Origin of the sequence: Caproiciproducens sp. NJN-50, assembly GCF_004103755.1 — a bacterium.
Classification (GTDB): domain Bacteria; phylum Bacillota; class Clostridia; order Oscillospirales; family Acutalibacteraceae; genus Caproicibacter.
The window spans coordinates 2,344,994-2,402,664 of sequence record NZ_CP035283.1; the positions used below are offsets into that span (position 1 = coordinate 2,344,994).

Below are 57,671 nucleotides of genomic sequence, written 5' to 3' on the forward strand. Positions count from 1 at the left end.
CAAGACGGGTTACTTGAAGCGGTAAAAGATGCTGCTCCTAATTTGATTGCCATTACTGGGGACCTGATCGATTCAAGGCATACCAACATTACAAAAGCGATGGAATTCATCAATGGCGCCGTCACGATCGCCCCGGTATATTATGTCACCGGAAATCATGAGTCAAGAATCAGCGAATATCCCCAGATAGAAAAGCAGATGGCAGAAGCCGGTGTTATCATACTGAGAAATCAAGGCACTGCTCTGAAACGCAAAGGAAATGGCATCCGTCTTCTGGGGCTGGATGATCCGGACTTTATAAGAAGGGGCAATCCGGCCAACCCATTAAGCACGGCTGACGCTATGCTAAAAAACTTGTTGAACAACAACAGCAGTTATACGGTTTTGCTGTCCCATAGACCGGAGTTGTTCGACATATACTCAGCCAATGACATTGATTTGGTGTTGAGCGGTCACGCCCATGGCGGACAGGTTCGGGTCCCTTTTATCGGAGGGCTTGTGGCACCAAATCAGGGGGTATTTCCCAAATATTATGAGGGTGTTTACGAAAAAGGCCGGACAAAAATGGTCGTCAGCCGTGGATTAGGCAACAGTATTGCTCCTGTACGCATCAATAATCGGCCGGAGCTAGTTGTTATTACCCTCTCGTCATAATCGATATACTCCTATTTGTGAACAAATCGGATTCATTAGCTGCTGATCGTGATAGAAGAAGTGATTTTTCCGCTGTCTGGCTGGAGATGTCCGCTGACAGTTGCAGGGGAAAACACACTGACGCTCAATGAGAGGATTTGGTATTTTCCTCTTTATTGGTTTGATTATAATCATGCAAATGCGACTCGCATTATTAGAACGGGAAGTGTCAGGCAACAGGAATTTGTAAGAGAGGAAAATTAAAATATGTGTACTGATTTTGTAAACTTAACAACAGAAAACCTTGTTAATGAGCATTTATGCTGTATTATACGCAGTAAAAAGCTCCATCCGGGTGTTGAAGCGAAGCGGGAGTGGCTTTCTGGCCGACTAGATGAAGGTCATGTTTTTAGAAAGTTAAATGCAAAAGCTACGGTTTTCATTGAATATGCTCCCCTTGAAACCGCTTGGGTTCCCATAATCGGTGACAACTATTATTATGTGTATTGCTTATGGGTTTCTGGTAGTCACAAAGGCAAGGGGTATGGGAAATCGCTGATGGAGTATTGTTTGGCTGATGCCAAAAAAAAGAGGAAATCCGGCATTTGCATGCTCGGGGCAAAGAAACAAAAATCCTGGCTTTCAGACCAATCATTTGCGAAGAAGTTCGGCTTTGAGGTTGTCGATAGCACCAATAATGGTTATGAATTGCTTGCACTTTCTTTTGACGGAACAATGCCAAAGTTCGCACAAAATGTTAAAAACGAAGAAATTGAAAGCAAAGAGCTAACAATTTATTATGATATGCAGTGCCCCTATATCTATCAAAACATTGAGATGATAAAACAGTATTGTGAAATGAATAACGTTCCCGTATCTTTCATTCAAGTGGATACGCTACAAAAAGCAAAGGAATTGCCTTGTGTTTTCAATAACTGGGGTGTGTTTTATAAAGGGAATTTTGAGACGGTGAATTTGTTAGATATCGCCTATTTAAAGAGAATATTTAAAAAATGAAAATACAATTTTGGCTTTCACATTGATTATTAGGACTATCTATGATTTGCTACGTCTTCGGTGCGAAAAGGTGAAAGAAAAACATAATAACCGGATGACCAGCCGCGCCGGAATCCAGGCGGCAAACCATTCCTCTTCCCGATGCCGCCGAGAGGAGGATTTCGTCTTTCCGGACGCGATTCATCAAAATGAGTTATAAGAATATGTTGCAAAAATGCGGGATAAGAGATATACTTAATAAAGTGGATTAATAAAAACAGTTAAGGAGCATTCAAATGGCGCAGCGACGTACAAACAGTGCCCGCCTGAAAAAAGTGAACGGCAACCGCATCTTCAAGCTGATTTACCAAGAGGGTGTCATTTCAAAACCCGAGATTGCCTATCAGCTTGGAATCAGTCTTCCCACCGTCATGCAGAACGTCAAATCTCTGCAGGACGAAGGCCTTGTCGAAGAAAGCGGGACGCTCGACTCCACCGGCGGGCGGAAAGCCGTGGCCCTGACCTGCGTGAAAAACGCCCGGCTGGCGCTCGGCGTGGATATTACGCTGAACCACATTGGCGTGGTGCTGGTGAATCTGGACGGAACCGTTCTGAAAAGCATCCGGGAAAAGATTCCTTACCAGAAAACGATTGAATACGCAAAGACGCTCGGCGCGATTGTGGACCGCTTTGTCGAGCAGTCCCAGGCGGACCCGAGGACGATTCTGGGAATGGGCGTTTCCATCCCCGGAATCCTGTCGACCGACGGGCAGATCCTGCTCGATTCGCACGTTCTGCAGATACAAAATGTAAAATGTGCGAATTTTGTTGAATTCTGCCATTACCCCAGCATTTTCTGCAACGACGCGAACGCCGCCGGCACCGCCGAAATATGGAACAGAAAATCCATCGAAAGCTGCGTCTACCTTTCCCTGAGCAATTCGGTCGGCGGCGCCATCCTTCTGAACAACAAAATCTTTCAGGGTGACAACCAGCGCGGGGGCGAATTCGGGCATATTACCGTCGAGCGCGGCGGGCGGAAATGCTACTGCGGAAAAAGAGGCTGCCTGGACGCCTACTGCAACGCGTCGGTCCTGTCCGATTTGACCAGCGGAGACCTTGCGGGGTTTTTCAGGCTGCTGCGCGAGGGCAACGCCAAAGCCGCGTCGGCATGGGACAATTACCTTGACTATCTCGCGACCGCGGTCAACAACCTGCGCATGTCGTTCGATTGCAGCGTGATTCTCGGCGGCTACGTCGGGGCCTATATGGAGGATTACGTCCTGGATCTGCGAAAGCGTGCGGCCGACCTGAATACGTTCGAAGAGGACGGAAGCTACATCAAAGTTTGCTCTTACCGCACGGAGGCCTCGGCGGTCGGGGCGGCTCTGATGCATATTGCGGCGTTTATCGAACAGATCTGCTAGGTCTGCGGAAACTTCTTCCTGTGACTGAAAATACAGCGTTCCATCGGGAGACATCTGAAACACGAATTCAGGCGTCTCCCCTTTTGTGCGCCGAAACGCGGCGAAGCGCTGTTTATCCCAGCCGTTTCCGGCGGGGGCCGAAGAGCGAATCCGCTCGCGGCGATTTCTGCAACACAATATCTTATATAAATCACAAATTTTTGTATAAAACGTCTTGACAAACCGGTGAAATCAATGTTATTATCAAATTGATCTTTATTAAACTATTTTAATAAACCATTTAATTATCTTGGCTGTTTTCATCCACTTGAAAGGGGAGCACATGTCATGCAAGGTAAAATGAAAGTCGCAGTGATGAACGGAATCGGTAACATGGGGTTTGTCGAGAGGGATATCCCCCGTCTGGCAGACAACGAAGTCCTTGTCAAGCTGGAGTATGTGGGCATCTGCGGCTCGGACCTGCACTACTACGAAAACGGCCGTATCGGTGATTATATCGTAAAACCGCCGTTCGTGCTCGGCCATGAACCCGGCGGCACGGTGGTGGAAACCGGCAAAAACGTCAGGCACCTGAAGATCGGCGACAGAGTCGCGCTGGAGCCGGGCAAGACCTGCGGCCACTGCGAGTTTTGCAAGACGGGCCGGTACAATCTCTGTCCGGACGTCATCTTCTTTGCGACGCCGCCCGTCGACGGGGTTTTTCAGGAATATGTCGCGCACGAGGCGGGCCTCTGCTTTAAGCTGCCGGACAACGTAAGTACTATGGAAGGCGCGCTGATCGAGCCGATGGCGGTCGGATTCCACGCGGCGAACCAGGGCGGCGCGCACGCGGAACAAACGGCCGTCGTAACCGGGGCGGGGTGTATCGGGCTGGTCACCATGATGGCTCTGAAAGCCGAAGGGGTTTCTAAGGTCTATGTGGTCGACATCATGCAGAAGCGGCTGGACAAAGCCCTTGAGCTCGGCGCCGACGGAGTGATAAACGGAATGGAACAAGACGCGGTCAAAGCCGTGCTGGATCTGACGGACGGGAACGGCTGCGATCTGGTCATTGAAACGGCGGGGGCGGAAAAGACGACGCAGCAGGCAGTACATATGACGAAAAAAGGCGCCACGATCGTCTGCGTGGGCTACAACGCAACCGGAATGGTCAATCTGCCGATGAGCCTGGCTCTCGACAAAGAGCTGACCATCAAAACAGTTTTCCGCTACAGGCATATCTACCCCATGGCAATCGAGGCGGTCGCGGCGGGGAAGGTCAATCTGAAGGGAGTCGTGACCAACATCTTCAATTTCGACGACATCCAGAACGCGATGGATTCCAGCGTACGCAACAAGGAAGACATTGTCAAAGCAGTTGTAAAGATTATTAAGTAGGAGGGGACGCAGTTGAACCTGCAGGAACTGACGGCGGAAATCCAGCACATCGGCATCCCGACGGACGACATCGGGAAGACCGTCGCCTTTTACACCGGACTCGGCTTTGAGACGGTGCTGCGCACGAAAAACGAAACGGCAAACGAGCCGGTTGCTTTTCTGCGCCTGAAAAACCTGACCATAGAAACCTATGAAACACGTACCGCGAAAAAACAGGCCGGGGCAATCGACCACATTGCCCTGAACGTCGCGGATATTGACAGAACGTTTCAGGCCGCAAAGGCGGAGGGTTACTCCCTGCTCGACAAAGAAGTACGGTTTCTCCCCTTCTGGGAACACGGCGTCAGGTTTTTCACCATAGAAGGCCCGAATGCGGAAAAAATCGAATTCAGCCAGATACTGTGAGGTGACGGGAATGTTCGACATAACGGCAGTGGGCGAGCTCCTGATCGATTTCACCCCCGCCGGCGTAAGCGACGCGGGCGATCCGCTCTTTGCCCAGAAGCCGGGCGGCGCCCCGGCCAACGTGCTTGCGGCCAACAGCAGACTGGGCGGACACAACGCCTTTATCGGCAAGGTCGGGAACGACGGGTTCGGGGACTTTCTGCGCGGCACGCTGGAAAAGCTGCGGATCGACGTCTCAGGGCTCTGCACGGACCCGGAAATCCCGACGACGCTGGCCTTCGTGCAGCTCGACCGGAACGGCGACCGTTCCTTCAGCTTTTACCGCAAGCCCGGCGCGGACCTGATGCTGCGAAGCTCGGAGATTAACGACAGTCTGATTTCCGGATGCCGCATCCTGCATTTCGGCTCCGTATCCATGACCGGCGAGCCTTCCAGGAGCGCGACCCTTTCCGCCGTCAGGGCCGCCAGAAAGCTCGGGCGCATCATCAGCTACGACCCGAATTACCGCCCGCCGCTGTGGGAAAACGCCGGGACGGCAAAAGAGCAGATGACCGCCGGTTTGGAACTGGCGGATATCATAAAGGTTTCCGAAGAGGAAATGGCCCTGCTGACCGGAGAAAGCAATCTAGAAAAAGGTTCGGCGGCACTCGCCCGCTTCGGCGCATCGCTTGTCTTCATTTCTCTGGGCGCCGGGGGTGCTTTTTACCGAAGCGGAGACCTGTGCGGGGCCCTGCCTGCTTACGGCGTAAAAACAATCGATACGAACGGAGCAGGAGACGCGTTTCTGGGCGCAGCGCTGTTTCGCCTGCGCGGCAAAACACTGGAGGAAATCCGCAGCCTGAAAGAAGCGGAACTGAAGGACATCCTTCTGTTTGCGAACGCGGCCGGCGCGCTCACAACAGTGAAAAACGGAGCGATTCCGGCCATGCCCTCTCTGGAAGAAATCAGGTCCTGCATGGAAACGGTCCCGTTCCTGCCCCGCGGCTGTGCCTCATCAATCTGCAGGTCTTATTAAATTTTTTATATTATTAGGAGGAGAAAAAAAATGAAAAGGTTCTTGTCGCTTTTTCTTTTGGCAGCCATTCTTGCATTCTCTGCAGCAGGCTGCGAAAGCAGTCAGACGACCTCAAGCAGCGCGGCGCCCGCTTCTTCGGCAGCGGCGTCATCCGCCTCGGGCAGCAAAAAACTGAAGATCGGCGTCACGGTGCAAAGTCTGAGCAACCAGGTCTGGTCGGTCGCATGCACGACGATGAAAAAGCTGGCGGATGCCGACGGAAACACCCTGAGCTACATGTCCTGCGATGATACTTCGTCGAAGCAGATCGAGCAGATCGAAAACTTCATCAGCGGCGGCTGTGACGTCATCATGGTCAACCCTTCCGACCCGAACGCCATTGAAGACGTCTGCAAACAGGCGCGCGATGCAGGCATTAAAGTCATGTGCTGGGACAACACGATGAAAAACACGGATATCAACTGGGTAATCGACAACCAGAAGCTCGGCTATATGATCGGCGAACAGGCGAGCACATTCATCAACAGCAAATTCAAAGACGGAAATGTTGAAGTCGCCGTCCTCGATTATCCGCAGACTGCAATCCTTCTCGAGAGGGAAAAGGGCATCCTGCAGGCGCTGAAAGAGAAATCCCCCAACGCCAAGGTCGTTGCGCAGCAGCCCGCCCTCAATGCGACCCAAGGCCTCGACGCAATGGAGACCATCCTGCAGGCTCATCCCAACGTGAAGGTCGTGTGCTGCATCGGCGGCGGCGGAGCCGTGGGCGCCAACGAGGCTTTGAAAGCGGCCAACAAGATCGCGGACGACGTTGGGATCTTCGCTGCGGATGCGACGGACCAAGAGCTTGCCTCCATGCTGAGCGGCGAAGCGAACAGAATGTCCGTTATCATAACCGGAACCCCGACGGTCATCGGCCAGAACTGCTATCAATTGCTGACAAAACTCGGCAGCGGCGGTAAATTTGACAATCAGAATGTCTACAGGGAAATTTTCCCGGTGACCGCCGAAAACGCAAGTCAGTATTATAAAAAGTAAACTCCCGGATTCCCAGATCAATCATAAAAACACAGAGCAGATGCTGTACTTACATGGATAGCCGCGTCCCTGAGCACGATGGCTATCAAGTCGCCGGTTTCCGGTTCGCGCTTAAACGAGAAAATGGAAATGCCCCACGGAATTCGTTGGATATTTCTCTTTCGTATTTCGTAGGCATTTCCTTTGTTAAAAAGGCAGACCCGGAGATCCTTCAACTCCAATTTTTTCGCGCTGGATGGTTCTGAATTGCCCGAATGCATCTTTGAAACTGCCCAAGCGCAGAAAGGATGACTGCTATGGAAGATCCTGAATATATTCTGCAACTCAAACATGTGAAAAAAACGTATCCCGGCGTGGTTGCCCTGGATGATGTTTCCATCGATGTGAAAAAGGGTGAAATTCATGCCCTCGTGGGAGAAAACGGCGCTGGAAAATCGACATTGATCAAAACCTGCAGCGGAGCCGTTATCCCGGACTCAGGGGAAATCATAGTCAACGGCAAGTCATTCCATTCCATGAACCCGCGCCTTGCTGCCGAAAACGGAATCGCAATTATCTACCAAGAGTTTAACCTTGTCGGGGATCTTTCTGTGGCGGAGAATATTTTTCTCGGCCGCGCAATCCGGAAGGGCATCGTCGTCGATAAAAAGGCGATGGAAAGGAAATCGGAGAAGGTATTTCAACAGCTTCATATCCATATCGACCCCAACGAACTTGTCAGGAACCTTACCGTCGGTTATCAGCAGATGGTCGAAATCGCGAAGGCCATCCAGCAGGATGTCAAAATCCTGATTATGGATGAGCCCTCCGCGCCTCTTGCCGCAGTTGAAGCGGAAAACCTGTTTAAAATTGTTGATACGCTGAAAAAGTCCGGCGTTTCCATTATCTATATATCGCACCGGCTTGATGAGATATTCAGATTATCCGACCGGATTACGGTTCTTCGGGACGGTCATTACATAAAGACTGTGAACACGAAAGAGGCCAACGTGGACGAGCTGATTTCAATGATGGTCGGCAGAACGCTGAGCGAAAAATTTCCGCCCAGAAAAGCCTGTGTGCGGGACGAGACGATCCTTGAAGTCAAAAATCTTTGCGGAAACGGCGACAAGGATATCTCTTTTTCCCTAAAGGAAGGAGAAATCCTCGGCCTCGGCGGATTGATCGGAGCCGGCCGCACGGAGCTTGTGCAAATGATATTCGGCGTTGTTCCGAAAACATCCGGGCAGATTATTTTCAAAGGCAGGGAAATCAGCCCCAAAAGTCCGCGCGATGCCATTGAGATGGGCATTGCACTCGTTCCGGAAGACCGGAAGCAGGAGGGTGTACTTCTGGGCATGTCGATCAATCAGAATATCAATATGCCGATTTATAAAAGGATCTCCCGGCTTTCCGTCATTAATAGAAAAACAGAGCACAGCGTTGCCGATACCTATGTGAAAGGACTCGGCATCAAAACCCCGAGCGTCGATCAGCTTTCTAAAAACCTGAGCGGCGGCAACCAGCAGAAAGTCGTTCTGGCGAAATGGCTGGCGGCAAATTCCGAGCTGATTATTTTTGACGAACCGACAAGGGGAATCGATATCGGCGCAAAGTACGAAATCTATAAACTGATGAACGATCTTGTGGAAAAAGGGAAAACAATTCTTCTTATTTCTTCTGAGATGGAAGAGCTTATAGGAATGTCGGATCGGATTCTGGTTCTTGCGGAAGGAAAGATCACCGGCGAGCTGGCCAAAGACTCCTTTAGCCAGGAGACGATCATGAACTATGCTTCCAATATTGAAAAGGAGAAATTGGCATGAATAAGGTTGTCAGTCTTATCAAGGAAAGGGCCATCTATGTTGCTTTTGTCGCTTTGTTCATCGTTTTTTCGTGCCTGAGCAGCGACTTTTTGACCTCGACCAACCTGCTTAACATCACCCGGCAGATTGCCGTGCTCGGCGTCGCCTCTGTCGGCATGACATATGTGATTCTGATTGGCGGCATTGATCTTTCGGCCGGCTCGATCATTACATTTGTGAACATTATCGCGGCGTATCTCATGGTCAATTCCGGCATGAACATGTGGCTTGCAATCCTGATTTCGCTGATTGCAAGCACCGGTATCGGTTTTCTGAACGGTTTTCTGGTGGCAAACCTCAACATTCCATCGCTGATTGTCACGTTCGCTTCCCAGACGATTTTTGAGGGTCTTGCCTATATCATCTCAAACGGCATGCCGATTTTCGGCTTTCCAAAGAGCTTTGCAACGATCGGGCAGGGATATCTCGGTTTCATCCCGGTGCCGGCCATCATCATGATCGTTGCTTTCCTCATTGGCGGCTTCCTTCTCAACAAGACCTATTTTGGCAGGTATTTCTACGCGCTTGGCGGTAATGAGATGGCATCGCGGATGGCCGGTATCCGGACCAAACGGGTGAAATATCTGATTTTCTCGCTGTCTGGGCTCTTTGCGGGCATCGCCGGAATTATCATGCTTTCGCGCACGAATTCAGGCCAGCCAACAGCCGGCAAAGGATATGAATTCCAGATCATCACCGCTGTCGCGCTGGGCGGCGTTAGCTTGGCAGGCGGTTCCGGAGAGCTTTCAAATGTTGTGGCCGGCGTGCTGATTATGGGCATTTTGAAGAACGGCATGGTTCTGCTGAATGTCAGCGAATATGTTCAGATGGTTGTCGTAGGGATCATCCTTCTGCTGGCCGTTGGGTTTGACTGCATCCAAAAGAGAAAGCTTGGCTACACGAACCACTGACGGCATGCGGCGGCCGTCTGACGGTATCGTACAGCAGGCCCCCTCGCAATCTCCCCGTGCAAAGGCCGGCGCCGAAACGGCGCCGGCCTTTGCTCTGCCCTGTTACTGAAGCCGTCACAGCTCCCGCCGTACTTTCCGAGCCATCATCCGTGAAAGCCCGCCAAACTCACGCTTTTGTTGGGCGGGATCGCCGTCATCATTTAATTCTTTTACGTAAAATATTCACCATGCATCTGTGGCTCATTCTATATCCCGGATTTTTACTGCCGGGACAATTCTTTCCCTGCCGTTTTTACATTCAGCATTCCGCATACCTTACGGAGTGTAAATCGGTAGAAGCCCCAAATCCCGGCGCTGATGCCTAATACAATACACAGGCAGACCACCAGACTGGAGATCTCGCTTTGTGTGATCTGATTGTCGTTGAGATACAAAATCATGACGTAGCAGATGCAGGTAAGCAGTGTTCCGATGAGGCCCGGCACACCAAACACTGCTGATATCTGCCCCCGAATAGAGCAGTACAGATAGTTTGGCGCCGCTCCCAGATGCCGCAGGTCATCGTATATCTGCCGATTGTTCAAGGCGATGGTCAGGCAGCGCGTATGGCTGATGACCAGAACGGCGGCAAAGCAGACAATGGAAATGAAAATAAACAGCATCAGGAAAACCGCGTAAGTTGCTATCAAGTCGTTTCGGTCAAGCACACGGAACTGTGGGGCATATTTCCAGTGCATTTTAAAAAGCGCCGAGCCCCGGTCCCGATAGCTGACCTTCACCAGCGAAGTCTCATCGCCCCAGTAGGTTTCTCCGGCCTCTTCCGCCGCGATCTTTTCAACCCGGTCGTAAGCATCCTCATACTCCTGTTCGGGGCTGAAATGGTCAACAATGGAATTGTAAAGCCCTTTTGCAAAATCATAAGTTTGCATCACGTCCTTCACATCGAAAAATACGATTGTTTCTCGCCAGGAACGCACCAATCCGTCCGTAATTGTCTTATAGTCAGCATCGTCCAGAACGTAATAGGTGATAAAGTTGGAATACGCCAGCATATCGTCGCGCAAATACTCCTGAAACGAAACACTCAGCGTTTTCCGGGTAGTCATGTTGGTCAGCAGAAGAGTGTCGGATGGCTTTGAATCACCATTGGCGGCTTCCTTCGACAAGACAACGGCCAATTTTCCCGGTTGAATCTGAACGCTCTGCCCCGTCATTTTATTGAAATTACTTTCTGAAATGTAGTTGCCCTCTCCAAGTAGCTTTCGGTATTCATAATGGTATTTGCCGCTGTCGTCCGTGATCTGCTGATTGCCGTCGTGTGCCAGAACCGCTGTCTCGGCATCCTTCCAATCGGTGATCGTCACACTGTCTTTAGAGGCCATCGCTTCAATTTCGTCCTTCGTCAGCATATTCTGATCTTCACAGTATCGAAACGCATAGTCGACAGGCCGCTGATCAACGCGGTACGTCGATCCGGCAGACATGGTGGGGGTATAAAAAGCGGCGAAATACGCTCCGGCGATCAAAACCGTAAGGACCAGCATGCTGTTCACTGTCTGCCTGCCCTGAAACTTCATCATGCTGCGGGAAATGATATGCCGGTACCTGTTCTTGCCGCTCCGCCACCCGCGAATGACGGTATGCAGCAGCACCATATAGAGGCCGATGATCAACGGAAGATAGAAAATACTAAGCCATGCGGGAGGATAAGCCGAAAACAGCGCCTCGTAGAGACGCGGCACCAAGTACCCGCCAAGTCCGCCGGCAAATAGGAACCCGATGCCGAGCGGCCCGAACCAAGGTTTCACATCGCGGATGGGTTCGGATTTGCGCTGTTCATTAACCACGTCCATGATGTCGGTGCGGCGGACCAGCTTTGTTCCCATCAGAAACAGTGCCAGAATCGTGTACAGGGCAAACGCCGCGGTGAACAGGTACGCTTTCGGGTCAAAGGACAGCACCATTTCCTGGGTGTCCACAAGAAAAAGCCGAAAAAGCTGCCAGATACACCACGCAAGCGGAGCGCCTGAAATCGCCCCCGCCACGCAGGAGCCGACCGCCACAGCCGCAAGCTCCCGGAAAAGCAGGCCGCGGATCTGTTTGCGGGAAGCTCCCAGAGCCATAAGAATTCCGGCTTCCCGTGATTTATACCGAAAGAAAAGGGACGATGCGTAAGCCGTGAAAACTCCGCAGCCAACGACGGCCAAGGCGAAAATCATCATGACCTGCTTGCGGGAATCCCCGCCCTCCGGCAGAATCGTGAGGACGGTGGGAGAACGCATCATGCAAACGTAAGCCGTAATGAGCAGCACCGAAACGAAAATACATAAAACCAGCAGCGTATACTGCCTGCGATTTCGGCGGCGGAGCGCAGCGCTGACTTCCCGAAGGTTTCTCATGCCACTTCACCACTCATTTCCTTAATGGCGGCAAGCAGCGCGTCCTGAAAAGCGCCGCGTTCCATCCCCCGTTTTTCCAACATGCTGTGAACAGCGCCGTCCTTCAGCATGATCACCCGGTCGCAGAAGGATGCGGCAAAGCTGTCGTGCGTTACCATGAAAATTGTGGCGGACAGTTTGTTCCGCGCTTCCTCAAAGGAGGAAATCACCGCCCTGCTGGACTTGGAATCCAGGTTTCCTGTAGGCTCATCCGCCAGAATCATCAGGGGTTCGTTCATAAGCGCCCGGGCCACAGCGGTCCGCTGTTTTTCACCGCCGGAGATCTCGGCGGGATATTTGTTTTTTATCGCGCCGATGCCGAAGAGCTCGCAGAGTTCGCCCCCGCGCCGTTCCATCGCCCGGCTGGTATCTCCGCCGATGATCTTGGGCAGCAGGATATTGTCCAGAACGCTCAATCCGTCCAGCAGCATAAAATCCTGAAAGACAAAACCGAGCTTTTGATTTCGCACTTTCGCAAGGGAATTCTCGTCCATATTTTTCAGTTCCTGTCCGCCCAGCGAAATCTGCCCGCCTTCAAAGGGGATGTAGCAGGAAATACAGTTGAGCAGCGTCGTTTTTCCGGAGCCGGAAGGCCCCATGACGGCGACAAATTCTCCCTGCGCCACGGACAGGCTGACGCCTTTGAGAACCTCATAGGTCATCCTTCCGACCTTGTAGGATTTGCGCAGGCCTTTTACTTGCAGCATAATAAAAACCACCTTTCCATGGTTGAATCTTACCTCAGAAAAGTGGTTTCCGGTTTTGGACCTGTGATAAATGGTTCGTATTTTGTAAAGTCCCGCATTCGTCTGCTGAACTTGTAAAGTTTGGCCGCTGTGGTGTAAAGTTTTGCAGCTGTCTGTTTGACCATTTGTTTTTTTCATGCTGATTGTATGTTAAAATCGGTATGGGAGGCGACAGAATGCTTCGAATTGGAATTTGTGACGACGAGAGCGGTGCGCGGGATGCGCTCCGCTTTTCAATAGAACATCTGCTTCGGGAAGAAGAAGGGAAAGTCTTTTATGATTTTTCATCTGGCGAGGGTGTCATACAATGGCTTACGAAACACTCCGGCGAGCTGGATACCCTTTTTCTGGACGTGGAGCTGGGCGGAATATCCGGTATGGAAACGGCAAAGCAGATCAGGGAGCACGATACAAATCTTATGCTCGTATTCGTCACCGGATACTCCGACTTTGTATTTGACGGGTATGCTGTCGGCGCTATGGACTACCTGGTAAAACCCGTGAAGGAAGACAAGCTCCGACTGGTGCTTGATCGCGCGCAGAAGCTGATGGAAAGCCGCAGGCCGCAGACGTTCACCGTGCAAAACGCGGAGGGCCTGTACCGCATTGCTAAAAAAGACATTCTCTACCTGTGCAGCGAAAGGCGTCTGGTCAAGGTTTTAACCGAGGCGAGGGAGTATGCCTATTATGGCAAGCTGGATGACGCTCAGGCTACGCTTGGCTCAGGTTTCATCCGCATTCACCAGAGATATCTGGTCCGTGCCGGAGCGGTATCGGAAATTGAAAAAAGCGGCGTCAGAATCGGCGATGCCCGGTTGCCGGTCAGCCGGGCATTCCGTCAAAGCGCGATGGCGGCGTTGGCAAAGGACATGATCGAAGGGGAAAGCCGAATATGAGATACTGGTTTAACAGCCCCGTTATGATGACGGCGGGCTTTTTCAGCAGGTTCGTCACGGCGTCTCTGATTATGCGGATCGCGATACTGTTTCTGCCTATCCGAAAGAAACGATGGGCGGAGCCAATCCTATATCTTGGCTGTCTGTTCTTTACCAGCATGGCTGTCTTTGTCGGAGATCCGGTCAACTTGCCCGGCGCGTTCCTGGGCTTCGGATGCGTCGTTTTTCTTTGCTGCGAGGGGAGCTGGCTGCAACGCCTCTCCATAGCACTGATTCTGTCCAGCATTGGGTTTTCTCTCAACGCACTCGTGGACAGCATGTTTCTATTGTACAGCATCGATCTTCTCAAATGTTTTCTTTGGCTGACAGTTTATCTGGCGCTCAGACGCTTTGCACCAAAGCAGGAATACAACCTATCGACTCAATTATGGGCGCTTATAGATGTGCTGGCGCTGACGCCTCTGGCCGCCACATTTATCACCGTTCTTCTGGGAAATGAAGAGGGCGGAAGCGGAGAGCCGCGCGTTTACCTTCTGCTTCCGGTGGTCACGCTGACCTCCATCGGCCTCTTGTGGGCCGTCGTGGTGCTAGCCCGGCAGCAAAAGCTGGAGCAGGAAAAGAATTTTTATGAGATGAACCGTATGTACTATCGGAATCTGGAGCAGGAGCAGCTCCAAGTTCGGCGGCTCAGGCATGACTTGGCGAACCACCTTCAAACCATGTCGGCACTGCCGGAACCGGAACTGAGGGACTACCTGAACGGGCTGATCCATTCTCCGGTGATGGAGCACACGCGAAAATTTTGTGAAAACCAGATTATCAACATTGTTTTGGCGTCCAAAGCCGCCATCATGGAGCAGCATCAAATCCGTTCAGAAGTGGAAGTGTCCGTGCCACAGGGAATCCAAATTCAGGACCCGGACCTGTGCGCGGTATTTGCGAACAGCCTTGACAACGCGATTGAGGCCTGTGATAAGCTGCCAGAAAGGCAAAGGCATATCTCAATAAAAGCGAGAACGGACAAAGGGCTGTTTGTTTTAAAGGTGCAAAATCCTTCCACTGAAAAGCCAGTTCTCGAAGCTGGCATTCCAATCACGACAAAGAAGGACCGACATTCCCATGGCTTCGGCCTTTCCAGCATCCGGGAGATCGCCATGCGGCACGGTGGGTCTATGGAAATAACAGAAGAGGAAGGCATGTTTACGCTTCTTGTATATTTCCCGTTCTAATTCGAAAGGAAGGCCTTACAAAAGTTGTAACTACAGTCTGCCATCAGGCAAATCCTTATAATTGGTGTTAAATTCAGTTCTCAATATGATCTGCAAGTCCCGTTCCGTTACATATTTCTTGATTTAAAAGCTGCGGGCACAAGGTGCAGGATGTTTAGATAGTTGTTCGTGAAGAGTTCGGTCGCCCACAAAATTCACGGACAGGGACGGATTTTTCACGTAGGTGCCACAGAAGTAACCTGTCAACAAAATAAGGAGTGATCGCAACGGCGGAATTGATCTATTCGCGACAGAGATTCCTGCATCACTGATCTGGTTCTCACCGGCCGGATAAGCCCGACTAAGCTATGCATTATAGGTATTTATCGAATTTGAATTAAATAATATTGATTTTTTTATCAACCGGCGTATAATTAATTCAAACAACTGAATAATTTAAAATGTCTTCAGGGCAGGGTGAAATTCCCGATCGGCGGTATAGTCCGCGAGCGCGTAAGCGCAGGACTTGACATTATGTTCAAGTCAGGATTTGGTGAAACTCCAAAACCGACAGTAAAGTCTGGATAGAAGAAGATGTGTTGAAATTGTGTTTGATGCCGAAGTAGTGTTCGACAACACTTTGCTATACCATCAAAGCCGAATTTATCGCGCTGGATGGTTTTGTAGGCATTCCAATACACCTAAATTTTAACACCTGAAAGACATTTCCAATGTTTTCAGGTGTTAATTTTTTATTTTAGGGGTGTTGCGATTGTCTGACGAAACTTACATGAAACTGGCGCTGGAATACGCACAAAAAGGCTGCGGCTGGGTTAACCCAAATCCGATGGTCGGAGCAGTTGTTGTAAAAGATGGCCGTGTGATCGGCACGGGATATCATCAGCGGTACGGAGAATTGCACGCGGAACGGAACGCGCTGGCCTCCTGCACGGAACCGCCGCGGAACGCGACGCTGTATGTGACCTTGGAACCGTGCTGCCATTACGGGAAAACACCGCCGTGTACGGAGGCAATTCTGGAAAGCGGCATCCGCCGCGTCGTGGTCGGTTCGGTCGATCCGAATCCGCTGGTTGCCGGAAAAGGAATCCAGATTTTACGCCGGCACGGGATCGAAGTCTCCGAAGGCGTGTTATGTGAAGCCTGCACCGGGCTGAACGAGGTGTTCTTCCACTTTATCCAGACTAAAACGCCTTACGTTGTGATGAAGTACGCCATGACGATGGACGGGAAAATTACCACACGGTCCGGCCGATCAAAGTGGATCACGGGCGAAACCGCCCGCAGGCGCGTACAGGAAGACCGGCATCGGTATACCGGCATCATGGCGGGTGTCGGCACGATCCTCGCGGATGACCCGCTTTTGACCTGCCGCCTGCCGGGCGGCAGGAATCCTGCTCGCATTATCTGCGATTCCCGGCTGCGGACACCGCTGAACGCGCGGGTTGTGCGGACGGCGGGAGAGGCTCCCACTATTCTTGCCACCTGCTCACGGGATGAGGCCCTTGCGCATTCCTACCGGGATGCCGGATGCGAAATCCTCACGCTTCCGTCGAAGGATGGGCATGTGGATCTGCGTGAGCTCATGGCCGCGTTGGGGGAAAAGAAAATTGACAGCGTTTTGCTGGAGGGCGGCGGCGCGCTGAACTGGTCGGCACTGCAAAGCGGCATCGTCAACAAGGTACAGGCATACGTCGCTCCGAAGCTGTTCGGCGGCGCCGATGCGAAATCTCCGGTAGGAGGAATCGGCGTGGAAGACCCGAAGAAGGCGTTCCGGCTTGCCTCGCCGCAGGTGACGCAGCTGGGAGAAGATATTCTGCTGGAAAGCGAGGTGCTCCCATGTTCACAGGAATCATAGAGGAAACGGGAATCATCCGTTCCATCAAAAGAGGCGGGCGCTCCGCCGTCCTGACCATCGGCGCGTCGGCGGTTCTGGAGGGTTTGAGGCTGGGCGACAGCGTCGCGGTCAGCGGCGTGTGCCTGACGGTCGTTTCCCTGTCGGAAGATTCCTTTTCCACCGACGTGATGCACGAAACCGCCGCGCGCTCCAACCTTTTGAATAGGAACGTCGGCGGCACGGTCAACCTCGAACGCGCCATGCCGCTGAACGGACGGTTCGGCGGGCATATCGTCACGGGGCACATCGACGGAGCCGGGGGCATCAGTAAGGTGCGGAAAGATGAAAACGCAATCTGGTTCACCATCCGGACTTCCCCCGGCATTCTGCGGTATGTGATCGACAAAGGGTCCATTGCCATCGACGGCATCAGCCTGACCGTCGCGGGCGTAACAGAGAATGATTTCAGCGTATCCGTGATTCCGCACACGGCCCAAAATACCACGCTTGGGGAAAAGCGCGTCGGGGACACGGTGAATCTGGAAAACGACTGCATCGGAAAGTATGTGGAAAAGCTGCTCCGCACACCGGGAGGACAGAGCGGCATCTCAAAGGAATTCCTTGCCCGGTATGGATTTTAGGAGGGATCGGCATGTTTGCGTTCAGTACGATAGAAAAGGCGCTTGACGATTTGCGCCAGGGAAAAATCATCTTAGTAACGGATGATGAAAATCGGGAAAACGAAGGGGATCTGATCTGCGCCTCTGAATTCGCCACGACGGAAAACGTCAATTTTATGGCGGTGCACGGCAAAGGGCTGATTTGTATGCCCATGAGCATTGCGCTCTGTCAAAAGCTCCGGTTTCCGCAGATGGTTTCCGACAATACCGACAATCATGAAACGGCGTTTACGGTTTCCGTCGACCATGTAAGCACCACAACGGGCATTTCCGCCGAAGAACGGGGCATCACGGCCCGCGCCTGTGTAAGCGGCAGCGCAAAGCCCGAGGATTTCCGCCGCCCCGGCCATATGTTTCCGCTGATGGCGAAACCGAACGGGACTCTGGAACGGAGCGGGCATACGGAGGCTACCGTGGACCTGCTGAGGCTTGCGGGCCTTACGGAGTGCGGCCTGTGCTGTGAGGTCATGAGCGCAGACGGACGAATGATGCGGACACCCGGACTGATTCAGCTCGCCGGTCAATGGGGGCTGGCCTTTATCACCATCAAGGACTTGCAGGACTACCGGAAAAAGCACGATAAGCTGGTCGAGCGTATCGCCGTTGCCAAGATGCCCACCCGGTACGGAAATTTCACCGCATATGGATATGTCAACAAACTCAACGGGGAGCATCACGTCGCGCTGGTCAAGGGAGAAATCGGAGATGGGGGGAACCTGTTGTGCCGCGTCCATTCCGAATGCCTGACCGGCGATGCGTTCGGCTCCCTCCGCTGCGACTGCGGACAGCAGTTCGCGTCCGCCATGACGCAGATCGAACGGGAGGGACGCGGTATTCTGCTCTACATGCGGCAGGAAGGCCGGGGCATCGGGCTGATCAATAAGCTCCGGGCCTATGAATTGCAGGATCAGGGCATGGACACGCTGGAAGCGAACAAGGCGCTTGGCTTTGCGGGCGATTTGCGGGAATATTTCATCGGCGCACAGATTCTCCGGGATTTGGGAGCCAAAACGCTGCGGCTTTTGACCAATAATCCCGACAAGGTGTATCAGCTTGCCGATTACGGCATGGAGATTGTAGAGCGGGTCCCAATCCAAATGGACGCCACCCCCTACGACCTGTTTTATCTAAAAACAAAGCAGTCCAAGATGGGACATATTCTCAATTATTGAAGGAGTTTTTACAATGAATATTTTCGAAGGAAAACTGGTGTCCAAAGAGATCCGGATCGGCATTGTAGCCGCCCGCTTCAATGAATTTATCACCTCGAAATTACTGTCCGGCGCATTGGATGGCCTGAAGCGCCACGACGTATCGGAGGACAGCATCGATGTTGCATGGGTCCCCGGCGCGTTTGAAATTCCGCTGATCGCGTCAAAAATGGCGAAAAGCGGAAAATATGACGCGGTGATCTGCCTCGGCGCTGTGATCCGCGGAAGCACAAGCCATTACGACTATGTTTGTAACGAGGTATCCAAAGGCATTGCACAGACGGCGCTTGCCAGCGGAGTTCCGGTGATGTTCGGCGTACTTACGACGGAAAATATTGAGCAAGCCATCGAGCGCGCCGGGACCAAGGCAGGCAACAAGGGCTTTGACTGTGCGGAAGGCGCGATTGAGATGGTCAATCTGATCCATACGATAGAAAAATAGCCTTATTCCGTACTAATGTTGCCAACTGCTTAAATAAGAAAAAGATAAGCCCGCCAAATAAAAAAGCAAGGGTTCGGCGGGACATTCCTTATGTCTCATTTGATACGAATCCTCCAAGCTCGCGGGTTTGGGGGATTTTTTATGCCAATAATACCACTAGAGGAAATAGCCTCAAGAATTATGTCAAATTATGAACCGGATAAACGATTGCGGTCCGATATAAAAATCTTAGTTTAACAACGAAATTTTTGTCGGAATTTTCTCGAAGCAATACAGTAATTATTTAATTGTGATATTATGTTCTCAAGAGTAATTATTATTGTTGGGAATGATAATAGTGTTAGAAATTGCCTTATGTGATGATGATAAAGCGGAACTTGAAACCATAAGAGCTATGATTGAGAACCATTGTAAAAAAATCCATCTGCAGGTGATAATTTCTAAATTCGAAAATGGTTGCGATTTGCTAAAAAGTCCTAAAAAGTTTCACGCTATTTTTCTTGACATACAGATGGAACAGCTTGATGGTATTCAAACGGCCGTCGAGATCAGAAAAAAAGACAAGCATACGAAAATTATCTACGTGACCAACTTTTCAAATTATCAAACAGACGCTTTCACCGTAAGAGCATTTGGCTACATCGTGAAGCCGGTATCATGCAAACAAATCTGTGACCAGATCGACGATATTATAGCTTACTCATACCAGGAATCTCAAAGGGTAACCTATACCTTTAATACAAATGCCGGGATTAAAACAATAGATACAAAAGACATTTATTATTTCGAATCATACAACCATAAAACAAAAGTGCAGTGCAAAAACATTGCTTATATAATATCGGATAGTGTAATCAATATTTTCGATAAATTTAAACCCTATGGTTTTGCAATGCCGCATAAAAGTTTCGTAATCAATTTTTTACATGTTTCCAGTGTAAAAGGATATGACATTATTCTCACAAATGGAATGAAAATTCCTATTTCTCAGAAAAGGGCAGTTGAATTTAAATCGGAATTTCATTCATATTTAAAAAACAATTTTAATCTATTATTCAGAGGTTAAAACAATGTCTAATCCAATAATAGCATGGATATCTTATATTATCTCATGTACTTTCGAAGTATATGTTATATATGGCTTCATGGACGACATGTACCAAACTAAACTTCCTAAAATGAAGCGAATAATAAGCTATATCGTATTTGTGAGTCTATGGCTTTACATAAATAGTTTAAGCAATCCAATCTATAATATTTCCTATTTTGTAATCTGCGTTTTTGCAATATGGTTTTTTATTTATAAACAAAGAGAACTTAAAGAAGTCATACACATAATAATTTTAATCATTACTTTTGCCGGTTGCGATACCCTTATTTCTTCCCTATTTTCGATAATAACTGGTTACTTGCCGATTTATGAAAACCAATCGATCTTTTTTCTTCCGGATGTTGTCATGATACAAGTGATCCTGTTGGGAGCTAAAGAACTATTAGTTTATATTTTTAAACAAAGCACTTATAATTTATATTTAAGACAAACCATATTGTTTAGCATTATACCTATTTTAAATATTGCGATCATCTATATAATTGCTGTTATCGCCACATATCAATATAGTGAAGGCATCTCATATTTTATTATTACTCTACTGTCAATTTTTTCTGTCATTGTTAACTTTGCTATCATTTATCTGTTTAAAAATATCTTGAAGTCCAATCAATTGGAAAGAGACTACTCATTAATGAAGCAACAACTTGATATGCAATATAAATTTTACCAGCAATTAGAAATTGATTATAACAACTCCCAAAAAGTAACTCATGATATTAAAAATCATTTAAGTGTAATAGAAACCCTATTTAAAGCCAACCAAGTGGATGAGGGACTGGAATATTCCAAAAAATTGACAAATATAATAGAAAATCTCAGTATGAAATTTAAAAGCAATAATCAGATACTCAATATTATTATTAATGAAAAAATTAAAATATGCAACCTTAATCACATTGAATTTATCTATTCGGTCGAAAACCTTGATCTAAGTTTTATGGAAAATATAGATATAACTGCTATTTTCGCAAATCTCTTCGATAATGCAATAGAAGCCTGCAGCAGGATATCAACTGATAAAAAGCAAATTGAGCTTCGTATTTACAAATTTAATAATATGTTGATCATAAATCTTATTAACACCATCGATAATGCACCGAAAACAATCGATGGAAAATTTGTTTCAAGCAAAAAAAGTCATAGCGCAGTAGGCTTATCCAATGTTGAAGCTTCCGTTAAAAAATATGATGGAGACATTTGTATAAGCGTAGAGCCGGATAAATTCTCTGTGAGTATAATGTTTCCCCCGGCTTAGTCAAGCAAAAGCGATATTTTCCAAATCATAATATAATATGTATTTCAGTCGAAAAAGCTGTAAGTTGGACAAAACTTATTGAATTTGCTCGAGCTATCATTATAATGTAAGCAAATTTATATAAGGAGTGGTTAACTTGGACAGCAAAAAGAATAGCATCAAAACGTTCGCATTAAAGCTGGTATCCAAAGTAGCATTTTTAGAGGCGTATCAATCCGCCAATACTTCTTGTATATGCTTGTCATATCAGCCGAAACTGCCATCCGCTGCAAAAAGGCTTAGAAAATTCTAATGTTCAAAATCCTCGTCGATAAGATTGTCGATGCATTGTGTAAGAGCGGCCTTGTCACTTCGGATGATAAAGAAATTTATCAATTTGGTGTCGAGACTGCTCTTCTCAAATGTATCCACATCTCTACAATGCTCCTCATTGGCCTGAGCTGCGGATTGTTTTTAGAAACTCTTTTGTACCTTGTTTTCTATTTGACTCTTAGAATCTACGCGGGCGGATACCACGCAAAAACAAAATTCGGCTGCTATGCGATATCTTGGCTTATGATTATTTCTGTAGTACTATTAACAAAATATTTTCCATTTCAAACATATCTAATGAGTTGGACTTTCATCCCATTCTTTTTTGCTATTTTCTTTTTAGCACCGGTTTCTAATAAAAATAAGCCCTTAGATTCCTTAGAAAAGCAATACTATGGAAAAACTGTCAGAAAATTATTAGCAGTTGTTTTAGCGTTTTCTATTTTCCTATATTTCACAAAAAATACTCACATGTTATTTATCGTTTACTTAAGTATAGTCGCATTAGCAATGATGCTTATAATTGGCTTCATCCAAAACAGACATCTACAGAAGGCATCTTGATAGGTTTGAGGAGGATGCTATGTATTACAGTGAGATATCGAAGAGTACAGTAACAGAAGAAGAAGCATTAATGCAAATTGTACACCTGTGCAGCAAATGGTTTCAGTACTCCCATCCAAAAGGCGATCTTTCTAATTATTTAATGAAACATTCGGACATCTTTTTAATTGAAAGATGGCCGGATTTTAAAAAAATAGATTGATCAAATGAAAGGACCTGCGATTTATTAAAGGATCGCAGGTCCTTTCATTTGAATATCTTTTATATACTCAATCGGTCTGTTTCCTGTATGGCTTCTTTTGTCCGCCTGATTCCTGAACTGTCATAATCCGCTTGCATACCGGTCCTTTTTCATAATTATTCGTACTGTTTCCGATCCGGCTGGATTAAAGGCAGCGACAAAACGTTTCTAAATCCATGTCCGGGAGTGCTATCAATCTCAAATTGTCCATGATGAGCCTTTACAATTTTCTGGACAATCAAAAGCCCCAACCCGTGCCGCTGTTCTCCATTGCTGTCTTCACTCATCATATAGTGAGGTGTATTTTGAAGCTGTTTTAACTGATCCGGCTGAGCACCGACGCCATCATCTCCCACTGCTATTTTACAAACGTCGCCCTGCTTTTCCAAGCGTAAAAATATGGCGCACCCATTTGGATTGTGCAATTGGCTGTTTTGAATAAGATTAGAAACGGCGCGCACCAAAAGTCCCGCATCTGCCCGTATGATGAGATCATCCGCCTGCTTATCCATATCCCAGTGTATGGGATAGTTTTTATCTACGCTGGAGTTTAAAAAATCGACTGCGGCTTGTCGAAGCACTGTTACCGCCCTGATCGCTTGCATATGAATGGGTTGCATATCATATTCCAGTTTTGAAATCAGATTTAAGTCGCTGATGAGATTCCTAATACGTATGCTTTGCATCCGAATGATGGATGCTTTGGTGCGGTTTTCCGTACTCAGCGCATCGTCCTGCTCTAATTGCTCCGAATATCCCATTACCAGTGAAAGAGGTGTGCGAATATCGTGCGACACACCGGCGATCCAATTGGTACGCGCCTGATCCTTCCGCTTGATTTGTGCATTCTTCTCTTGCAGGGCGCAGGAGGTTTCATTAATACTTTTGGAAACAGGTCCCAATGTCCCCGATTCTTTTAATTGTACCGGTTTCCCCTCTGAGAGGGCTTGGACTCCTTCCACAAGAGGATCGATGAAAAATATGGTTTTGCGGCTGACCCAAAAATAAATGACTCCGATCAATAAAAGATCAAGCAAAAGTATTGTGACGGCAAAGCCTGGAATGATACGAATCGCATTCACGGGAATGGCACGTAAGTTGTTGGAATAGGTCCCTCTTGGATATCCCTCCACTAAGAGATCATCGTGGTATTTCGTGCAGAAAACCGGATAGCCATTCAAATACCCCTGCGTAAACTGCGCAGCGTCTGCTATCGTATAAGAGGTTTCAACATCGGACGGTAATGCATAGCCCCACAAGACCTTTCCTGAGATATGATCCACAAGCATAGCCCATGCATGACACTGCTTAAGGTTGTTTTCAAATGAGGTGGAGAGTTTATAAGAATTTTCTTCTTCTTTCAGATTTTGAGAGGTCTGACTCAACACGGTGGAGGGGCTGATCGGCACTGTATCAGAACGTATGATCCCATAGAATACGATAACGTATAACAGAATATCTAAAATCAGAATCAGAAAGGCGGAAAGTAGCAAACCTAATATCGTTCGTTTCAGTAGATGCCGGATATTTTTCATCGTTATTCTCATCTGCCCTTCAGCATCAGCTTGTATCCCAATCCTTTTACTGTGATCAGAGAAACGGGCTTTGAAGGATCGGATTCTATTTTCTCTCGGATTCTACGGATGTGTCCCATCAACGTATTTTCGTAACCGTAATAGGCATCTCCCCATACGGATTGAAGGATCGAATCGATTGTAACAATTTTCCCCGCATTTGAAAAAAGGGCGGATAATATATCGTGTTCTTTCGCGGTCAGTGGAATCGTAGTCCCATTTTTATAAACCTCGGCTTTTTCAAGATCAACCGTGCAGGCCTCCAGTGACAGCTCGACTGCGTTTTCTTTGTAGGTCCGGCGCAGCACCGCATAGATGCGAAACAGCAATTCTTTTGATAAAAACGGCTTAATGATATAATCGTCGGCACCTAAACCGAACCCACGAAAGCGATCTTCTGCGTCCCCGCGGGCAGTGAGAAACAGGACGGGGATATCGGAAGCCGCACGAATATCCTGCATCAAATGAAAACCGTCCCCGTCGGGCAGCATGACATCCAAAATTGCGAGAGCCGGCCTCTCCCGCTCCAGGGCCGATTTGGCGCTTGCGACCGTGGAAGCGGTCACGATGGAGTGGTATCCGTCCGCTTCCAGAACTGAAACAATCAATTTTAAAAGCTTCGGTTCGTCATCGACGATCAGAAGCTTTTTATTTTTTATGTTGCTTTCCATTCCACGTACCTCCGCAGAAGAGCTTAATCAAAGTATACCATATGGCTTCCGCAATGCAAAACCGTCACGAAAAAGTAAGGTAAATATAAGATTGGCCGCAGGATGGCATAAGGTTCGGGTGATAAACTGTGGGCATTACAAATAAGGAGCACAGAAAATGAATATCATCGAAACGCACAATCTTTCTAAAACATTCAGAGGATTTCAAGCCGTAAGCGGGCTGAATCTGCATGTTGCCAAGGGAAAAATCTACGGCTTTTTAGGCCCCAATGGTGCCGGAAAATCAACCACGATGAAAATGTTTCTCGGGCTGACAGACCCGACCGGTGGCAAATTTACCATTGACGGAAAACGCTATCCGCAGGACCGGGTGAAAATTCTGAGCGAAATCGGTTCGCTCATTGAAGCTCCCTCTTTCTATTCCAATCTTACTGGAGAAGAAAATCTTGACATTGTCCGCCGCATTCTCGGGCTTCCGGCCGAAAGCGTTCAGGGTGCATTGGAGCTGGTCGGCCTTTCCGAGTTCGGAAAGCGGCTTGCAAAAAAGTATTCCCTTGGAATGAAGCAGCGTCTCGGGCTTGCCTCGGCCTTAATCGGAAACCCGCCGATTCTGATTCTGGATGAGCCTACCAACGGCCTTGATCCGGTTGGAATCCACGAAATCCGAACTCTGATTCGTTCTCTTCCAGAAAAGATCGGCTGCACCATTCTGATTTCATCCCACCTGCTGTCGGAGATAGAACTGATGGCGGATGATGTCGGCATTTTGAATCATGGGCATCTTCTTTTTGAAGGGAGCATGGATGACCTCCGGGAGCAGGCAAAGCAAGACAACTTCGATACCTCAAATTTAGAAGAAATGTTCCTTGCTATGGTGGAGCAGGATAACGCAAAAAGGCAGGGAAGAAAACATGCCTGATTCCTGTTTTTTCATTGAATGGCGCAAACTGAAAAGAACTCATTTAGCCTTTATTATGCTGCTGTCCGGTATTTTAGGCGGGCTATACGCTTATGCATTTTTTGCTACACAGGGGAAAAAAATTCTCCGTCTACCTGTCGACCCAATTGACGGGCTGCTGACACAAACCTATGGCATGATCGCTTTGCTGAACGTTTTATCCATTACTGTGGCAGCCTCGCTTCTCTTTTACATTGAATACAACTCATTTGGAATCAAGCGGATGATGACGTTGCCGATCAGCGCGCAGAAATTGTTTTGCAATAAGGCACTGATTCTTCTGCTTCTTTTCCTCGCCGCTTTGCTATTTGAATTTTTGGGGCTTGCCGTGTCCGGAATTCTATTTCTGCCGCAGAAATGGGAAAGTATCGGGTCAATTGCGACATTTTCCTGCTATGTGTTTTTACTGTCGGTTCCTTCCATGCTTTTTATGCTTTTTATGTCGGCCCTAAGCAAAAACATTTGGGTGACGGTCGGAATAGGCGTGGCGGGTTTGTTCAGTGGTTTGGGATATGGTGCGGCCGGAAACGGAAATCCCGCTTTTTTGATCGATCCGTTTGCTTTGTTGTTCTATCCGGCGACGGTTACGAAAAGCACGCCCAATAGTGCTGTAATTGCACTTGCCGTGGCTGATGTGGTCATATTGCTTGCCATTATACAAAATGTTTTGAAAAGGAAGGAGTGGGACCAATGAGTTTGCTTTCCGGGGTACGGCTTGAATTTAAAAAAATCAAACGTTCGATGATTCTTCCGCTTCTGGCGGTTCCTTCTATTCTCGTGATTATAACGGGAATGGCTTCCATCGGTAAATATCTCTCTAGTCAACCTAAAAACGCATGGGAAATGATGTTTGTCCAAAGTTCCCTGATGTTTGCCTATTACCTGATGCCCCTTAGCTTGATTATCATTTGCGTCATGATGCTTCAGACAGAATATGCTCACCGCTCCATCATCAAAGTTTTGACTCTCCCGATCCGGCAGGAAAAAATAGCGTTGGCAAAGCTGATTACCATTGTGTTGCTGACTGCTGTCGAATTAATCCTTTATTTTCTGCTGTTTATCGCAGCGGGAAGTATCACAACGATGGTATCAGGTGTTTCGGTAGTCACACCAATACCTTATCTCTTAAAATGGTGCGTACTCCTGTTTGTGTCGGCTTTGCCGATGGTGACAATTTTTTGGGCCATTACGGTTTTGACACATCGTCCAATCGCGGCGATTGCGATCGAATTTGTATTCGTTCTGCCGGGAATTTTAGTATCCAATCTGCCCATTTGGTGGGCCTATCCGTTTAATTATCCCGGATACCTTATATCCTCAGAACTGAGCCACCTTTCCGGTTCGTCCCAAACGGCCAATCTTCCACAGTTTTGGATTGCCGCCGTTGTTCTGACAACTGTATCCGCAGCGTTGTCAATCCAAAGGTTTGCTAAGGGTGAAATTGAATAACAAGAAGGTGTTATTACAGGAATAAAAAAGGATTATTTCCGCTCATATTAAGCCTTTTGCCTATTCACACTCCCATACAGAGAATTATTTATCCCTTAGCGACAGCAAATATTGTCAGTCTGTTAGCCGCAATGATTATCTCTGTTATACAACTTGTCAAGCACAAGAGCGGAATACTTACAAAAATCGCAGAAAAAGAATAAAGGAATGGCCCGGTGTTTCCCATAGCGGAAACGGCGGGCCATTATGCTCATAACCGGAGATTAAAACTCATATACACTATTTCAGATTGCATCCCAGTTTTTCGGCTTTTCCAATGCACCCGTTTTCAGAATATCACTTTTATTTTCAACGGATGGAATTAGCAGATCTCCAAGGTCGGTCCATTTCTGATATGACGTGATGAACTCATACGTTTTGACTAAACCGTCAAACTCAGATTTTGGGTCTGTTCAGCACGAGCCAGTAAGATACCTTCTTTCATGTTGCTTGTCAGACGCAATAAAATCACAACTAAACTAATTTCTCCTGAACAAAAGGCCATTATTGCGGGAGCGTTTTGCCCCGACCCCAGTCGGTGCTTGACGTTAAGTCTCAGCCCGGGCTGCAATTTAACACTCTCTTTCCAGTGGCTCTTCTGTATTAAACGGAGATGGCCGCGGGGAGATAACCGGTAGCAATGAGATAGTCATTTATGTATTCCTTGATTGCGCTTTTGATGATGGATTCGGCATCCGGCTTTAATTTCCCCTTCCGGATTTGCCGATATTGTATGGGCAGATATTGCTCAATGACATTGAGCGGGATTTCCGCGTGGTTCACATTTTGGATCAGCGTGTTCAGGGAATCCTGCACCTCCGGATCGGGCAGATAATAGCGCGCGCGGTCGGAGAAGCTGTATTTCCGCTTGATCGCCTTCTGCGTCTCGGTGCCGTGGTAATGTTTTTTCCAGTTGCCCGGGTTGGTAAGCATCGCGCGCTCCAGCGTTTCCCTGAATTCGGACAGAACGATGCCGGAATTGTGCAGCACAGTTTTTTCCACATCCTCCAGCGCGAAGATCGCCTCGCGCAGCGCGAACGTGAAGGCGGGACCGACCTTCAGGATGGCGATGCCGTCCTCCACCATTTCTTTCAGTTTTTCCTTCGTCTGATAGTCGGTCGAGTGTCCCTCGAACACGACGCCTCCGTAGTCCTTCAGAGAATCGGTCAGTTCTTTGGCGGCTGCCCGATCATATTCGATGACGGAATCGTCGGCGAATTCCACGCCGGGCTGGACCACGACGCCGACCACGCGGGAAAATGCTTCTTCCAGCCCCTTCGCGGCGAAGGCTTTGCGGAACGCTTCAAAGGTCGACCTGAATTCCGCGGGCTTTGTCACCGCGACCGAGCTCTCGTTTTCCTGCGCACCGCCGGGGATGGGAACCTCGCTGCCGATGATATAGACCGGCTTGGGGGCCTCCGGGTTGCTCCGCTGATATTCGGCATATGCATCCTCCGCCACCCGGCAGAGTTCGGCCGCCCTGCGGGAGATCGTTTCCTCGGAAAGGCGGGTGTTCCGGTTGTCGTCCGCCACGCGCATGCTGGTGTCGATGTGGATCTTGGTGAAGCCGGCAGCCGCGTAGTCATGCAGCAGCACGCGGGATTTCTCCATTGCCTCCGCTTCGTTTTCATCCTGCCAGGTCAGCGGGCCGAGATGGTCGCCGCCCAGAATCAGCTTCTCTTTCGGGAACCCGACTTTTTGCGCGATCCCATTCACAAACCTGACAAAATCAGCCGGGCGCATGCCGGTATAGCCTCCGAACTGATTGACCTGGTTCGCCGTAGACTCGATCAGGACCGGGCTGTTGGTCGCCAAGCCGCTTTCCATTGCCGCTTCCAGCACATAAGCATTCGCGCTGCAGCAGGAATAGATACCGCCCCTGCCGGTTTCCTTCCGTTCTTCTATCATATAGAGCATCGGGTTTTTCATCTTTTGGTACCTCCATTCAAAAATAAAACGGGGTCAGTCCTCGTTGATGAGCATGATTTTCCCGTTGACCTCCCCGGTTATTTCGAAGAGCGGTTGATCAATTCGAATCCGCTTGTGTAAAACAGCCCGCTTTCATTTCGCTTTTCTCTCCTTTGCAATACTCAGGCTTTTCCGTCGCAGCCGCAGACCTTCATGCGTTCCATGACCTGTCGCTTGACCGCCTCGCGGGCTTTGGCACCGTATCGCTTCGGGTCGAACACGCCAGGATCCTGTTTTAAGTAGTCCTTCACAGCGTCGCTGAACACGACGCGCAACTCCGTCGCGAAGTTGACCTTGCAGATGCCGCAGCTGACGCAGTTGCGGATTGCCTCGTCCGTCAGGCCTGAGGCGCCGTGCAAAACCATGGGGACGGTAAGGACCTTGCGCAGGGTGGAAATAAGCTCGACATTCAGAACGGGCTTCGTCTTGTAGACGCCGTGCGCCGTGCCGACACCGACGGCCAGTGAGAAAACGCCGGTTTCCGCGACGAAACGGACGGCTTCGTCCGGGTCGGTATAGCCGGTGCCGGAGCTTTCCGTGTCGTCCTCCTTGCCGCCGACCTTTCCGAGTTCGCCTTCCACGGGAATTCCGCAGGGTGCACAGGCGGAAACCACGGCCTTCGTGATGGCAATGTTTTTGTCGAGAACCTCTTTGGAACCGTCGATCATGATGGACGTATACCCCGCCCGCAGGGCCTGAACGGCGAGGTCGTAGCTGTTCCCGTGGTCAAGGTGCATTGCGACGGGAACGGAGGCATTCTTCGCCGCGGCGCTCACGTTTGCGCAATACAGGTCGAGACCGGCATATTTGATTGTGCCGGGTGTGGTCTGGATCATGACCGGAGCGTGCAGCTCTTCGGCGGCCGCAATGATCGCCTGCACCATTTCCATGTTTTCGGCATTGAAGGCACCGACGGCATAGCCGCCCCTCTGCGCGTCAAGAAGCATTTGTTTCGATGTTGTCAGTGGCATAAGTCATTTCCTCGTATAATAAGATTCGCAGACAGTTTTAAGTGTGTCTGCTTAGTACATGGACTTTCTTTTCAACCAAGCTGAGGATCTCTGCGGCTGAGACGCAATCGCAGGCACGGTGCGCCAAAACTTGTGCTTCGCTGTGGATGCTGCTGCGGATTACGGCGGGGTGGAACGACATGCAGAAGCATGATTTTTTTGTTGCCACGGTCTACCGCAAACGAATACTGCGTGAGATCATGCGTACCGATGCTGTGCTTCGCTGTGCGGATCATCCGAATGGTCTTCACCGAAAAGCCCAGCCGGGCCCGGCGTTCCCCGTTGCTCCGCATTTTTATCAGTCTACCTTGGTCAGAATCTTCATGCTCTTTTCCGAGTTTGCCTTAATATATTTGAACGCATCGAAATACTCGTCGAACGGGAATACCCTCGTAATCAGCGGCCTTGTGTTCATCCTGCCCGTGCCTAGGTATTCGGTGACGTCATCCCAGTCCTTTTCGACGTACATCAGTGAGCCCATCAGGCGCAACTCGCGGTCCTGTACGAACGACATGTTGATCTCCGGGGTCTTGCCGAAAACGCCCACGACCACAATGTCGTTGCCTTTCTTGGAAAGGCTGATTGCCTGGTTGACGGTGGCGCCGATTCCGACACACTCAACAAACAAATCGGCGCCTTCTCCCCTGAAATACCCGCGGATCGCCTCGCCCAAGTCCTCTTTGCCAGAGTTGACGGCAAACGGAATGCCGCATTCCTTTGCGACGCCCAGCCTATAGTCGGACAGGTCCGAAATAAGCACGGATTTCGCTCCCTCCGCCATGGCCGATTGCGCCGCGAGGTTTCCGATGGTGCCGGCACCCAGAACGACGACATTCTTTCCGGCTACGCTCCCGGCGCGGCGGACCGCGTGCAGGCCGACCGCCGCGGGCTCGACTGTCGCGGCCAGGTCCAGCGGCAGCTTGCCGTTGACGACTTTCACCAGCTCTGCGCCGACCGCATAATATTCGCAGGCCGCGCCGGGTGTCTGGCAGCCGAGCACTTTCAGTGTGTCACAGATATTGTAGCGGCCTTCGCGGCAGGGCTCGCATTCTTTGCAGAACACCTGCGGCATTGCCGTGACTTTGTCCCCCACGGCAATGCCCTTTACCCCGCTGCCAATTTTCACGACCGTGCCGGAGAATTCGTGGCCCATGACGATGGGACAGGAAATAAACGGATGCTGCCCAAAATATGCGTGGATATCTGACCCACAGATTCCGACATAGCTTATTTTAATCAGCACTTCGTCATCCTTCGGTTCCGGCACTGCAATTTCCGACATTATGATTTTTTCAGGTTCAACCAATGTTGCAATTTTCGTAAATGCCATCTCCTTTATCCATAAAGTTTAAACTTTTTAATGATTTTGGCGCCGTAAGTGCCATATTCTAACCCGGATTACGGCGCCCAAGGCGGTAAAACTGTCAGTTTTTCATTTAATGAGGCCGATGGACTGATAATATTGATAGAATTTATCCATGTTGTCCTTTGTGATAAGAACCGGGTCGGTATTGACTTTTTCAAATTTCTCTTCGCCTTTGAAGACCTTATCGATGATTTCCATGCCTTGGCTGGCCTGCGTATATGCGCTCTGCTGGACCGTAGCGGTCAGGCCGCCCTGCTTCATTGAGATGATGGAGTCCGCAAGTCCGTCTACGCCGAAGAAGAACATTTCCTTATCGCGGCCCGCGTCCTTCGCGGCTTCCAGGGCACCGAGCGCCATGCCGTCGTTCATGGAGATGACTGCGTCGATATCCTTATAGGTTTGGAGCCAGTCTTCCATCTTCTCCATGCCCTTCGATTTGTCCCAGTCGCAGATCTGTTCGCCCAGGATTTTGATATCTTTGCGCTTGCTGAAAAGAACGTTCTCGTAGCCTTTACGGCGGCCGATGGAGTGGGAATTGCCGGAAGGTCCAAGCAGCACGACCACATTGTATGTGGACTTTTTGCCGGCCGGCAGCATATCGTTTGCCACCTTTGCGATCATTTCGCCGTAGGCGACGGGGTCACAGTTGACGTTCGATGCTTCTTTGACACCTCCGTCGCTCTGATTAATCATCATGACAGGCGTACCGTTGTCGATGATATCCTTGACCGTGTCCGCTTCCGCGTCAGGATCCTGGGGGTGAAGAATGATGTAGTCATAGCCCTTCGTCACGCAGGTTTCCATGATCTGCAGCTGAGTGCCAGTACTTGCCTTGCCGTCAAAGTAGTCGATGGTTATGTTGGGGTACTTGCTGTTCAACGTCTTCAGAGAAGACGACAGCCAGGAAGCGTAGGTCAGGGACATGTCCGTCGCAATGAATGCGACCTTTTTCTGTCCGTAGCTTGCCGAACCTGTACTTCCGGCCGCAGCGGAAGCAGATTCACCCGCGCTGGACGTGCTTTGGCTCGTGCTGCCAGACTCCGCCGAGGAGCAGCCGCCGAACGGAAATGCTACCATGCAAACCAGTAACAGCGCAGAAATCAACTTTTTAGCCTTTTCCATCAAAATATCCTCCTTCGAAAAATACGCAAACGCCTTTTCAGCGTCGGCTACATAGAAAGTTAGGGAGTGCTTGACTTAGGAATCCTTTCTGGCCATGATCTTTGCCGCCGTCTTTTTGTTTTTGGTTGCAATGTCGAACACAACCGCCAGAATAATAAGAATGCCTTTCAATACCTTTTGAATGTAAGAGTTGACGCCCATGAGGTTCATGATGTTGTTTAGAACTCCGATGATGCCGGAGCCGATCATGGTGCCGGTCATGGTGCCAATGCCCCCGGTAAAGCTCGTACCGCCGAGGACGGTGGCCATGATGGCATCTGTTTCATAGCCCAGGCCTTCCGAAGGAATCCCCGCGTTCAGCCGGCCCATCATGACGACGCCTGCAAAAGCAGCCAAGGTGCCGGAGATGATGAAGGCGGTCCATTTCGTCTTCTTAACGTCAATACCGGAAGCTCTGGCCGCCTGGGCATTGCCGCCGATCGCATAGCAGTACCGGCCGAATTTCGTGTATTTCATCAAGATGTGCATGATGATGAAGATGACCAGCATGAAAAAGATAATGATCGGGAGGAAACCAAAGACATACGCTTTGCCAAAAATTTTGAACTCCTTAGTTTCTGCGTCTCGTCATATGGAATCTCCAGCAGCGACGCAAGAAGCAGGTTGACCTGCGCCAACTCCACCGCAATTTTGTAGGAAAGCTTTGACAGATGCTCCTCCAGATCCTTCATTTCGCTGCGCTCAATCTTTCCATAGAGTTCCGCCAGTTCACCGGAAAACTGCCGCAAAATATCCCGGCTTACAAATTCCCGGATAGAGGCATCAATGAGCTCTGAACGGTTCTGGAAGCCGAGCCGCTCCCGGTTCTCGTCCGCAAGTCGCAGGGTTTCAACTGGCAGAGATACCGTGATTTTCTCAATTCTCTGATTCATCCGCATCCTCCTCCGGGTTAAGTCCTTCATGTTGATACGAATAGATATTGTCAAAGCGGATGTTGCCGATTGTACATTTGACATCCTTTACACACTTTTTGCGAAGCTTTTTCAGCCCTTCATCGTCCAGGTTAAACTGGCACGCGGTTATATGGGAGACCATGGCGAGCTCCACACACATCCGGAACAGCTGACGGCAGATACGGGCTTCCAATTTTGCAAACTGATCCTCCAGAAACGTAAGGGTGGTTTTGTGGATGTACTCCGTACTGTTTTTCGTTTGAAGGAAGCCGAGGTAAAATTTGACCGCCCGGCAGACGAAATCGCTCCGGCTCGAGCATTCATACAGCGGAAACACAGCATCGATCTGCTTAACCATATCGGGCGGCATCCAGATCCCGGTCTTTTCTTTCTTATCATTGCTCACTGCTATAAGCTCCTTTCACCTCTAAAATTCGCTGGGGACTTCCTGACAAATGCCCAATCTTCGGCAATAGTCTGACATCCGGACGGCTTCGTCGGGGCCGTGCTTCGGATTGTTTCTTTCTCCAACCAAGGCGCGTAAAATCCCGCAAACCCGCGTCCCGACCCGCGTTGCGGGACGGTGTGAACCTCGCGGACGCCGCAAGCGGCGCCGCGATTTAACCTGCACCGTTTTCGACCCAATGGTTTACTCCTGAGAAATGATATTCTGATCTGTTTTACCGAGCAGTTAAATTTCTGTACTTCATTGACACATACCTCCCGATTTTGCATCAAAAAATTTCTTTACTATAAAAGCAATTGAAATCGGGTACTGAACGGATTTTTTTGTAAAAGCTGAAAAATTTCATATGCATGCACAGTTTAGGAATCTATCAATTGTTGAATATGACTGCAAGCGGTTGGTATAAATCCCTCCAAAATATCAGTGACAACGAATTTGTTTTGTGATAAGATAATAATAATACAAATCTATATATTATCTTTTGGGAGGGTAATAAGGGATGGAAAAGGAATACGGAGAACTCTGCGGCACCTCTCCGTATAATTCTATTCAGATTCATCCGGAACAAGGAGAATATCTGCTCGAGGCCAGGGATTCAGGCGGTGTCGAATATGATCCTTTTTCTGTTATGGATGAAATCCTATATGAATTACTTTGTATTGGTTATCTCTCTCGCCGGGGAAAAGAAATCAGCGATGAAGTGCAGAGGTTTTGTTTTCAATATGGTTTGCTCGGCTTTGAAGAGTCGGAAATACAAAAACGATATGAAGACAATAGCGTCAAATTGTATTCAGGTAGTGTGTTGAACGCAAAAGCGCTTACGGAACAGCAGCAGGAACAGACGTTCCGCCCATTTCAGAGAGAACTGTATTTACAGAGGCGACGGAAAAAGCGAAGCAGGAAAGGTGAACAACGGAATGATTCTCCAGGGGAACCGATTCTTTATGAGTTGAACTATGAACACTGTGAAGCAGTGACCTGGTATGGACGATATGGTCAGCAGTTACTGGAGCGGTTGGAGCGGTTCTCGCGTGGCGAGCCATATCCCCTGACACTTGGGAATGTTCGGATGCGATATCAGATTGAGAACGGCCAGGCCAAACGACGCTGGGCGTTTGATTCTCTGAAGAGCGCCTGTGAGATCGGCTTTGCAGAAATGCTATTGGAAGCTGTTCCGGCAATCCGCCTTTGCAAGCGATGCGGCAAGCCGTTGCTGACTCACCGAACACGCGCGGCGTATTGCTCCGCCTCCTGTCGCAACGTGGAAAATGTTAAACAGTCCCGGTGTAGAAGACGGCTTGCTGAAACAGCGGGAGAAAAATAAGCGCACAAAGATAGTTATACATTTGGATGAATCCAGAAAAATTTATGATATCATGGTATACTTTTCCTTTAGAGGTGAGCCAAGTTGGTGCATTCCTTCTTGCTTTTTCTCCTGTTAAATAAAAACTGCACCAACTTGGTGCAGTTAGCAAAGGGCCGACGCTTCTTTACCAAAGCGTCGGCCCTTTGCTAACTCTCAATTTGAACAATCTGTTCATATAGGGCGATAAATTTTTTCTCAATGGCTCGGTTTTCATGGTAGTGACCGAAAATCCAATATTTAAACTCACAGCGGTTTTTCACGGTCTCAAAGAAGTCGGTGAGACGATCAGACTGGTACTCCCCTCCCCCGAGAATATTCGCAATGCTGGTAGGACAGCAATGGGTGACCATGTAATCCAATCTCCAGCCGCAGCGTTCCAGATTGGCAAGTGCAGTCTCATATTCCTTATCAGAGGGGAGTTCTTCCTCCCACCATGAGATATGGTTGATCCGGTAAAATCTGTCCTGTACCTGCATAATTTTCAGTCGCTTGAGAAAATCCGGCGCATCCGGCTCAAGAATTCCGTCGCTGATGTCATGAGAAGAGGCTCCTCCCATTGCAAAAAAGCGCTTTCCTTCGATCTCATAGACCTGTCCGCGCATCAAATGAATCACAGATCTCCGAATGAACTGAACCTCGCCGCCATGCCATTCGACAACCGGATACCGCGCCAGTAAATCGTAGTTTTCATGATTGCCATCCACAAACAGCGTGGTAAACGATTTTTCCTCCAGCCATTTCAGCCAGTAACGCTCCTGCTTGTTCTCCGCCCAGATGCCGAAATCGCCGCACACAATGACAAAATCGTCCTTAGTCATACGCTTCTGTTCAGGGAAAATGTCCGCACTGAAGCGGATAAAATCGCCGTGTGTGTCGCCGGTTATAAAAATCATACCGTCACCTTGCCTCTGATTTTATAGGATATCATAAAAACCAGAGCCATGCCCTGAATAGCATTGCCGGACACTAACCGCTGAATCGCAAACTGCATAGATGCTATCGCTGGGAGCACCAAATTCATTTATCATCTTTTTCTGTCGTGCCCGCCTGGGGCAATTCGACAAGCTTTATCTCCGGTTCCGGATCTGATATGTACACTTCTTCGACTTCCCGCTGAGCGGAAATCAGCATGTCGATTGCATTCTCCGTTGCACAAAACAACTTTTGGTACATATCTTTGTAATCAGGCAAGGCTATCACCTCAGAAAGCATTATAACCTATTTCAGGTTGAAAATCAATAACCTAATTCAGGTTATGGGATACTAATGCCGAGGTGATTTACGTGTACCAAAGACTTCGAGACCTGCGCGAGGACGCAGATTTGAATCAAATCCAGCTCGCGCGCCTTTTGGAAATGTCTCAGACTGGCTATTCCAAATATGAAACCGGCGAAAACGACATACCAACGCAGGTTCTTATCAAGCTTGCACGGCTTTATAAGACCAGTGTAGATTATATTCTTGGCCTCACAAACAATAGAACGCCTTACAAATAAGTGGTATGGGTCGGATATGATCCGTCTTACCCAGAGCTTCACATAGAGCAAGTTATCTTGGTGCTGCAATTCTGACGATGCTTTTTTACATAAGTTGTCAGGCAATGCAAAGTCTCATCAATCATGATTGGCTTGTCTCCGCCGTTGAGAATCAGCATCATCTATCAATCCCGCATTCGGATCACATAGTAAACGACATACCCGATGTGGACTAACCGTAGCGGCTGTTGCATGTTTTATCGTTCTGTCTTTAGAGTTGCTTATATGGATATGTCAGGGCACGGTTTTGGAAAGACAAAATATCTTTATTTAGAATTTTTCCATCTTTTATATCGGTTGCATCTTCTAATACTTTATTATTTGATTCCTCAACAATATACGGCAAATAAGGCAGGATTCCGTTTGATATTTCCCAGGATGCGCTGTTCCATAAAAGAGATGGGGTATGATCGACCGCATAATATTTGATATTCCCAATTTTAAAAATCGGATCGGAAAAGCTTGTCGGACGCGCAAAGCTGAACCCCATTCCCAATGAACAGCTTATATCAATGATCAGGCATGTCTTTTTAAATTTTTGAATATCGTTTTTCCCAACGTAAATATCCGGATGATTAGGATTCTGCAGGACGCCGTTTACAATGACGTCCTTATCTACCAGCTCATCAGCAAAAGGCGTTTTATCTCCGTCATAACCTATGACTTCGATTCGTCCTGCCCCGTTTTTAGTTATTTGCCGATACTGGATTCCCGGTATTTTATCGACGGTCAAATAGGACGGCCGGCGGGTGTACACCGTGATATCGCTGAATCCATGCCCCTGTAAAGCATAGAGAGCGCCCCTGCTGGCAGAACCCATGCTGATAACGGCTACCTTTCGCTTCGGCCCATAGCCGCCGTCTATTCCCGTCAGTTGAAGGGCGTGCTGAACGCCGCAGTATCCGGCCATCTCATTGTTTCTATAAAATATATGGGTTAGATCGCGTTCTCCCTGATGATACATATTTTCCCACGCTATGAGTGTCAGCTTTTTATCTATGGCATACTGAGTGATGATACTCTGTTGGACACTGTGCAGCCATCCCCACACGAGGGAATCCTCCTGCATCTCTTCAAAATCTTCCGGAACAGGTTTTGTAATTAATATTGCCTGACAAACATGAAAAAGCTTTTCGCGTTCTATCAAACGGTTTCCGGTCAGCAGAGATATTCTCTCATCGTCCATACCGAACGGAACGCCATATCCCATTTCAAAGAATAAATGCTTCCTTGTTTCCACCGGGATCCAACTAATTTGATCCGGGTGGATGGGAACCCTTTTTTCATGCTCTTTCTTTGAAGTGCCGATTACTGCAATATCCATATTTACGTCCTCACAGTCATACTTTTTAATATATTATCATTATCCCCAAAAACAAAGGATTCATGGCGGTGTGAAGAGGATTATTATCGGTGCAAAACTTTGAAAGAGCCCTGCGAAATATTCAAAAAAGAAGCCCACAATAGCATTGGCTTCTTTTTGACGTATGTACCTGATATCCGCTGCCGAACGGATGGCAAGAAAGCCGGATGGGAAAATCATTTGGAATGCGTTTTCATTGCCAGATAAGCGATCCAAAAGGATACGACACTTTCGGCTCCCTGGTTCAGGTTCAATCCGTCCGGTTCCACTCCATCGTAACAGCCGCCTGTTTCCCGATCAAGCAGGCACAGCTTTTCCGAATTGTTGCCGCGGTACCAGGAAAAGCATGTTTCAGCCCTGCCGAGAAATTTTTTATCCCTGGAGACCGCATAGGCCTCAAGGAACGCAAGCGTCATTTCGCAGGCTTCTACGGGCTGTTCGTCAAACCCTGCCGGCTCCTCACCTTTTTGAAGCCAGCCATTGCAGCCGATCGGTTTAAAATAATCCTTCGTGAACGTCACGCTTTGCAGAAAATCCAGACTTTGAAATCCGATTTCCCGAAATCGTTTTTCCTTTGTAATTCGATAAGCGACAAACATTGCCCACGGCAGCGTTGCATTGCAGTAGGTCATGCTGTCTTCAAACCAGTGCCAGTCGTTATTGTTATGAAGATCATACTGTTTGGCGAGGGAAACTGCCAAATTAGAAACAGAATCATCGTAGCCTTCTCCGCCGCCAAGACATCCCAGCCCGATGACCGCGTAGGCCTTTGCTCTGGGGGAAATGAGTTTCAGGCAATTGGGCAGGGCCTGCTCAATTACTTTCTCAAGGGTGCTTTTCACGTTTTGCGGAGTGGCGGAATTGTCAAATGCGTAGCACAAAGCCCACAGGCAGCGCCCAAAACAGTCCTCGGAACCTTCTTCTTCCAGAAATTCACGGTTGTAACCCATGAAATTCCGGAAGGTTCCGCCCGCGTTCTGAGCATGGCACAGGAAAGCAGCATACCTGTAGATTAATTTTTCAAATTTTTTTCCGCCGTATCGATCATACAGGCCCACGGCCATGATCAGCGCTCTGGCATTGTCGTCGGACGTATATCCCTCTGAGAGATTGGGAACGCCGTAGGTGGAGTGCTGCAGCATCCCGGTGTCGTCGGTCATATGGAAAATATGATCTGTCTTGATTGCAGTCAAACGATCGCTTCTATTCATGCGGTGACCGCCAAGCTGTCATGTTGCTGCAGGACGTCGGCAAACAGGTTTTTATATTGCTGCGCCACATGCCCCCACAGCATCGTCTTGCCGGTTTCCAATGTCTTCTGTTCCATCCGTCTCTTTTCCTCCGGATGGCCGATCACATATCCGATGCAGCTTGCAATCGATTCCGGGTCCCTGAATTTTGCAAGCAGCCCCCTCCCCTCCGACAGCATTTCATTTGCGTAGCTGTAGGGCGTTGAAACAATGACGCGGCCGCACCCGACGGCGTAGGCCAGCGTCCCACTCACCGCCTGATCTTTGTCGAGATAGGGGGTCAGATAAAGATCGGAGAACTTCAGATAGCGGATGATCTCCTCTTTTGAGAGATACTTGTTTACAAACCGGACATTGTCTGCGATGCCAAGCTTTTCTACCAGCGCCTCCAGGGATTTCCGATAATTCTCCCCGGACGTCTTTTTGACCGCGGGATGGGTCTGCCCCAGGATGAGATAGAGTACGTTCGGATCGTCCTTTGCCACCTTTGCGATGGCCTCCACCCCGTATTCCAGACCTTTTCCCGGTCCTAGAAGCCCGAACGTGCTGATTACAAACCGCTTTTCCAGTTTGTTCTCCGTTTTCAGATTTTCTCTGGATTTCATCGGCATATCGGGTACGCCGTGGTTGATGACTGCTATTTTGGATGGCTCAATGCCGTAAGCATCCTTTAAAATGTCCACCGTGTTATGCGCCATGGTAATGACTCTTTCTCCCTTTTCTCCAAGGGCATGCAGGATATGCCGCTGTTCCGTGTTCGGCAGCGGGAGCACGGTATGCAGCGTCGTCACAAATGGAATTTTCAGGGCATTGACCAAGTCGAGCAAATATTCGCCCCATTTGCCGCCATAGATACCGTACTCGTGCTCGATCACTAAAAGCTCAATCCCCGAATGATTCAGCCTTTCCGCCATTTTTCTATAATTGTCTTTGTTGTTTTGGGCAAGCTCCAGCATGACCCTGCCGTCGTACCGAAAACTTTTGTCGCTGACGGCGACGATCCTGCATTGGCTTGTCGCAGGGATCTTGCTCAACTGCATCACGAGATCCTGCGTAAACGTTGCAAGCCCGCATTCCCTTGGGGGATATGTGCTTAAAAAGGCTATGTTCATCGGTGTTTCAGAAATCATGACAATCACTCCTTCCGTGTCTTCGTCATCTAAAACGATTACCACCCGACGCTTTCACTCACGGTGAAAGCCGTATCACTGTGAATGGTACCATCCTTGACGTTACAGTTCGAAGCAACGACTGCGCCTTTTAATTTTGCGTAAGTTCCTATATCCACGTTGTCCCAGAGGATGCTGTCAGCCACGCTGCCGCCCGTGTGGACCCAGACATGATCCCCGATCACCGCATCCGGCCCGATTGTGGTGTACGCCCCGATTTTGACATGATTGCCGATATAAACGGGACCGATGATCTTGGCGGTGGAGTCTATCATGGATTTGCCGTCTTTGATTACGCTTTGGTTGTTGAAATCCAGGTTTTCTATCAGGCATTTCCCGGCCATGATGTCTTCGTGCGTCTGCAGATATTTTTCAGGCGTGCCAATATCCATCCAGTAAGAGCCGCTTTTATAAACAGCCACCTTGCTTCCGCTTCGCAAAAGCGCGGGGAAAGTCTCCCGTTCCACCGATACCGGGCGGCCTTCCGGAATCCCCCTGAGCACTTCGGGCTCCATCACATAAACTCCAGCGTTGATGTAATTAGATCTGATTTCCTCCGCCCTCGGCTTCTCGGTAAAAGATGTGGCATAGCCGTTCTCATCCTGTTCAATCACGCCATAGGCAGAGGGATTGTCCACCTGGGTGACGGCGATCGTCACAGCAGCGGATCTTGACTGATGAAATGTCACAAGCTCCATAAAATCCATGCTACAAAGGATATCTGCATTGAACACTAAAAACGTGTCGTCAAACAAATCCCCGGCTTTCTTGATGGCGCCGCCCGTTCCCAGCGGGAGGTCCTCGCAGATATACTCTATTTTTAATCCGAATTTACTTCCGTCGCCAAAATATTCCCTGATATACCGGGACTTGTAACAGGTGCTGATCACGATTTCACGGATTCCGCACTTTTTGAGATTCTCCATGTTCCGCTCAAGCAAAGGCCTGTTCATAATTGGAACCATCGGTTTGGGGATCTCATCGGTTAAAGGCTTCAGCCTCGTTCCCATTCCTCCCGCTAAAAATAATGCTTTCATGTTTCCCTTTCTCTAAAGAAGATTACTGCCCGGAAGAATTTCACTTCTACCAGCCGGGCATGTTCCATCCCGGGATTTACGATTATGCATGCAGGATTCCACATGCATTTATAAAAAGCCGAGCCTGTTTTTACTTTCAGCAAAACAGGCTCGGCGTAATATAATATTTAATTATATCTTCCTATTTCACTTCCGGACAGGATTCGATATACTGAAGCAAATCGCTCAAATCCGCTGTGGCAAGAGCGATGCAGGTATCTGCGGCGCCGTAATACATCCTGACTTTTTCCGTAGCCGGGTCCAGCAGCCATCCGCAGGGAAATACCGCTCCGCCCACGTCTCCCTCTTTCTCATAAGTCGTCTGCGGCCCGAAGATCCACTCGTCGCTTCTTCGCAGAATCCGAAAAGGGTTTTCCCGGTCAAGGAGCGCCAGGCCCAAGCGGTAGATGGCCCCTGCGGCAGTCTGCCTCATGCCATGATACAGAATCAGCCAGCCATCCGGGGTTTCAAGCGGCTGTGCGCTTAGTCCGACCTTATTGGCATCCCACCAGGCACCTGCGCGCGCAGGAATCAGCACCTTGTGGTCTCCCCAATGTTTCAGGTCCTTTGAACTCGACGCCCAGATATGCATCCCCGGTTCCCCGCTTACCATAATCGGTCTGTGAATCAGAATCCATTTTCCGTTTATCCTTCTTGGGAATAAAGCGGCATCTTTATCCTCAGGGGGCAGGAGAGGGCCCATTCTCTCAAATTCAGCAAAGTCTTTCGTCAGCGCGAGAGAAACCATTGGCCCGGATTTTGAAAACGCGGTATAGGTAATTCCCCATCTGTCTAATTCCTCAAGCCGCGTAATCCGTGGATCCTCAACACCCCAAGCTTCCTCGGGATGGTTCTCCGGGTCCGCCTCGAAAGTCGGCTGCTTGTCGATCATCCAGTTGACGATGCCGCTTTCACTGACCGCTTTCGTAAAATGGGAAAAACCTCTCCGGTCCTCCACACGCGCAAGCAGCAATATCTTATTTTGAAAAGATGTAACCGCCGGATTGAATACCGTATTGGCCGGATACGGCCAATCCTTGGCTGATAAAATCGGATTGGACGGGTAACGGACAAATAAGTCCTGATATGTATTGTCGTAGCTTTTCAGCCTGGTTACAAAATGTTGCAATAAAACGCCATTCTTTCTGAAAAATCAATTTGATAAAGTGAAATGTCAAGTAATATTTGCTACCAATGACGTCCTCTTCCCTCTGCAACGGTACCAAAATATTCAACTTCTTATAAGTTCATTATACCACTTGGTTTACATAATACAAGCAAATTCCAATATTTATTTTTTTTGGAAATATTTTCATCGGATTTTAAAGACAAATTGCCGTCTATAAATGAAATCTTCGTTGGATCTCCGCGAACAGGGCCTTTCCCTCAAAAAGCAATAATGCGGCCAAAAAAATTATGGTCGAAGCAAAACAGATCGCGGACGGAATCATCACCGCGACCTTTCCCATCACCAATAAAATAAAAGATAAAATGCCGAACACACAGTCGATGATCAGATAGAAAATATAGCTCTGAATATCGAGCTTTCTGGCTCTCGCAATCACAGACATTGCCACCATGGCGCTGGTGCAAAGGATGGGAAGCACATAGTTCAGCGACCAGCCCTGAAAACCTGTGAACCGGTCCCAGACGTAAGCCAAAATGGAAAGCACGCCTACCTGCCATAAAATGGTTTTCGGAATATTTTTTCTTTTTTTCAGCACCAGTATGAGGGAGATCCAGAAGCTGCCGATCCCGCCGATCACAAACAGAAACCACCACCCGCCGGACGGAAGGACCAGATTGACTGCCGTACAGACCGCCGCCGCGGCGATTGAGCAAAATGACAGCCAAACCATCAGCGCATGCTCGGCGTCCGTATGCAGCGGGATCGTTGGAAATACGTTCCCGTTTTCATCCGCTTCCCCTGAAAGGTCGCCCTGACACAGGGGGCAGCGCCGATAGCTTCCCGGTAAACGGACCCTGCAGTTCTTACAGTACAGCATCGGCCTCTTCTTCCTCCGACTGTTCTAAATTAGAGTTAATTTCAATATCGAGTCCAAGCTCCGCCAGGCGATGGAAAAAGCATCGCGGAAGATCGGTGCTCTCCAATTGTGAGGAGTAGCTGATCGCCAGCGCATCCCCGAAGGAGCAAAGGCAGATCTGCGGATGTCCGGTGCCCACAAAAGCGTCGAAAAGGCGGATGAAACCGGCCATTTCCGGCGGCATCGATATTTTGCCGATATTTGAGAGTGCGGCCGTATCTTCCCGTTCCGCCCGCCACCCGGCAAATCTCAGGCAGGGAATCTTGGCTTCCAGCGGAATGGCCCTGATCACAAAATTGTTTTCAAGGGAAGCGTATCGGTTGATGATTTCCAGCATATTTTCCGGGACCAGCAGTTCTTTGAAAGAGCTGCGGACTTTTGCAAGCACTTCGGGGAAAGAGGCGCCCGACCCTTTGAAATCATAGCTGATATGGATGATCCCAAAGAAATTCCGGGCCGTCTGCGTCGGGAAAAATTGTCTTAAATTCACCGGGACAGTGATGGCCACAGGTTTCAGCCGGTCTCTGACGGCCATGCCGTCGTTGATGGAACAAAGCAGAATCGCCGTCAGGAATTCACTCATGGAGGCGCGGCATTCATGGGCATTTTTCAGGACGGCTTTCGTCGAAAGAACGCCTTCGACGATCCCGATGCGGTGATCCGGGAGATGCGCCCCTCTCAGGCGATAGGCGTGATTTGCCTTCTCACGCCGAACTTTTTTATCCTTGTCATAATATTGCTCGAAAGCATCCTGCCGGATCTGTTCCTGCGAAGAAGCGCGCCCGTCAAGCTGAAGCTCTCCTCCGGCGCAATCCGGATGTTTTTCTGCTAAGTAGAAATAAACAAGGGTGCGCAGGAACTGCACGGCTCCCACGCCGTCTGTCAGGGCGTGGAAAACCTCCAGGTTAATCCGCTTTTTGTAATAACAAACACGGAAAAGCAGCCCCGGCCGGTCTGCGCTGTAGAGAGGGGCGCAGGGAGATTCGTTTTCCTCTTTCACAATCGGGCGCTGTTGGCTTTCTTCGAGATAATACCAGAACATCCCTCTTTTTAAAATGGATTTGTAGAACGGAAACCGCACAATCGTCCGGTCCAAAGCATGCTGAAGGACTTGCGGGTCCACCGTCTCATACAGCTCGCAGGTAAAGCGGAACACGTTGGAATCATGTTTCGAGCTGGTTGGGGGGAAGATTTTGGCGGCATTGTCCAAACGGCTCCACTTTTGAATCACCTTCATGTCAGATATCCCTCTTGGCTAAAAATTCATTGATCACCTGATAGGCCCGTTTTACATGGACAAAACGAGACGGAAGCATGAGGAAAGCGTGCAGGGCGTCCTTCATCCGGTAGATCTCGACCTCGTTTCCGGCATCGCGCAGCTTTTTTCCGTAACATTCACCTTCGTCCCGCAAGGGGCAAAACTCCGCTGAAATAATCAGCGTGCGGGGCTGGCGCGAAAAATCACGGGACAACAGAGGGGCAAAATACGGATTACCGAAATCATCTTCCGATCCGCTGTATAATTCCATGAAGCTCTGAACCCGTCTGGAAGTGAGCAGATACTTTGTTCCATTCTCTTTCACCGAGGGAAACGGGGAACTGTCGCCGTAATCGTTAAAGGTGGCGGGGTATAACAGAATCTGCCGCCGGGGAATAAATTCCCCCCTGTCTCTCGCCATCAAGGAAACCGCCGCGGCCAGATTGCCCCCGGCGCTGTCGCCTATCAAGGTAATATTCTCCTGCCTGACAGGAAGGATATGCCCCATAAAAAATTCTCTTGCAACGGCATAGCAGTCTTCCGGTGCGGCGGGGAACCGGTATTCCGGCGCTAGATGATAATCCACGGAGGCAACCGTGTGCCCCGTCGCTTTTGCGAGATCAGCGCACACGCCCGTGTAGTTCTCGATTCCCCCGGTGACCCATCCGCCTCCATGAAAAAACAAGAGGACGGGGAAAGGGCCGGCGCCTGCCGGCCGGAACATGCGCACGGGGACATTATGATCTCCGCACATGATCTTTTGGTCCCACATCTGATAATCAGTTGGTCTGCCCCGCAGCCTCGCCAAGAGAAGTTCAGCCTGACGCTCAGCCTTATAGCTTTTCTTCACATCGGCTTCCAACGCCGTAATTGCCTTTAACGCCGCGCGCATCGCCTTATTGATTGCCAACAGCGCATCTCCTTCTCATAATGGTCCGGGGCGGGTTTTGCGGTCCCGGCAGATTTCCGGCCTGATGCGAAGCCTGTCTTTCTTTTATTATACACTATCGTGGCATGGCGCGTTAAATGCGAAAAAAATAAATGCGGCAGATTCGTCCGAGAATCGGCCCCGCAGTCGGATTGCCCGCGAAAAGTCCTCAGATTCTTCAAATAGAATTATAAGTGCAGGATACACTTATTTCCCTATCGTTTCGTGATATGCTGAATATATAATCCGTTCGGCAAGATAAGAAAAGATGAGAAATAAGAATCATGCAATTTAGCGAAATGAATTTAATGCCTGAAATCCTACGGGCAGTGGAGGAAATCGGATATACGGAAGCAACTGACATACAGATCGGCGCGTTTCCCGTGATGTTGGAGGGCAGGGATCTGATCGGCCGTTCCAGCACAGGCACAGGAAAGACCGCCGCCTTCGGAATCCCGATCGTTCAGATGGTTGCTTAAAGCGATCAGGGGCGAGGCCAAGTACTGATCCTGAGCCCTACGCGGGAACTTGCCATACAGACCAGTGAAGGAGTGCGCAAATTTTCAAAATACCTTCAAAATGTCAAAGTGACAATCGTCTGCGGCGGACAGTCCATACAGATACAGATCCGCCAGTTGCGCACGGCGCAGATCATCATTGGAACTCCGGGCCGTATTATGGATCACATGCGCCGCAGGACCTTGTCGTTGGAGAATCTGAAGACGGTCGTTCTGGATGAAGCGGATGAAATGCTGAACATGGGCTTTTTAGAGGATATTCAAACCATCCTTAAGCAGTCTCCCGAAACCAGGCAAACCGTCCTGTTCAGCGCGACCATGCCGCCCGCCATTATGAAGATTACGAAAGAATTTCAAACCGACCCGCAGATCATAGCAGTAGACAAAGGTCAAAAAGCAGTCGATACCATCTCGCAGTTCTACTACAACATCCCCCGGGTCGATAAGACAAAAGCATTAAAACTATTGCTTGAGTATCATCGCCCCAAGCGGGTGCTGATTTTCTGCAATACGAAAAAGATGGTTGACGAGCTCTGCGGGCAACTGAACGACAGCGGATTTCAAACGGCCGGCCTTCATGGCGATTTAAAGCAAAATCAACGCAATCAGGTGATGAGCGACTTTAAAAACGGCCGTACCGTTATCCTCGTTGCGACCGATGTGGCGGCGCGCGGAATTGATGCCGAAGACATCGACGCCGTGTTCAACTACGATATTCCCGATGAAGATGAATATTACGTCCATCGCATCGGCCGCACAGGCCGCGCAGGCAAGGCGGGAGCATCGTATACTCTGGCAGCGGGCAGGTCCCAGCTTCAAAGGGTGCATTCACTGGAAAAATTCATGGACTTAAAAATGGAAGAAGCCTCTGTGCCCGATATTGAGGAGATTCAGAAACGGCATCTTAAAAAATTCAGAGGAACCATCAAACAGTTTATGGATAAAAACAGCGGCTCCGAGTGGACATCGTTTATCGACGAGCTGGAACAGAACGGATATGAAGCAAAACGGATCGCAGCGGCTCTCTGCAAACTGCTCTATGATAAAAGCAGAAAAACCGGCGCCTTAAAAAATGTCCGAAAAATTGAGCCGACTTCCCCTGAAGAGGGAAAAGTCAGGTTAAAAATCGACATCGGCACCGACAACAAAATAATACCTGATTTTATCATCGGCACCATCGTCGAGACAACCGGATTGCCAGTGGTCGCAGTCGGAAAAATCGATCTTTACAGGGAGCGTTCCATTGTTGAAATGGAACCGAATGACGCGGATTTAGTCTTGAAAAAAATGAACGGATACCGAATGAAACAGCGCGTCGTACACATTGCTGCATTGAAAACGAAAGGATTGGGCCACAGAGATCATGCGTATCCGTCTGGTTCTAAACGGCGCATTGACAGCAGAAATCGTTATGGGGCCGGTTCGGCGCATAAATATAACCGCAGCAGAAGCAAATGAAAACAATTTACCCATGTGCGTTGCAACGAAATTATGATACTGTGCGAAAGGGATGGATGAGTATGATAAACGATAAAAAATTAGGTGAATATTGCAGCTTCTTGAACAAGTACGTTCCGGTGCGCATAAGATATTCTTCTAATGATCTTGCTGTAAAATCTTGCGATAACGCCTCCTGCGGCAATGCAGGCTGCAATTTGTGCGACGCCTTTGCAGGAGATAGGTCTAAGGGGAAAGATTGCTTAAATCCAGGTCTTAATCGAAAATACGGACGGAGTTAATCTGCCCGTTTTTCATATCAGGTGCGAGTAAAAATCAATCTATAAAGAATTAAAAAAGCGCTCGCCCAAAGGCAAAGCGCTAAAAATTAAAAATATTAAAAATATAGATATCTCACGAAAGTGGATATCTATTCATATTTTGTCCCGTGTAACGCCCGGGTTATCGACTGCTTACCCACTTTTGTCAAGCCAACAAACAGTTCCTCTTTGACATTAACACCGAATTTGAAGCCTTCGGTTTAGCATGAAAAGATAGGCTTATTGGATATTTCCAACCCGTTAATTATATCATGCTTTTGGCAATCTGTCAAGGAAAGCGCTCAGCGTCAGGGGAACCCCTTTTCAAGAGTAGAGGATTTTCTTGACATCTTTGCGATGCTTATGATATACTGACTGTGTATTCTAAATGTACGAATTGCCTCACATTTTTGTAAGTCATTCACATCGTGAAGACTTGCAAAAATGTGAGTTTTTTATACGGCGGATACAAATAAATTTATGGGGGTACCTGTCTATGAACAACGGTACAGTAAAATGGTTTAACGAAACAAAAGGATTTGGCTTCATTTCCAACGACGACGGCAGCGGAGACGTGTTTTTCCATTTTTCCGCCGTCCAGTCTGCTGGGTATAAAACTCTTGCAGAAGGCCAAAAAGTTTCTTATGACATTGAGACTGATCCAAAAGACAGCAGCAAAATGCGTGCCGTCAATGTTCGTGTCGCATAAATTTCCGGTTTGCCAGACCGCCCATTCGGGCGGCTTTTTTATGTTTACCCTGTGAGGTCTCCTAATGTACAGTCTCTTCTTCGTTCTATGGCCAATCGTTCTCGTTCATGTCGGGTCCATATCTTTGCTGTATTATGTAAACAAATGAAGTCCATGGAGGTTCATATGAGTCAAAATACAAAAGCGGTTTTGAAAAGCAAACTCGCCGTGTATACGGTCTGCTATCAGGAGGCCAAAAAGACAAAAGACTTGAAGCGTATAGCTTTGATTGGGCCTATTATTACAGACCTGCAGGATGAACTTGAATTGCTTCTCGAAGAATAAGTAAAGTATAGCGGCAAACCCAGATTTCGCTCTTAGCCCGTGCCGGGCTTTGCCCTGCAGCATGCCAGGGATGGAATAAAAATAACTTTCGCCATAATTCCCTCTAATTAAAAAAATTGACATTGGTGCATATCCAGCGTATAGTAATTGTAATATCATCCCGTCAGGCATTAATTTTATAATTTGAGGTGTTTCATGTACACAGACAAAACGTTAGTTTGCAAAGATTGTGGTCAGGAATTTGTATTTACTGCCAGCGAGCAGGAGTTTTTCGCTGAAAAAGGCTTTATGAATGAACCGCAGCGATGCAAATCCTGCCGAGACACACGGAAAAACTCCAAAGAAAGATCCGGCGGCAGCCGTGAGATGTTCGATGCGGTTTGCGCTTCTTGCGGCAAGCCGTGCAAGGTTCCTTTTCAGCCGAGAGATGGTCGCCCGGTATACTGCAGCGATTGCTTCGCGAAAAACAGAAGATAAAAATCTGAAGATTTCAGTGCGCCTTTTTGGGCGCACTTTTTTGAGTAAATTGCCTTATTCTTTCTGTCCTTCCTCGAAATACTTCACGGCCGTTCATATGCTTCATTGGGCGTCTTAGATCATTCTTCATCCCCGCCTCTGTCCGGTAAACGGTCTTTGCCAAGCTCGTGAATCTGTGTCTGAGCTCTTCGTATGCTTGATGCTGATAATCGAGTAACTGCCGCAGGCGTCACAGCCGGGCGGTCGTGGTGCGCGCTTCTTCGTGGCCTTGGAGGGAGGATGGCGGCGAAACAAAAAATTTCTTATTTATAATAATTCTTTCTTTCCTGCATTTCGGTGCTTCTCCAGCGTAGAATAAAAAGGAAAGAAGATGATACAAATGGGCCTTTCAAAAAAAGTCACCGGATACGATCGTTTCGTGGACAAATTCAACAGGAAGAACAAACAGACAGATAATTTTCAGCCAAAGAGCCATTTAGGCAATAAACCCATCGCACACGCCCCGAAAAACAGTCCGGGAAAGTAGAACCAATTTGGCACAGATTTTGCAAGCGTTCTGAAAACAGGCCAACTGCTTTTAGAGCGTTTTTTGTTTTCCTCTTCCGGCTTTCGGGCGTATCAACATAAACCCCATCAATCAGTCGATCCACTATGACTGGAACATTAAAAGTGCTCAGAACTGTTTTTGAGAATTAGCATGTTATCACATCAATGCCATAATAATAATCATTTTTCGCCCATCCAAGTGTGTCTACGAAAGCACTAAACTCCATTGTTTCAAAACCTTTAGCTAAAAAAGCAAAACTTTCATTTAACCATCCCAATAAATTCCAATTTATCTGCCCGTTTTATAAATAAGCTGGATCCACTGACATTTTACCATATATTAAAGATAAAGAAGCCGATCATCTATGATCGACTTCTTTCGACGAATATTTTGGCAAAGGCTGATAATTTTGATACAGGGTGCATTTTCACAAAAGAAAAGTTCTGCGTGGGTTTCAATCGTTCTGCGCGAGTACAATCGTTCTGCGTGGGTTTATCGCGTGGCAATAGCACCGAGAAATTATGTGACTCTATGGTGTTACGATATTAGGATACGCCCTCTGTGCCTGTCTTCTCATCTGTGTTGCTTTTTCCATATTTAGCATTAATACGGTTGATTTCTTCTTTGATGATATCACCAAAAGTTTTGTCGTCCATGTCAATGCTTTGGCTTGCTGCAACGGACTTATCTGCAAATGCGTCAAATATCGCTTGCTTGTTTTCCAATGTTGACATTATTTTTTCATCCACTGTGTTTTCACAGAGAAGGCGATAAACCAATACATTACGTGTTTGTCCCATGCGATATGCTCGCGAGATAGCTTGATTTTCTATTGATGGCTTAAATTGCGGCTCGCAAATTACAATCACACTTGCTGCCTGAATATTCAAGCCGGTACCGCCAGATTGAATTTGAGCAGCGAGAACAGTTCCAGCGGGAGCACTGTCAAATTCATCAATTATTTCCTGCCGGCGTTGAGGGGTAACGGAGCCATTTATGGGGTTCAAGCACTTATTTCCGAGTAGTAATGTAATTTTTCGAATGGTATCCAAGAAGAAAGAAAAGACAATTACTTTCCGCTCCTCCGCCTCAGCTTCTTCAATGATTTCCAGCAAGCGTTTGGCTTTCGAGGAATTATGTAGGTCATCAACATTCCAAGATACCCGTCGTGCATCAGCATAGTGCTTTCCGAGGACTGCTTGTTCATATAGCTGCTCTTCGTTTGGCAAGAGCGTACACCATTCTTTGCTTTCGATGAGTTCCGGCAATTCCGTTAGGACATCTACACGTTTTCGTCTGTAATACACCGGCGCGACCTTTTCTCTGAACTGCGGCGCAGCAGACATAAAAGCCATTCCTTGAATTTGAGCAGCAATTCGAGGTTGGAGCATCTTTATTAGCGCAATCATTTCATCAACTTTATTTTCTAATGCGGTACCGGTCATGAATAGGGTGCGGGAGGCATGGCTGCTTAAATTCCTGACATTTACTGTTCTTCGCGCTTCTGGGTTTTTGATATAGTGGGCTTCATCCACTACCAGAAGTGTGAACTTGAAATTAGCATCAACCTTAAAATAGCCTGTTGTTTCATAGGTAGTAACAGCAACACCACCATCGTTTATCCAAGAACGCAGTGCTGCAGTTCGTCCTGCGCCATGTACTTTTGTAACACTTAATTTGCTCATTTTACGAATTTCACGGCACCAGTTTGTAATCACGCTTGCAGGGCAGACGACCACAAAGTGCGTTGCTCCTATGTTTCGCAAGGAAACCATTGCCGCTATCGCCTGAATCGTTTTGCCGAGTCCCATTTCATCACCGAGAAGGACCTGCTCTTGATGCAGTATGTATTTGACGCCCCATTCTTGATAGCGTCGCAACTCGCAGAGCAGCCCATCAGGAAAGAAGCATTCCTCCTGGATTTCGCGTGCTAAGTCCTCCGGCAGGCCATAAACAGCATCATCTGTGCCAAGAATACCGGGGTTAATATCCTCTAAAATATTAAAAAAGTAAATGGAGTTATTGGAAAAATCTTGCCACGCTTCAGTGTTTGTGCTTCTGTTAATAGCATCAATAGCAACCAATGTTTCTGATGCTGACTTGCCATATTCAGATGATAATAGTTGTCCAAGGAAATTAAATGCCTCGGTAGCTTTTTGCTTGTTGATACTTGATGTAAAAAACCATTTTACCCCATTTGTCGATGGCGAAATATCAGCCAGTGCGTTGTTGATTTTACGGATGTTAGTATTTAGAATTTGTCGACAATTCTCCGTGAGCGGCAAAGCGTGGTTATATTTGAAAATTGACGTTACCAGTTTGGTAGCTGCGGCGGTTTTGCTATCTGTACTCAGTTTAATTTTTACACCTTGACGAGCTTTTGAAACAATATCACCGACAATATGCTTTATGGAATAAGCCGTATCTTCGCTTATTCCATGAACAGAGGCTATTGTATATACGGAGGCCGTGGAAATGTCCGCTATGGAGCAGTATCCGTAGTCCCGTAATGCTTTGACGCGGAACCCTTTTTTATCTCTGTTAATTTCCTCAATGGGGATATCTTTCAAAACAGAGAGAACTTCTTGTGCTACAAGTGCCTCAGATGAAGTTAGTATCTCAGACCGATATTGTTCTGCGGATGTCACAGCGGCTGAAAGTTGGCTCTTTATTCTGTTGTGCTCATCAATAAGCCGTTTCGCATCGGCTGAACTAAACGGTCTTGCCATTCACTATCCCTCCCTAAATGCCAGCAGTTTCACTGCCATCTAAAGTATTGCCTAATTTTTAACCCACCAGCCGCCGCCATTTCTATATCCATTTCGCTCCATAAATGGCGTTACCAGCTTAATATACGGCGTTTCGCATTTGCGGTTTATGCGTAATGCAACCTTCTGAATGAGCTCCTGCTCCAGTGCAGACCACTCCTCATATGCTGCTTTCATTTCAGGTGTGCAATCATCGTCATCGAGGTCATGTCCAAGCCATACACTTTTATTCCATGCTCCAGCGAGAGCGGATGCCAATTCCTCATCGGTGTATTCCTCACCGAGTTTGGCTCGCCAAGAGGCAGCCGTTATATCTGCAAGCGGCTCGCTCCCCATAACCACCGTGCCCTCCGGCAGGACAATAGAATCGTCGCTGTCCTCAGTTTTGTCCGCTTTACGAATGATCTTCTTGACCTTTTCAATTGGGAACGGAGCTTCCTCGGCTGGATGATATTCAATGCTTTCGACTTTTGCAACTGATTCATGGTTGCCTTTTCCAACCGGAATAATTACATAATCCTCCGGCTCCAGAGTATCATCATCTGTCAGATAGCAGTATGTTTTTCCGTATTCCTCAAACTGCACATTACAGAAAATCAAATCGGATTGTTTGCGTAGCGCCTTATCATGAACTGAAGGGTCGAGTATTTCACCCATGCCGTAAAACCGCATAAAATCAAACACGGTTTCAGCGAAATCCGAGAAATCATCCGGAAGCCCGTTCTTATCAAAGGACCCTGTCAGCGTCTTTTGTTCACCGTACAGATAATCGACGGTAATCCTGTAATCTTTTGTTTCGAGGGGATTGTGGATAACATCGGGAGGATTTCCTTCTGTATGAGCGAAGAATACATCAGCATCGAAATCATCTAACAGTGATGTGATACCATCCTCGATATTATATTTTCGTGAAACTTGGCAACCGCTGCCAATATTCTGAATATGTTCCAGCGTCTCAGCCTTTCGGTCAATTATAAGCTGTTCGCTGTAATCCCAAGTGGCGTATTCCCATGTCGCCCCTTCAGGGAGCACGCCGGGCTTTATCTTTGTCACTCGATGGTAGTCCACAGCTATTCGTTCAATTCTATCCGCGTTCGAGAACCCATCAAAAACGAGCAGTTCCGGCATATCAAGGGTAACGCGGATTATGTTTGATATATTATCAAGCTCATCAGTGAGGCCAGAACACAGAGGGCCTCGGAAATGATATACCACATTTTCATCGTTGGTGAGTGTCATTTCCCAATTGCCAACATCGGTGACGAAAGAAACATCGTATTCATTTGAAAAATAGCTACCCACCATTTTCAGGATATATGCAGCTTTCGCGGCATCGATTTTGAAGTTTTTTGAACGGGACTTTATGTACTTGTCGCCATTTCCGTAAGCATAAGATGAGAAGAACACTCTGCCGTCTGTTGTGATGGATAGATGCTGCTCCACCTCATCACCTGGCTGGGGACAAGGACCGTAACAGATGTTGTTTGATACAATCTGCACCTTCTTTGCCATGCCACTAAAAATGCTCTTATTTTCCGGCACAAGTATTCCTCCTTAATGGATTTCACGACGTTGGTTCAACCGAAATACTTCTTCAACATCTCACTGGCCAAATATTCAGCCTCTGGATGCTCATGATTAATTCTCTTAGAGTCTCGTATTTTTAAGAGAGCATCCTTCATTCGGCCTTCTTCGATAATACGAAGAGTGCTGGAGACTCTGGTGTTACTACCGGTCTTTTTAGCATCAAAACCTTTTTCGTAAATCAGGTCAACAAGGTCTTCTCTTTTACCATACCACGATTTAATAAGTTCGAATTGCGTAAGAAAAAACCATCCGCCTGCTGCTGTGAAGGCATCATTAAATTGTTTGTCAGTTATCACTCACTGTTCCTCCAATCACCACGTTTTGACTGCGGGCACACAAATATCGAAATGGTTATTTACTATTTCGTTTAGTTGCGCTGCAATGGTAGAAAACTCGCAGTTTAAGTCAAGCGTTTTGACGCTTATTTTATTGCCGCTCATTTTATAAACGCCATCCGGCTGGATTGTCTCATCTGTCCGTGCATAGAGAAGCATACCTGAAACCTCATGTGGTGTGTTACCAAATTCTATATCCCGATTTTTTACATAGGTAAAAATCTGATACAAGTTGTTGGAGTGCAGGGTGTGCGCATCATATTGCGTTTGCGTTGTATGCGCGTAGTATTTTGCGTCAATGATAAGGACTTTTTCTCCGAATGCCAGAGTAATGTCGCTTGCTTACCATCCTTGCATCCTATGCACAAGAGGAGAGCCTTTCTGCCAGCGAAAATCAAAAATGGCGCATTCGAAGAGCCTTTGAAAACGGCGAGCTCATCAACCTGCGTTTCCTTTTCGGCTATCGTATCTCGAAGGCGGGAATTGAAATTGATGAACAGACGGCCCCAATCGTTTGTGAAATTTTCCAGCGGGTCATCGCTGGTGAAAGCTTCAGCTCCATCAGCAGGGACTTAAACGAGCGCGGTGTTACCTGCGCTCTTGGCGGCAAGTGGTGTGCACAGCGCATTAAAGAAACGGTCAGCAATGAGAAATACATCGGCAACGCACTGCTCCAAAAAACCTTTCGAAATAACCACTTGGAAAAAAAGCAGCTTCCGAACAACGGTGAACTACCGATGTTTTATGCTGAGGAAACGCATCCAGCAATTATTGACAAAGATACCTTTGAAGCGGCGCAGGTTGCTGTGAAAATGAAGCGGGAAGCAACAAAAAACAGACCGCGCCCACAAAAGAGTGAATTCACAGGAAAAATCTACTGCCCATTCTGCGGTAAGAACTACAAGCGGAACACGAGCAATGGCTCGGTCGGATGGAATTGTTCAACTTATCTATCGGAGGGCAAATCCCACTGCCACGGAAAGAAAATCCCTGAAACCACGCTTCAAGCGGTTTGTGCCGATGTGCTCGGCTTAAAAGAATACAATTCGACAGTTTTCAACGCACAGATTGACCGCATTGAGGTGCCAGAAGACAATCACCTGCGCTTCGTTTTCAAAGCGGGAACCGTCGCCGAGCGTGTCTGGGCTGACCGTTCTCGGCGAGAGAGCTGGACGGCAGAGATGCGGCAAGCTGCCGCCGAAAAAACGCGCCAAAGGAGGAAAAAACAATGCCAAAAGTAGTGACAATGATACCTGCCACGAAAAACAAATTTACAACCTTGCCTACCGCATCTATAGCGAAGCGCCGTACCGCTGGTTATGCTCGTGTTTCTACGGATAGCGAGGAGCAGCAGACAAGCTACGAAGCGCAGGTCGACTATTATACAAAGTACATTCAGTCCCGCGATGATTGGGAGTTTGTCAAGGTTTACACCGACGAAGGAATCAGCGCAACGAACACGAAGCACCGTGATGGCTTTAAGGAGATGGTGCGGGATGCCCTTGATGGCAAAATTGATCTTATTATAACAAAGTCCGTCAGCCGCTTTGCCCGAAACACTGTGGACAGTCTCACAACCGTCCGCAAGTTGAAGGAGCACGGTGTGGAGATTTATTTCGAGAAGGAGAACATTTTCACTTTTGACAGCAAAGGCGAGCTGCTCATTACGATTATGTCCTCGCTGGCTCAGGAAGAGAGCCGCTCAATTTCTGAGAATGTCACATGGGGACAACGCAAGCGTTTTGCAGATGGAAAAGTCAGTATGCCGTATAAGCAGTTTCTCGGTTACGAAAAGGGTGAGGATGGCACTCCCGTCGTGAATGAGGAAGAAGCCGCCATTGTCCGACTGATATACAAACTTTTTCTTGAGGGTAAAACCCCTGCAGGTGTTTGCAGGTACCTTGATGCGCAGGGCATTCCCACGCCGTCCGGCAAAAAGAAATGGAGTCAGACAACAGTAGGCAGCATCCTCTCAAATGAGAAATACAAGGGCGATGCGCTCCTACAGAAAAAGTTCACCGTCGACTTCCTGATGAAAAAGATGAAGCCCAACGAGGGCGAAGTTCCGCAATACTATGTTGAGCACAGTCACGAAGCTATCATTAACCCTACAGAATGGGATATGGTACAGGCGGAGATTGCTCGGCGCAAGGCGCTTGGCAGAGTGTACAGCGGTAACAGCGTGTTTTCGTCCAAGCTGGTCTGCGGAGACTGCGGTAGCTTCTTCGGACAGAAGGTATGGCATTCCACAGATGTATACCGTAAGGTGATATGGCGCTGCAACAGCAAATTCAAGGGCCAAAAGAAATGTGCCACGCCACACCTTGACGCAGAAACCATACAGCAGAAGTTCCTGATAGCCTATAACCGCCTGATGGAAGACAGGAGCGGAATCATTGAGGACTGCGAGCTGATGCGTCAGTCGCTTTCGGATTGTTCGGCTCTGGATAGGGAAATCGAACAGCTGACGGAGGAAAT

The 57,671-nt window shown here is 48.3% G+C and carries 55 protein-coding genes, 2 pseudogenes and 1 riboswitch (2 of these 58 running past the window's edge); of the genes and pseudogenes, 31 read left to right on the forward strand and 26 right to left on the reverse strand.

Annotated elements, in window-relative coordinates; genetic code table 11:
• The 9 genes from EQM14_RS11335 to EQM14_RS11375 form a co-directional block, all read left to right on the forward strand.
• A protein-coding gene (locus EQM14_RS11335) for a metallophosphoesterase (RefSeq protein ID WP_128743141.1) crosses the window boundary here: on the forward strand, positions 1–654 show its 3' portion. The gene continues 204 nt to the left of window position 1, outside the view; the window shows 654 of its 858 coding nt (coding positions 205–858); its start codon lies off the left edge, out of view; its stop codon occupies positions 652–654.
• Positions 655–900: 246 nt separating this feature from the next.
• On the forward strand, positions 901–1,650 hold the full coding sequence (locus EQM14_RS11340) for an N-acetyltransferase (RefSeq protein WP_128743142.1): 750 nt from the start codon (positions 901–903) through the stop codon (positions 1,648–1,650).
• A gap of 275 nt (positions 1,651–1,925) precedes the next feature.
• Entirely contained in the window at positions 1,926–3,056 is a 1,131-nt protein-coding gene (locus tag EQM14_RS11345; RefSeq protein WP_128743143.1) for an ROK family transcriptional regulator, read from the forward strand.
• Positions 3,057–3,383: 327 nt separating this feature from the next.
• Entirely contained in the window at positions 3,384–4,433 is a 1,050-nt protein-coding gene (locus EQM14_RS11350; RefSeq protein ID WP_128743144.1) for an NAD(P)-dependent alcohol dehydrogenase, read from the forward strand.
• A gap of 12 nt (positions 4,434–4,445) precedes the next feature.
• A complete protein-coding gene (locus EQM14_RS11355) occupies positions 4,446–4,838 on the forward strand; it encodes a VOC family protein (RefSeq protein WP_128743145.1) in 393 nt (130 codons plus the stop codon).
• Between the two features lie 10 nt (positions 4,839–4,848).
• On the forward strand, positions 4,849–5,853 hold the full coding sequence (locus tag EQM14_RS11360) for a carbohydrate kinase family protein (RefSeq protein ID WP_128743146.1): 1,005 nt from the start codon (positions 4,849–4,851) through the stop codon (positions 5,851–5,853).
• A gap of 30 nt (positions 5,854–5,883) precedes the next feature.
• Positions 5,884–6,888: a sugar ABC transporter substrate-binding protein gene (locus tag EQM14_RS11365; protein ID WP_128743147.1), complete on the forward strand. Its 1,005-nt coding sequence runs from the start codon at positions 5,884–5,886 to the stop codon at positions 6,886–6,888.
• Between the two features lie 296 nt (positions 6,889–7,184).
• Positions 7,185–8,693: a sugar ABC transporter ATP-binding protein gene (locus tag EQM14_RS11370; protein WP_128743148.1), complete on the forward strand. Its 1,509-nt coding sequence runs from the start codon at positions 7,185–7,187 to the stop codon at positions 8,691–8,693.
• Positions 8,690–9,643, forward strand: coding sequence for an ABC transporter permease (locus EQM14_RS11375; protein ID WP_128743149.1), 954 nt, complete (start codon positions 8,690–8,692; stop codon positions 9,641–9,643). The genes EQM14_RS11370 and EQM14_RS11375 overlap by 4 nt, the downstream gene beginning before the upstream one ends.
• Positions 9,644–9,903: 260 nt before the next feature.
• Here the strand turns inward: EQM14_RS11375 and EQM14_RS11380 are convergent, their stop codons facing one another.
• Together EQM14_RS11380 and EQM14_RS11385 are read right to left on the reverse strand one after the other, a co-directional pair.
• Positions 9,904–12,042 carry an ABC transporter permease gene (locus EQM14_RS11380; RefSeq protein WP_128743150.1) on the reverse strand — a complete coding sequence of 713 codons (2,139 nt, stop codon included), beginning with the start codon at positions 12,040–12,042 and terminating at the stop codon, positions 9,904–9,906.
• Positions 12,039–12,788 (reverse strand): ABC transporter ATP-binding protein, encoded by a 750-nt coding sequence (locus tag EQM14_RS11385; protein ID WP_128743151.1) that lies wholly within the window; start codon positions 12,786–12,788, stop codon positions 12,039–12,041. The genes EQM14_RS11380 and EQM14_RS11385 overlap by 4 nt, the downstream gene beginning before the upstream one ends.
• A 215-nt stretch (positions 12,789–13,003) precedes the next feature.
• On the opposite strand from EQM14_RS11385, the gene EQM14_RS11390 reads away from it, so the two are divergent.
• The 10 genes from EQM14_RS11390 (at position 13,004) to EQM14_RS17030 (ending at position 22,364) form a co-directional block, all read left to right on the forward strand.
• A complete protein-coding gene (locus EQM14_RS11390) occupies positions 13,004–13,723 on the forward strand; it encodes a LytR/AlgR family response regulator transcription factor (RefSeq protein WP_128743152.1) in 720 nt (239 codons plus the stop codon).
• Positions 13,720–14,952: a sensor histidine kinase gene (locus tag EQM14_RS11395; protein ID WP_128743153.1), complete on the forward strand. Its 1,233-nt coding sequence runs from the start codon at positions 13,720–13,722 to the stop codon at positions 14,950–14,952. Before EQM14_RS11390 ends, EQM14_RS11395 begins: the two co-directional genes overlap by 4 nt.
• 438 nt (positions 14,953–15,390) lie before the next feature.
• A riboswitch (FMN riboswitch) is annotated at positions 15,391–15,531 on the forward strand.
• Positions 15,532–15,703: 172 nt separating this feature from the next.
• Positions 15,704–16,807: a bifunctional diaminohydroxyphosphoribosylaminopyrimidine deaminase/5-amino-6-(5-phosphoribosylamino)uracil reductase RibD gene (ribD, locus tag EQM14_RS11400; protein ID WP_128743154.1), complete on the forward strand. Its 1,104-nt coding sequence runs from the start codon at positions 15,704–15,706 to the stop codon at positions 16,805–16,807.
• The gene (locus tag EQM14_RS11405) at positions 16,789–17,427 is read left to right on the forward strand and encodes a riboflavin synthase (protein WP_128743155.1); all 639 of its coding nucleotides are present in this window, start codon (positions 16,789–16,791) and stop codon (positions 17,425–17,427) included. Before ribD ends, EQM14_RS11405 begins: the two co-directional genes overlap by 19 nt.
• Positions 17,428–17,438: 11 nt before the next feature.
• Positions 17,439–18,638 (forward strand): bifunctional 3,4-dihydroxy-2-butanone-4-phosphate synthase/GTP cyclohydrolase II, encoded by a 1,200-nt coding sequence (locus EQM14_RS11410; protein WP_128743156.1) that lies wholly within the window; start codon positions 17,439–17,441, stop codon positions 18,636–18,638.
• A gap of 13 nt (positions 18,639–18,651) precedes the next feature.
• Positions 18,652–19,119, forward strand: coding sequence for a 6,7-dimethyl-8-ribityllumazine synthase (gene ribH / locus EQM14_RS11415; protein WP_128743157.1), 468 nt, complete (start codon positions 18,652–18,654; stop codon positions 19,117–19,119).
• A 337-nt stretch (positions 19,120–19,456) separates the two neighbouring features.
• Complete coding sequence (locus tag EQM14_RS11420; protein WP_164919055.1) at positions 19,457–20,185, forward strand: LytR/AlgR family response regulator transcription factor; 729 nt, start codon at positions 19,457–19,459, stop codon at positions 20,183–20,185.
• Positions 20,186–20,576: 391 nt separating this feature from the next.
• Entirely contained in the window at positions 20,577–21,488 is a 912-nt protein-coding gene (locus EQM14_RS11425; RefSeq protein WP_164919056.1) for a sensor histidine kinase, read from the forward strand.
• 127 nt (positions 21,489–21,615) lie between these two features.
• On the forward strand, positions 21,616–21,780 hold the full coding sequence (locus EQM14_RS11430) for a cyclic lactone autoinducer peptide (protein WP_243112516.1): 165 nt from the start codon (positions 21,616–21,618) through the stop codon (positions 21,778–21,780).
• Positions 21,780–22,364 (forward strand): accessory gene regulator ArgB-like protein, encoded by a 585-nt coding sequence (locus tag EQM14_RS17030; protein WP_128743160.1) that lies wholly within the window; start codon positions 21,780–21,782, stop codon positions 22,362–22,364. Before EQM14_RS11430 ends, EQM14_RS17030 begins: the two co-directional genes overlap by 1 nt.
• A 357-nt stretch (positions 22,365–22,721) precedes the next feature.
• Here EQM14_RS17030 and EQM14_RS11440 read toward each other — a convergent pair whose 3' ends face one another.
• Together EQM14_RS11440 and EQM14_RS11445 are read right to left on the reverse strand one after the other, a co-directional pair.
• Positions 22,722–24,140, reverse strand: a complete 1,419-nt coding sequence (locus tag EQM14_RS11440; RefSeq protein WP_164919057.1) for a sensor histidine kinase — start codon at positions 24,138–24,140, stop codon at positions 22,722–22,724.
• An 8-nt stretch (positions 24,141–24,148) separates the two neighbouring features.
• Positions 24,149–24,850, reverse strand: a complete 702-nt coding sequence (locus tag EQM14_RS11445; protein WP_128743162.1) for a response regulator transcription factor — start codon at positions 24,848–24,850, stop codon at positions 24,149–24,151.
• 157 nt (positions 24,851–25,007) lie between these two features.
• On the opposite strand from EQM14_RS11445, the gene EQM14_RS11450 reads away from it, so the two are divergent.
• Genes EQM14_RS11450 through EQM14_RS11460 form a run of 3 tightly spaced genes read left to right on the forward strand, consistent with a single transcriptional unit; the run spans position 25,008 to position 27,257 of the window.
• Positions 25,008–25,769 (forward strand): ABC transporter ATP-binding protein, encoded by a 762-nt coding sequence (locus EQM14_RS11450; RefSeq protein WP_128743163.1) that lies wholly within the window; start codon positions 25,008–25,010, stop codon positions 25,767–25,769.
• Positions 25,762–26,502 (forward strand): ABC transporter permease, encoded by a 741-nt coding sequence (locus EQM14_RS11455; protein WP_128743164.1) that lies wholly within the window; start codon positions 25,762–25,764, stop codon positions 26,500–26,502. The genes EQM14_RS11450 and EQM14_RS11455 overlap by 8 nt, the downstream gene beginning before the upstream one ends.
• Positions 26,499–27,257 carry an ABC transporter permease gene (locus EQM14_RS11460; protein ID WP_128743165.1) on the forward strand — a complete coding sequence of 253 codons (759 nt, stop codon included), beginning with the start codon at positions 26,499–26,501 and terminating at the stop codon, positions 27,255–27,257. Before EQM14_RS11455 ends, EQM14_RS11460 begins: the two co-directional genes overlap by 4 nt.
• Positions 27,258–27,899: 642 nt before the next feature.
• Here EQM14_RS11460 and EQM14_RS11465 read toward each other — a convergent pair.
• From EQM14_RS11465 to EQM14_RS11500, 8 genes are all read right to left on the reverse strand, one after another.
• Entirely contained in the window at positions 27,900–29,225 is a 1,326-nt protein-coding gene (locus tag EQM14_RS11465; RefSeq protein ID WP_128743166.1) for a class II D-tagatose-bisphosphate aldolase, non-catalytic subunit, read from the reverse strand.
• Between the two features lie 161 nt (positions 29,226–29,386).
• Complete coding sequence (locus EQM14_RS11470; protein WP_128743167.1) at positions 29,387–30,235, reverse strand: class II fructose-bisphosphate aldolase; 849 nt, start codon at positions 30,233–30,235, stop codon at positions 29,387–29,389.
• 71 nt (positions 30,236–30,306) lie between these two features.
• Positions 30,307–30,567: a putative PEP-binding protein gene (locus EQM14_RS17035; RefSeq protein WP_128743168.1), complete on the reverse strand. Its 261-nt coding sequence runs from the start codon at positions 30,565–30,567 to the stop codon at positions 30,307–30,309.
• A gap of 5 nt (positions 30,568–30,572) precedes the next feature.
• The gene (locus EQM14_RS11480; protein ID WP_164919059.1) at positions 30,573–31,556 is read right to left on the reverse strand and encodes a zinc-dependent alcohol dehydrogenase; all 984 of its coding nucleotides are present in this window, start codon (positions 31,554–31,556) and stop codon (positions 30,573–30,575) included.
• A 150-nt stretch (positions 31,557–31,706) separates the two neighbouring features.
• Complete coding sequence (locus EQM14_RS11485) at positions 31,707–32,762, reverse strand: sugar ABC transporter substrate-binding protein (protein WP_128743170.1); 1,056 nt, start codon at positions 32,760–32,762, stop codon at positions 31,707–31,709.
• Between the two features lie 75 nt (positions 32,763–32,837).
• On the reverse strand, positions 32,838–33,311 hold the full coding sequence (locus EQM14_RS11490) for an ABC transporter permease (RefSeq protein WP_128743171.1): 474 nt from the start codon (positions 33,309–33,311) through the stop codon (positions 32,838–32,840).
• Positions 33,278–33,694, reverse strand: a complete 417-nt coding sequence (locus tag EQM14_RS11495) for a ribbon-helix-helix domain-containing protein (RefSeq protein ID WP_128743172.1) — start codon at positions 33,692–33,694, stop codon at positions 33,278–33,280. The genes EQM14_RS11490 and EQM14_RS11495 overlap by 34 nt, the downstream gene beginning before the upstream one ends.
• Positions 33,678–34,121 carry a hypothetical protein gene (locus tag EQM14_RS11500; protein ID WP_128743173.1) on the reverse strand — a complete coding sequence of 148 codons (444 nt, stop codon included), beginning with the start codon at positions 34,119–34,121 and terminating at the stop codon, positions 33,678–33,680. The genes EQM14_RS11495 and EQM14_RS11500 overlap by 17 nt, the downstream gene beginning before the upstream one ends.
• Before the next feature lie 559 nt (positions 34,122–34,680).
• On the opposite strand from EQM14_RS11500, the gene EQM14_RS11505 reads away from it, so the two are divergent.
• Positions 34,681–35,505 carry a hypothetical protein gene (locus EQM14_RS11505; protein WP_128743174.1) on the forward strand — a complete coding sequence of 275 codons (825 nt, stop codon included), beginning with the start codon at positions 34,681–34,683 and terminating at the stop codon, positions 35,503–35,505.
• A gap of 188 nt (positions 35,506–35,693) precedes the next feature.
• Here the strand turns inward: EQM14_RS11505 and EQM14_RS11510 are convergent, their stop codons facing one another.
• Both EQM14_RS11510 and EQM14_RS16395 read right to left on the reverse strand, forming a co-directional pair.
• Positions 35,694–36,440, reverse strand: a complete 747-nt coding sequence (locus EQM14_RS11510) for a metallophosphoesterase family protein (protein WP_128743175.1) — start codon at positions 36,438–36,440, stop codon at positions 35,694–35,696.
• A gap of 124 nt (positions 36,441–36,564) precedes the next feature.
• On the reverse strand, positions 36,565–36,738 hold the full coding sequence (locus tag EQM14_RS16395; RefSeq protein WP_164919060.1) for a hypothetical protein: 174 nt from the start codon (positions 36,736–36,738) through the stop codon (positions 36,565–36,567).
• A 92-nt stretch (positions 36,739–36,830) separates the two neighbouring features.
• Between EQM14_RS16395 and EQM14_RS11515 the strand changes: the two genes are divergently transcribed.
• Positions 36,831–37,043, forward strand: a complete 213-nt coding sequence (locus EQM14_RS11515) for a helix-turn-helix domain-containing protein (RefSeq protein WP_128743176.1) — start codon at positions 36,831–36,833, stop codon at positions 37,041–37,043.
• 250 nt (positions 37,044–37,293) lie between these two features.
• On the opposite strand, the gene EQM14_RS11520 is transcribed toward EQM14_RS11515, so the two are convergent.
• The 8 genes from EQM14_RS11520 to EQM14_RS11555 all read right to left on the reverse strand — a co-directional run bounded on the left by EQM14_RS11520 (position 37,294) and on the right by EQM14_RS11555 (position 46,147).
• Positions 37,294–38,406 (reverse strand): alanine dehydrogenase, encoded by a 1,113-nt coding sequence (locus EQM14_RS11520; protein WP_128743177.1) that lies wholly within the window; start codon positions 38,404–38,406, stop codon positions 37,294–37,296.
• Positions 38,407–38,621: 215 nt separating this feature from the next.
• A complete protein-coding gene (locus tag EQM14_RS11525) occupies positions 38,622–39,656 on the reverse strand; it encodes a glycosyltransferase (RefSeq protein WP_128743178.1) in 1,035 nt (344 codons plus the stop codon).
• Complete coding sequence (locus EQM14_RS11530; RefSeq protein WP_128743179.1) at positions 39,653–40,825, reverse strand: glycosyltransferase family 4 protein; 1,173 nt, start codon at positions 40,823–40,825, stop codon at positions 39,653–39,655. Before EQM14_RS11530 ends, EQM14_RS11525 begins: the two co-directional genes overlap by 4 nt.
• A 38-nt stretch (positions 40,826–40,863) precedes the next feature.
• The gene (locus EQM14_RS11535; RefSeq protein WP_128743180.1) at positions 40,864–41,901 is read right to left on the reverse strand and encodes a sugar phosphate nucleotidyltransferase; all 1,038 of its coding nucleotides are present in this window, start codon (positions 41,899–41,901) and stop codon (positions 40,864–40,866) included.
• A gap of 181 nt (positions 41,902–42,082) precedes the next feature.
• The gene (locus tag EQM14_RS11540; RefSeq protein WP_128743181.1) at positions 42,083–43,069 is read right to left on the reverse strand and encodes a glycosidase; all 987 of its coding nucleotides are present in this window, start codon (positions 43,067–43,069) and stop codon (positions 42,083–42,085) included.
• Between the two features lie 211 nt (positions 43,070–43,280).
• Positions 43,281–43,946 carry a DUF6320 domain-containing protein gene (locus EQM14_RS11545; RefSeq protein ID WP_128743182.1) on the reverse strand — a complete coding sequence of 222 codons (666 nt, stop codon included), beginning with the start codon at positions 43,944–43,946 and terminating at the stop codon, positions 43,281–43,283.
• Positions 43,933–45,222 carry a hypothetical protein gene (locus EQM14_RS11550; RefSeq protein WP_128743183.1) on the reverse strand — a complete coding sequence of 430 codons (1,290 nt, stop codon included), beginning with the start codon at positions 45,220–45,222 and terminating at the stop codon, positions 43,933–43,935. Before EQM14_RS11550 ends, EQM14_RS11545 begins: the two co-directional genes overlap by 14 nt.
• Position 45,223: 1 nt before the next feature.
• Complete coding sequence (locus EQM14_RS11555; RefSeq protein ID WP_442861493.1) at positions 45,224–46,147, reverse strand: alpha/beta hydrolase; 924 nt, start codon at positions 46,145–46,147, stop codon at positions 45,224–45,226.
• A gap of 332 nt (positions 46,148–46,479) precedes the next feature.
• Between EQM14_RS11555 and EQM14_RS16735 the strand changes: the two are divergent.
• The 5 genes and pseudogenes from EQM14_RS16735 to EQM14_RS11575 form a co-directional block, all read left to right on the forward strand.
• Positions 46,480–47,448, forward strand: a pseudogene (locus EQM14_RS16735) (DEAD/DEAH box helicase); the annotation flags it as partial.
• Positions 47,449–47,544: 96 nt separating this feature from the next.
• The gene (locus EQM14_RS16740; protein ID WP_442861494.1) at positions 47,545–48,147 is read left to right on the forward strand and encodes a DbpA RNA binding domain-containing protein; all 603 of its coding nucleotides are present in this window, start codon (positions 47,545–47,547) and stop codon (positions 48,145–48,147) included.
• A gap of 795 nt (positions 48,148–48,942) precedes the next feature.
• Positions 48,943–49,155: a cold-shock protein gene (locus EQM14_RS11570; RefSeq protein WP_128743187.1), complete on the forward strand. Its 213-nt coding sequence runs from the start codon at positions 48,943–48,945 to the stop codon at positions 49,153–49,155.
• 165 nt (positions 49,156–49,320) lie between these two features.
• The gene (locus EQM14_RS16400; RefSeq protein ID WP_164919061.1) at positions 49,321–49,479 is read left to right on the forward strand and encodes a hypothetical protein; all 159 of its coding nucleotides are present in this window, start codon (positions 49,321–49,323) and stop codon (positions 49,477–49,479) included.
• A gap of 195 nt (positions 49,480–49,674) precedes the next feature.
• A complete protein-coding gene (locus tag EQM14_RS11575; RefSeq protein WP_128743188.1) occupies positions 49,675–49,956 on the forward strand; it encodes a zinc-ribbon domain containing protein in 282 nt (93 codons plus the stop codon).
• 617 nt (positions 49,957–50,573) lie between these two features.
• Here EQM14_RS11575 and EQM14_RS16745 read toward each other — a convergent pair.
• From EQM14_RS16745 to EQM14_RS11590, 4 genes and pseudogenes are all read right to left on the reverse strand, one after another.
• Positions 50,574–50,729 (reverse strand): annotated as a pseudogene (locus EQM14_RS16745) (DJ-1/PfpI family protein); the annotation flags it as partial.
• Positions 50,730–51,048: 319 nt separating this feature from the next.
• Complete coding sequence (locus tag EQM14_RS11580) at positions 51,049–53,232, reverse strand: SNF2-related protein (RefSeq protein WP_128743189.1); 2,184 nt, start codon at positions 53,230–53,232, stop codon at positions 51,049–51,051.
• Positions 53,233–53,283: 51 nt separating this feature from the next.
• Positions 53,284–54,813: a hypothetical protein gene (locus tag EQM14_RS11585; protein ID WP_128743190.1), complete on the reverse strand. Its 1,530-nt coding sequence runs from the start codon at positions 54,811–54,813 to the stop codon at positions 53,284–53,286.
• A gap of 35 nt (positions 54,814–54,848) precedes the next feature.
• Complete coding sequence (locus EQM14_RS11590; protein ID WP_128743191.1) at positions 54,849–55,154, reverse strand: hypothetical protein; 306 nt, start codon at positions 55,152–55,154, stop codon at positions 54,849–54,851.
• Positions 55,155–55,531: 377 nt separating this feature from the next.
• Between EQM14_RS11590 and EQM14_RS11600 the strand changes: the two genes are divergently transcribed.
• Both EQM14_RS11600 and EQM14_RS11605 read left to right on the forward strand, forming a co-directional pair.
• The gene (locus EQM14_RS11600; RefSeq protein WP_128743192.1) at positions 55,532–56,434 is read left to right on the forward strand and encodes a recombinase family protein; all 903 of its coding nucleotides are present in this window, start codon (positions 55,532–55,534) and stop codon (positions 56,432–56,434) included.
• On the forward strand, positions 56,422–57,671 hold the 5' portion of the coding sequence (locus EQM14_RS11605; RefSeq protein ID WP_128743193.1) for a recombinase family protein. The gene runs 334 nt beyond the window's last position; only the first 1,250 of its 1,584 coding nucleotides appear in the window; it begins with the start codon at positions 56,422–56,424; its stop codon lies beyond the right edge, outside the window. Before EQM14_RS11600 ends, EQM14_RS11605 begins: the two co-directional genes overlap by 13 nt.

Coding starts and splice junctions, on each gene's coding strand:
- EQM14_RS11340 (WP_128743142.1), top strand. CDS start 901: ATGTGTACTGATTTTGTAAACTTAACAACAGAAAACCTTGTTAATGAG.
- EQM14_RS11345 (WP_128743143.1), top strand. CDS start 1,926: ATGGCGCAGCGACGTACAAACAGTGCCCGCCTGAAAAAAGTGAACGGC.
- EQM14_RS11350 (WP_128743144.1), top strand. CDS start 3,384: ATGCAAGGTAAAATGAAAGTCGCAGTGATGAACGGAATCGGTAACATG.
- EQM14_RS11360 (WP_128743146.1), top strand. CDS start 4,849: ATGTTCGACATAACGGCAGTGGGCGAGCTCCTGATCGATTTCACCCCC.
- EQM14_RS11365 (WP_128743147.1), top strand. CDS start 5,884: ATGAAAAGGTTCTTGTCGCTTTTTCTTTTGGCAGCCATTCTTGCATTC.
- EQM14_RS11370 (WP_128743148.1), top strand. CDS start 7,185: ATGGAAGATCCTGAATATATTCTGCAACTCAAACATGTGAAAAAAACG.
- EQM14_RS11375 (WP_128743149.1), top strand. CDS start 8,690: ATGAATAAGGTTGTCAGTCTTATCAAGGAAAGGGCCATCTATGTTGCT.
- EQM14_RS11380 (WP_128743150.1), bottom strand. CDS start 12,042: ATGAGAAACCTTCGGGAAGTCAGCGCTGCGCTCCGCCGCCGAAATCGC.
- EQM14_RS11385 (WP_128743151.1), bottom strand. CDS start 12,788: ATGCTGCAAGTAAAAGGCCTGCGCAAATCCTACAAGGTCGGAAGGATG.
- EQM14_RS11390 (WP_128743152.1), top strand. CDS start 13,004: ATGCTTCGAATTGGAATTTGTGACGACGAGAGCGGTGCGCGGGATGCG.
- EQM14_RS11395 (WP_128743153.1), top strand. CDS start 13,720: ATGAGATACTGGTTTAACAGCCCCGTTATGATGACGGCGGGCTTTTTC.
- EQM14_RS11405 (WP_128743155.1), top strand. CDS start 16,789: ATGTTCACAGGAATCATAGAGGAAACGGGAATCATCCGTTCCATCAAA.
- EQM14_RS11410 (WP_128743156.1), top strand. CDS start 17,439: ATGTTTGCGTTCAGTACGATAGAAAAGGCGCTTGACGATTTGCGCCAG.
- ribH (WP_128743157.1), top strand. CDS start 18,652: ATGAATATTTTCGAAGGAAAACTGGTGTCCAAAGAGATCCGGATCGGC.
- EQM14_RS11425 (WP_164919056.1), top strand. CDS start 20,577: ATGATACAAGTGATCCTGTTGGGAGCTAAAGAACTATTAGTTTATATT.
- EQM14_RS17030 (WP_128743160.1), top strand. CDS start 21,780: ATGTTCAAAATCCTCGTCGATAAGATTGTCGATGCATTGTGTAAGAGC.
- EQM14_RS11440 (WP_164919057.1), bottom strand. CDS start 24,140: ATGAAAAATATCCGGCATCTACTGAAACGAACGATATTAGGTTTGCTA.
- EQM14_RS11445 (WP_128743162.1), bottom strand. CDS start 24,850: ATGGAAAGCAACATAAAAAATAAAAAGCTTCTGATCGTCGATGACGAA.
- EQM14_RS11450 (WP_128743163.1), top strand. CDS start 25,008: ATGAATATCATCGAAACGCACAATCTTTCTAAAACATTCAGAGGATTT.
- EQM14_RS11455 (WP_128743164.1), top strand. CDS start 25,762: ATGCCTGATTCCTGTTTTTTCATTGAATGGCGCAAACTGAAAAGAACT.
- EQM14_RS11460 (WP_128743165.1), top strand. CDS start 26,499: ATGAGTTTGCTTTCCGGGGTACGGCTTGAATTTAAAAAAATCAAACGT.
- EQM14_RS11465 (WP_128743166.1), bottom strand. CDS start 29,225: ATGAAAAACCCGATGCTCTATATGATAGAAGAACGGAAGGAAACCGGC.
- EQM14_RS11470 (WP_128743167.1), bottom strand. CDS start 30,235: ATGCCACTGACAACATCGAAACAAATGCTTCTTGACGCGCAGAGGGGC.
- EQM14_RS17035 (WP_128743168.1), bottom strand. CDS start 30,567: ATGCGGAGCAACGGGGAACGCCGGGCCCGGCTGGGCTTTTCGGTGAAG.
- EQM14_RS11480 (WP_164919059.1), bottom strand. CDS start 31,556: ATGTCGGAAATTGCAGTGCCGGAACCGAAGGATGACGAAGTGCTGATT.
- EQM14_RS11485 (WP_128743170.1), bottom strand. CDS start 32,762: ATGGAAAAGGCTAAAAAGTTGATTTCTGCGCTGTTACTGGTTTGCATG.
- EQM14_RS11490 (WP_128743171.1), bottom strand. CDS start 33,311: ATGCTGGTCATCTTCATCATCATGCACATCTTGATGAAATACACGAAA.
- EQM14_RS11495 (WP_128743172.1), bottom strand. CDS start 33,694: ATGAATCAGAGAATTGAGAAAATCACGGTATCTCTGCCAGTTGAAACC.
- EQM14_RS11505 (WP_128743174.1), top strand. CDS start 34,681: ATGGAAAAGGAATACGGAGAACTCTGCGGCACCTCTCCGTATAATTCT.
- EQM14_RS11510 (WP_128743175.1), bottom strand. CDS start 36,440: ATGATTTTTATAACCGGCGACACACACGGCGATTTTATCCGCTTCAGT.
- EQM14_RS11520 (WP_128743177.1), bottom strand. CDS start 38,406: ATGGATATTGCAGTAATCGGCACTTCAAAGAAAGAGCATGAAAAAAGG.
- EQM14_RS11525 (WP_128743178.1), bottom strand. CDS start 39,656: ATGAATAGAAGCGATCGTTTGACTGCAATCAAGACAGATCATATTTTC.
- EQM14_RS11530 (WP_128743179.1), bottom strand. CDS start 40,825: ATGATTTCTGAAACACCGATGAACATAGCCTTTTTAAGCACATATCCC.
- EQM14_RS11535 (WP_128743180.1), bottom strand. CDS start 41,901: ATGAAAGCATTATTTTTAGCGGGAGGAATGGGAACGAGGCTGAAGCCT.
- EQM14_RS11545 (WP_128743182.1), bottom strand. CDS start 43,946: ATGCTGTACTGTAAGAACTGCAGGGTCCGTTTACCGGGAAGCTATCGG.
- EQM14_RS11550 (WP_128743183.1), bottom strand. CDS start 45,222: ATGAAGGTGATTCAAAAGTGGAGCCGTTTGGACAATGCCGCCAAAATC.
- EQM14_RS16740 (WP_442861494.1), top strand. CDS start 47,545: ATGGAAGAAGCCTCTGTGCCCGATATTGAGGAGATTCAGAAACGGCAT.
- EQM14_RS11570 (WP_128743187.1), top strand. CDS start 48,943: ATGAACAACGGTACAGTAAAATGGTTTAACGAAACAAAAGGATTTGGC.
- EQM14_RS16400 (WP_164919061.1), top strand. CDS start 49,321: ATGAGTCAAAATACAAAAGCGGTTTTGAAAAGCAAACTCGCCGTGTAT.
- EQM14_RS11575 (WP_128743188.1), top strand. CDS start 49,675: ATGTACACAGACAAAACGTTAGTTTGCAAAGATTGTGGTCAGGAATTT.
- EQM14_RS11580 (WP_128743189.1), bottom strand. CDS start 53,232: ATGGCAAGACCGTTTAGTTCAGCCGATGCGAAACGGCTTATTGATGAG.